Raw genomic sequence first — 55,741 nt, 5'->3', positions numbered from 1 at the left:
CCCATCGTGGCCACGGTCGGGATGTTCCTTACCCTCTACGGTGTGGCATCCGTGATGGTGAACGGGTCCCAGGGCGAATCTACCCACAGCGCCTGGTTCATTTTCATGATCGGCAGCGTGGTGATGGCCTACATGCTGTTCGGCTGGTTCGGGTCGGTGATCCGTGAAAGCCGGGCCGGCCTGTACAGCCCGCAGATGGACCGTTCCTTCCGTTGGGGCATGAGCTGGTTCATCTTTTCAGAGGTGATGTTCTTCGGGGCATTTTTCGGCGCCCTGTTCTATGCGCGTGTTTTCGTGGTGCCCTGGCTTGGCGGTGAGGGCGACAAGGGCGCCAGCGCGATGCTCTGGGAAGGTTTCCAGGCCACCTGGCCGCTGATCAACAACCCGGATCCGGAAGCCTATCCGGCGCCGGAAGGCATTATCGGCCCCTGGGGCCTGCCGCTGATCAACACCATCCTCCTGGTTACGTCGTCGTTTACCGTTACCGTGGCCCACCACGCACTGAAGGAAGACAACCGCAAGAAGGTGAAAATCTGGCTGGCGGCCACCATTGTGCTGGCCCTGGTGTTCCTGGGGCTGCAGGCGGAAGAGTATGTGCACGCTTACCAGGACCTGAACCTGACCCTGCAGTCAGGCATCTACGGCAGCACATTCTTCATGCTGACCGGCTTCCACGGTGCTCACGTCATCCTGGGGTCGTTGATTCTCATCGTGATGTTTATCCGCATCCAGAAAGGGCATTTCACCGGCGACAACCACTTCGGGTTTGAGGCTGCCAGCTGGTACTGGCACTTCGTGGACGTGGTCTGGCTGGGACTGTTCGTGTTCGTCTACGTGATCTGATTGCAGGGCAGGCCGACGTCGGGCGCTGATGCCCGGCGGCCTGGTCCATCTGATTCCTGACGGGGGTGCCGCCCGGGTCAAGGTCCATAGGCCAGCGAATGACCCGGACGGCATGCTAGCGATAGGGGGTCGGGTTCAGGTCCAGGCCCCCCTGCCAGAGCGCCAGCAGGATTACGACCAGCAGCAGGATGCTGAGCCCCACCCTGACGGCCAGCGAGTTAACCACCCGCCGTCGACCTCCATCGTCCTTGATAAGGAAGAACAGGCCACTGAACAGGCTGACGATAACGGCCAGCATCAGTACCACGATCAGGATCTTGAGAAGCATGGGTGTCGTCCCCGGATTGAATTCCCGTTATTGTTGTCTGTCTACGGACAATGAAAGTGGGACTATAGCAGAGCATGCCTGAACATGAATCCCGCACCCGGGTCTGGCGGCCTGACTGGCGGCTGGTGCTGCTGGCCCTGTCGTTGCTGCCGGTACTGCTGGGCCTGTCGATCTGGCAGCTTGATCGTGCCGCGGAAAAGGAGCAGCTCCTGGCCCAGTGGTCGGATCCCGCCCAGGCCCGTGAGTGGGGCCAGGTGAAGGTGGTCGATACCGTCGCCGGCCAACCGGTGATGCTGGAAGGACACTATGGTGCGCCGGTATGGTTGCTGGACAACCGGACCCGGGATGGTGCGCCGGGCTATGAGGTGCTGAGCCTGTTCCGCCCTGACCAGGGGCCACCGGTGGTGGTCAACCGGGGCTGGGTGCAGGCGGAAAGGCGCCGTGACCAGCTACCGGGAATTGAGACCCCTGGTGAACCGGTCCGCTTGCTGGCACGGGTGGCGGATTATCCGGTACCACCTGTGCTGGCCGGAGAGCCGGCGGCCGGCGACGGAACCTCAGTGTGGCCCAGGCGGGTTCAGGCGCTGCCCCGGGAGCTGGTGGCGATGGTTGAGCCGGGTGTGGCCGCGCGCATTGTGAAGCTGGATGACCAGAATCAACCAGGCGCCTTCCGGGCCGACTGGGAACCCGATATGATGGGTCCTCAGACTCACTATGGTTATGCCCTGCAGTGGTTTTCCCTGGCAGTGGCGCTCATCATACTGACAATAATAGCGAGCTATCGTAAGCAGGAGTCCTGAATGACCGACACGACTGTACAGCAGCAGGAAACGGAACCTTCCCCGGAACAGGTTCGTCGCGGTCGCCGTACCGCCTTGCTGCTGTTCGCCATTGGTTTTGGCCCGATGATCTTTGCGACCATCATGTACTATGGCGGTTGGCTGCATCCCGAATCACGCAGCAATCACGGTGAACTGATACAGCCGGCGATACCGGTGGCCGAGCTGAATCTTGTGGATGCCGATGATCAGCCTCTGCACACCCGCTTTGGCCCTGAGCTGCAGAATCCCAAATGGATGATGATCGTCACCGCACAAACCTGTGGTGAGGACTGCGAACAGCTGCTTTACCTGGCCCGTCAGGTGAATATCGCCCTGGGCAAGAATGCCAACCGGGTTGGCCGTGCCGCCTGGATTGATACTGTGCCGCCGGAGCTCCAGTCCCGCTGGCGCCAGGAGTACAGTTCCATGGAACGGCTGCGGCTGGCACCAGGCGCGGAACCTGCCTGGCCTGCTGCGGTGAATCCGGCAGAGAGCCCCAGAATCCTGGTGGTGGATCCCTTCGGGAATGTGATGATGCACTATGGCAACGAGCATACCGGCAAGGACATGCTCGAGGACCTCAAGCACCTCATGAAACTCTCGCAGATTGGCTAAGACCACGGCTCGGGCTCGTAAGGTAACGGATTGTGGAAAAACAACAAAGCACTGAAAATCAACAGCTTCATACCCGCCGTGTCATGGCTCGCTGGGCCCTGGCTGCCTCCATCTTCACGGTGGTCGTGGTCATGCTGGGGGCGTGGACACGTCTGGTTGACGCGGGCCTGGGCTGCCCTGACTGGCCGGGCTGTTATGGTTTCCTGACCGTACCCCAGAGTGAGTCCAGCATTGCGGTAGCCAACGCCCGCTTCCCCGAAACACCGGTAGACGTGGCCAAGGGCTGGCCTGAGATGATCCACCGCTATGCCGCCGGCACCCTGGGGCTGCTCGTATTCGGCCTGGCCGGCTATGCTGTCAGGCACCGCCGTGAAGGCGTACCGGTGAAGCTGCCTCTGTTTATCGCCGGATTTGTCGTACTGCAGGCGCTGTTCGGCATGTGGACCGTGACCCTCCAGCTCTGGCCCAAGGTGGTGGCTTTGCATCTGCTGGGCGGCTTCACCACTCTGAGCCTGCTGACATTGCTGACTCTTAGGCTCCGGGGCCGACATAAGCCCCTGCCTGTGGAGCGGGAAAACGCCCTGGGCCGTTTACGACCCTGGCTATACGGTGGTCTGGCCCTGGTCATCCTGCAGATTGCCCTGGGCGCCTGGACGGCCGCCAACTATGCGGCTGTGGCCTGCCCGGATCTGCCTACCTGTCAGGGCCAGTGGTGGCCGGAGGACATGGACTTCCAGCATGGCTTCGATCTCCTCCAGACCATAGGGCCCAACTATCTCGGTGGCCAGCTGACCGCCGACGGGCGGGTAGCCATCCATGTCACACACCGCGTGGGAGCCATGGTCGTGCTGGTCTATTGGGCGGCTTTACTGCTGGCGCTCTGGCGTCAGGTGCGGCAGACCCCGATACAATCCATGGTGCTCTTGACCGCAGCGGCCCTGGTCGTGCAGATTGGTCTCGGTTTAGCCAATGTCGCGTTCCATATTCCCCTGTCTGTCGCGGTCGCCCACAATGCCATGGGCGCCGGGTTGCTATTGACGGTCATTCACATGCTCTGGCGCGTACACGGCTATGCACGACAACCGGTCAAAGAACCGGGCAAGACAACAACAAATCATCACGAGGTAACCGCATGAGTGACCAGGCCAAGGCCATGACGTCCGAATCATCCGCCAGCCGGTCCGTTTCCTGGCGCGACTTTCTGGAGCTGACCAAGCCCAAGGTGGTGGCGCTGATGATCCTCACCGCGGTCATTGGTATGCTGCTGGCGGCGCCAGGGGTGCCGGGCTGGGACGTACTGGTATTCGGCAATCTGGGTATCGCCCTGCTGGCGGGCGCCGCCGCCGTGGTCAACCATGTGGTGGACCAGAAGATCGATACGGTCATGGCACGCACGCGCCGCCGTCCGGTGGCGACAGGGCGGGTGAGCCAGCTGGACGCGTTGCTGTTTGCCACGGTGCTGGCCCTGGCCGGCATGATGGTGCTGATGTGGCAGGTCAATGCCCTGACCGCCTGGCTCACGCTGGCGTCGCTGGTGGGCTATGCCGGTGTCTATACTCTGTTTCTCAAGCGGGCCACGCCCCAGAATATCGTGATTGGTGGCCTTGCCGGTGCCATGCCGCCACTGCTCGGGTGGACCGCTGTCACAGGCCAGGTGGAGGGCCACGCCCTGCTGCTGGTGCTGATTATCTTCGCCTGGACACCGCCACATTTCTGGGCCCTGGCCATCCACCGCAAGGAAGAGTATGCCAAGGCGGGGATTCCCATGCTGCCGGTCACCCACGGTAACCGCTATACCGAGCTGCATATCCTGCTGTACACCCTGATGCTGCTGGCGGTTACCCTGCTACCTTTTGCCACAGGCATGTCGGGCTGGATCTATCTGGCCGGCGCCACGGTTCTCGGGTTACGATTCCTGCAGTATTCGATCCGCCTGCTTCGGGGCGACGATCGCCGTGTGGCCCTGGCAACCTTCAAGTATTCCATTACCTACCTGATGGTCCTGTTCGTGGTGTTGCTGGTAGACCACTTCGTTTACTTCTGAACCGGTCATTAGACAGGAGAACTCATGGATCGCTCGGTCCGGCGTACGCTGGTGATATTGCTGTTGGTTGTGGCCCTGATTTTCGGCTTCGTGGTGGTCCAGCAGATGAAGCCACTGGAACAGGAACCGGAGCCGGCTCCGGATCTGAGCGCCATGAACACCTACGTCCATGATGAAGCCAGGCCACTGGCCGAGTTCACGCTGACGGGGGAGGATGGCGAAGAAGTCACCCGGCAGGACCTCCGGGGCCGCTGGACCTTCGTGTTCGTCGGTTATACCAACTGCCCTGATATTTGCCCCGCCACCATGGCCACCCTGCGCCAGACCGATGAGCGCCTGGATCCCGACTTACCTGAACCGAATTACCTGCTGGTCAGTGCCGACCCCGAACGGGACACCCCGGAACGGCTGAAGGAATACCTGAACTTCTTCGGCGAGGATTTCCATGGCGTAACCGGCGACATTGAGACATTGCGGAGCCTGGCCAAGAGCGTGGGTGCCGTTTTCGTCCATCGGGACGACGGTGATGGCAACACCCTGGTTGATCACAGCGGACACCTGGCACTGATCAACCCCCAGGGCAGGATGACCGCCGTTATCCAGCCGCCCCATGATCCGGACAAGCTGGCCAAGGCCTACCGGGAAATCTACGAGTGGACTCGTCGCAACCAGTTCGATGCTGGCTGACTGTTCCGACCAACCGGCACCCCCCGTGGATGCCCCCTGACCCAAGCCGAGGTAAACCATGCTATACGTACGCGCCATCCTGAACGTCAAACCCGACCAGCGTGAGACCCTGCTGGAAGCCGCCAAACCCTGCATCGAGGCGACCCTGCAAGAGCCTGGCTGCCTGGAGTATGAGCTGCACACCAGTCTGTCCGACCCCAATCGCCTGGTGTTCCTGGAAGTGTGGGAGTCTGCAGAGTACCTGGGACCCCACGGCAAGAGCGATCACATGAAGGCGTTCGGCAAAGTGGCCGCCGGCTGTCTGGCGGGGCCGCCCAGAATCGAGTACATTACGCCGGAAAAGGTTGATGTAAAGTAACCTGACCAAACCGGAATTGTCCCTGGAGTAACAATGACAGAGCACCCGTCCGCCTCTCACGCCAGGCAACTCATGTCGGTGGTGGTGGCCGGTGCCACTCTCCTGCTGGTGGTCCATGCCCTGGGCCGCTTCATCTACACGCCCCTGTTGCCCTATCTGGTGGGCGATGGCCAGCTTACGGCCAGTGAAGGGGCCTCCGTTGCCACCTGGAATTACCTCGGCTACCTGATCGGTGCGTTGCTGGCTGTGCGCTGGTATCGCCCGGACCAGATCCGCGTCACCCTGCCCGTTGCCATGTTGGTCCATGTGCTTACCACCCTGCTGCAAACGCAGGTGGAGCCGGTCTCCTGGCTCTCCGGCCTGCGGCTGATCAATGGCATTGCCAACGGGGTGGTCTTCGTCCAGGCACCGGCACTGATCCTGGAATGGCTGGTGCGCAGGAACCGGACGTCTGCCAGCGGTCTGGTCTATGTCGGGGTCGGTGTGGGGCTGCTGCTGTCCAGTTTCCTGGTGTCCGGCACCGCCGACCTTCTGTCCGGCCCGGCACGCTGGTGGCCGGCGGCATTGTTGTCCATCCCGCTGGCAGCCTGGGCCACCTGGCGCCTGGTGAATCTGGAGGTGCCCGCGCGAATCCAGCGTGACGACGGCTCTTTTGCTGACAAGGGCCCGTTACTGGACCGCGCCAGTATTCCCCTGTTCCTGTCCTATGCCGGCGCCGGGCTGGGTTATATCCTGCCCATGACCTTCCTGCCCCTGCTCACCAAGACCCAATTGCCGGCGGGGCATTGGCTGGTGGATGGCTCGTGGCTGCTGGTGGCCGTGGTCACCATTCCCGCACCGATCCTGTGGAGCTTTCTCGGTGCCCGCTTCGGTGATCTGGCGGCGTTGCGGGTCAACTACCTGATCCAGTTCCTGGGTGCCCTGGCGGTGGTGCTCTCACCGGGCCCCCTGGGGATTGTGCTGTGTGCCCTGCTGGTAGGCAGCACCTTCGTTGGTACGGTGCTCCTGACCCAGCGTATCGGTCGTGCCCTGCACCCACACCAGGGGCCAAGACTGTCGGCAGCCATGGTGGCCCTGTACAGCGTGACACAGATGGCCGGCCCCTGGCTGACACGGCAGTGGCTGGATGCCGGCGGTACGCTGGCGGGAGCCTTTACCCTCGGTGCTGTTGCGTTGGGGTGGGGCCTGCTGCTGGCCCTGTTTGTGCCCCGGGCCGAGGACTGGCACGCTCGCCAGTCATAAACCGACCCGGACCGGCTTGATCGTCATGCTGCCCATTGAACAGGTTCTCCCGGAACTTACCCAAACCCTGGAACAGCACACGACAGTACTGCTGCAGGCGCCCCCGGGTGCCGGCAAGACCACGCGGGTGCCACTCGCACTACGGTCAGCGCCCTGGCGCTCCGGCCGCAAGATCCTGATGCTGGAACCCAGGCGTCTGGCGGCCCGGTCCGCTGCACGCTACATGGCGCGCCAACTGGGAGAGAAACCGGGGCAGACCGTGGGCTACCGCACCCGCCTGGACACCCGGGTGTCCCCCGAAACCGTTATCGAAGTGGTGACCGAGGGCATCCTTACCCGATTGATCCAGAACGATCCGGTGCTGGAAGACTATGCTGCGGTCCTGTTTGATGAATTCCACGAACGCTCCCTGCAGGCTGACCTGGGCCTGGCCCTGGTGCGGGAGTCACAGCAGGTACTGCGGCCGGATCTGCGGGTTCTGGTAATGTCGGCCACCCTGGATACCGGCCCACTGGCGCAATTGCTGGGGCAGGCGCCGGTCATCTCAAGCGAGGGGCGGGCGTTTCCTGTCGAGGTGTTCTATCGCCCCGTGAAGACCTCCGCCGGTCGTCCACCGCGTCTGCCGGACCATGTCGTGAGCGTTGTCCGTGAAGCCCTTGAGGAGCAGCCGGGCTCCCTGCTTGTCTTCCTGCCCGGCGCGGGAGAGATCCGCCGGGTGGAGCAGCTGCTTCGCCCCCACCTGTCTTCCGACACCGAGCTTGCGCCCCTGTATGGCAACCTGAAAGGCGATGCTCAGGATAGGGCCATTGAGCCCGCGCCGGCGGGCCGACGCAAGGTGGTACTGGCCACCGCCATCGCGGAAACCAGCCTGACCATTGAAGGTGTACGGGTAGTGATCGATGCCGGCCAGGCCCGCCGTGCCGTGTTTGATGCCAACAGCGGTATGACCCGACTGATTACCGGTCGCGTATCCCGGGCCGCTGCCGAGCAGCGCAAGGGTCGTGCCGGAAGGGTGGAGCCAGGGGTGTGCTATCGCCTGTGGAGTGAGTCGGAACACCAGGGGCTGGCGGACTACACGCCACCGGAAATCCTGTCGGCCGACCTGGCGCCCCTGGCCCTGGACCTCGCCCAGTGGGGCGCCCGTGATCCTGCCGACCTTGAGTGGCTGGACCCGCCGCCCCAGGCCCACTGGGCCCAGGCGGTAGAACTGCTGCAATGGCTGGACCTGCTGGACGGGGAAGGCGCCATCACCGACCACGGTCGCCGTGCCCGGGTCCTGGGCATCCACCCGCGCCTGGCCCATATGGTGCTGAAGGGCCGTGAGCTGGGTTATCCGACAACCGCCGCCCGTCTCGCCGCCTTGCTTGGCGAGCGCGATCTGCTGGGCCGTAATGCCGGCGCCGATGTGGTTTACCGGCTTCAGCTGCTGGACGGCCAGTACCTTGCCCCCCATCTGGACCGCAGCCGTCTGGATGCGGTCCGTCGCTCGGCCGACCGTCTGTTGCCGGCCAGAACAGCGAGGGATCAGGACAACGCCATGCCCGCCGGGCGTTTGTTGGCACTCGCTTACCCGGACCGCATTGGCCGGCGTCGCCCCGGCGATTCCAACCGGTATCAGCTCAGTAATGGTCGCGGTGCGAGCCTGTTCGAGGACGATGCTCTCGGACAACAGCCCTGGATCGTGGCCGCCGATCTGGACGGACAGGCCCGGGAAGCGCAGATCTATCTCGCTGCGGCGACCGACCTGCCTTCACTGGAAGCCGATCTGGCTAACCATATTGAAACTACTGAAGAAGCCCGCTGGGACGATAAGCGGGGCTCCGTCATTGCCCGCCGGGTAACCCGCCTGGGGGCGCTGGTGCTGGCGGAGCACTTGCTACCGGACCCCGGGCCGGAACAGCTCCAGCTTGGCCTGCTTACCGCCGTCCGGGAAAAGGGCCTGGGCAGCCTGCCCTGGACCGAGGCGGCCCGCCAGTGGCAGGCAAGGGTGCAACAGATGCGGGCGCTGGAACCTGGCGCCTGGCCCGACGTATCGGATAAAGCACTGGCCGACACTCTGGAGCAATGGCTCGCCCCGTTCCTGGCCGGCATCCGCAACTGGAAAGACCTGCAGCAGATCCCGTTGCACGATGCCCTGCAAACCCTGCTGCCCTACGACCGGCAGCAACGCCTGAGCCGCGAGCTGCCCACCACACTGGAGATACCCACCGGCCAACGCCTGCGGCTGGACTACACCGCCGATAATGGTCCGGTGCTGGCTGCCAAACTCCAGGCACTCTTCGGCTGGACGGAAACGCCGAAACTGGCTGGCGGGCGCGTTCCAGTCGTGATCCACCTGCTATCACCCGCCCAGCGGCCACTGGCCGTTACCGCGGATCTGGCGAACTTCTGGAAGCAGGTCTACCCGGAAGTGCGCAAGGAAATGCGCGGTCGTTACCCCAAGCATCCCTGGCCGGAGGACCCGCTGACGGCCGAGGCCAAGGTGGGAACGATGAAGTCTGGCAAGTGAACGTGGTCTGGACGATGCCTACGAGCTTGAGCCGGATATCGGTGTTCACCATTACGAGGTCATCGCACACGAATTCCATCCGGCACTAATACCAGTCAGGCATCCGCCGAGCTAAAGCTTCAATCAGGGGTAACTCGAGGGCCGGATTATGTCAGGAGGGCCCGCTACTGGAAGAGGCTTAACCGGGAACCAACAGGCGGGTAAAATGTGATAGCTTTCTCGGAATGGCATGGGCTTTAGAGCTGAATTCTGCTCTGGGGTACGTTATTCTTCTGGCTCGGGTGTCAGGACGATGCTCTGCGTTCCGCAGCGAAACATGCTCTTTCCAAACTTACACGGATAGGTAAGAGTCTTCCCCTTGCCAATCTCGTCCTGAAACCGATCTTAATCAGTAAGTGTTAAATAAAGCTGCACAAATTGAAAGCGAGCCTAAGTCAATTAATCAATGGATGTGAACTTAATAGAAAGGGAATATTATGGATTTCGATACCACGGGATGGGAAATTGCAGGCGCTAGCGGGTTACAGGTAACGGTTGGCACCCCAATCGCCCGAATAGAAGTCGGTGGGGCGCACGTTGTCATGCCCATAAAACACCTTGCCGAGAACAGAGTCGTGAAGTTGGAAGGACCAGGGGCAGGCATCCTGGGGGGCTTTTCAGTGTCGGTGCCAGGGATCAACGCATCTTACAGCCACGAGGACTTTCCCACTGAAAAAATCGGAAGTATTTACGCTGGGCTATCCCGTCCAGACGGGGGCGCCTATACAGACTCCGATTTCGTTGGCGGGTTGATCGTTAAAACGTTGACCGTAGGGAAGCAAATCAGCGGAAATGTTTCCAGCGCCATGTGGTTCGATGCCCCGGTTGAGATCTGTATAGCCCGCAATAACTGCACTCGCGATGAGTTCTTCGAAATAATGAACAACGTTCTTGAGGCGTACGTTCGCGGGGGATTCAACACTGTGGGTATGAGCACTCATGTATTGCAAAGATTCGTTAAAAGCGTGAAGGCTGTAGGTTTCTTTGCCGGAATGAGCCTGGAAACGCAACTTATTGGCGCCAGCGTCGACGCATTCGCCTACAACGTTTCGGTCTCATGAGATTTTTGATTCTTCTCCTCATCACGGCTTTCGCTCTTCTTGGGTGCCAAACTCAAGGGGGGGAGCAAGTTCAACTCAGGTGGCAAGTTACTGAAGCTCCGGCGGTATATTCCGTCGTGAATCAGGAGATAGACGTGATCCCTGAGTTGCTTGTCAGTGGTTTCGACGTCCTTAATGAGCCAGACAAGCGCAAAAGGGTTGTCCAAGCCCTTCGGGACCTTAAGTTGCCTGTCGCAACCTATGAAGGCCGGGTTGAGCCTCACGAAGAAGGGGTTCGCGCAAGTCTTCTTGCCATCTCTCCAGAAAGTGATCGGGCTCCACAAAGTGAGAAAGAGGATCTGCATAGAAGAATGGCAGAGCAAAAGGCTGGCCTGACTGAATTGCTAGGAGATTTTTCAGCAGACGGGGAGCTGAAATCGTTTTTTCTTGGAAGGCGACATCAGGCCGCTTTGAACCTTCTGTTTTCCCTCCCTTCAACTCCTCTACAAAAAGGCGATAGCTGGACACCGAACGTGACCGGAATAGAGATAGGTCAGAGGTTTTTCCCCGAGGATTCACGTCGGGTTCAGAAGGCGACCCTCGAGTCGCTCGAAAGAGATGGCGATGGGCGGCTTATCGCAACAATGTTTTACGTCATCGCTGATGAGGTGACTGGCCATTTCGAATATAAGCAGGCTGGGGATATCCAGAAGTTGAAAATGGATGTTTCTAATACATACTTGGCTGTCGGTGATTTCTTGGTCGACGAAGGTCGCTGGAAGGCCTTTACCGCCGTCAATACAAATGTGGCGCGAGACGAATCAAGCAGTGAGAGGATGATTCTCTACGATATGCGACTTCAACAAGAAACAGCCGCGAAGTGAGGAATAATTCCAAGCCGTTATTCTGGCGAGATCCCCGCCTGCCCTACGTGGAGCTGCGCAAAGTGGAGGACGGCCGTCAGGTCTGCTATGCCCCCCATAGCCACACCCAGTGGTCCATGGGTGCCATCACAGATGGCATGAGCACGTTCTGCTATCGCGAAGATCGGTATCAGGTGATGAAAGGTGACCTGGTGTTGATGAACCCGGAATGGGTGCACAACTGCAACCCCATTGACGACCAGCCGTGGGCCTACCTGATGCTGTATGTGGATACCCAATGGCTGACCGAGCTTCGCTATGAGGCCGGCTTGTTGCCTGCCCCACGGTGGCAGGACATCGAGACACCGGTTATTTCCGAACGGCACTGGTATCAGCGTTACTGCGATCTTGCCGCTTGTCTTCTGGATGACCGCCGTGACCTGCTGGAAAAGCAAACCGAGGTTGTCGCCTTCCTGTCGGACCTCATGCAGGAGCTTTCCAGCCAGCCCGTGGTGCTCCGCCCGGAGGCGCCCGATACCCTGAAGGCGTTGGCGGCGCATCTGGATCAACACCTGGCAGAGGACATCTCACTGGAGTCGCTGTGCGACTATTCGGGCTACAGCGCCGGGCACTTGATCCGCGCTTTCAGGCAGCATTTCGGCCTGACGCCCCACGCCTATCTGATCAATCGGCGGGTTCAGTCTGGCAGGCGTGCACTACAAGATGGCGTTCCGATTGCGGAAGCGGCCCTGAATGCCGGCTTCGCCGACCAGCCCCACTTTCAGCGCACCTTCAAGCGCCTGATGGCGGCTACGCCTAAGCAGTATCGGGGGGTGTCACCCAAACAGCAGGTAAAGGCAACTGGCGGCCAGTAATACCGCCAGTACCCGGTTGATGGTTGCCAATACCACTGGCTGTTGGACATGGCGGCGCAGGAAGGCGCCGGCATAGACCCAGCTCGCCAGCGATAGCCAGCATATAGGCAGGTATAGCGACGCAAAGACCAGGATCTCCTGCAGGTCGTTGGCACTGGTGTAGGCGCCAATCCCCGATGCGGAGGCCAGCCAGGCCTTGGGATTGAGCCACTGCATCAGAGCCCCGGTCGCGAAGCCGGGTGCCGGACGGGCATCGTCTTCCGGCAAATGACCGCTGTCACGGGCCAGCCGGATGCTCAGGTAGAGCAGAAAGGCCACCCCCGCCCAGCGCAGTAATTTCTCCAGCCCTGGCACCAGGCCCAGTAACGAGTACAACCCCAGCCCGACGGCAATGAACAACGCAATAAAACCCAGGGTGGCGCCCGTCACAAAGACCAGTCCCCGGGGCACCGGATAGCGGGTACCACTGCTCAGGCACACCAGGTTAACCGGCCCCGGCGAGATGGAGGCCGCCAGGGCAAATGCCGACATGGGCAGAATCATGGAAAGGGTCATGGAAGTTCTCCGTTTCTGACACGGCACCATTCTGGCGGGCGGGGCGGCGTTGGTATTGAACAAAATTGATATTGGCAGGGGATGCCGTTGAAGCTGGAATCCGGTGTGGCTAGTGTAGCGTGGTGATGGGCTTTGTTATTGTTGTCTTGAAAGAGCAGAACGTGGTTCATGCATCCACTTGTTAAGGAGACATTCGTGATTGCCAGGGAATGGAAATGCCGGGTACCCGAGGCCCATGCCGAGGGCTTCACGGCTTATCTTTACGAAACCGGTGTCCGCGACTCAGCAGCAACGCCGGGCTTCCTGGGCGCCCAGATCCTTCGTCGGCCGCTGACCGGCAAGATTGAACTGACACTGGTCACTTACTGGGAAAACCTGGACTCGATCAAGGCATTCGCTGGCGAGGACATTTCCCGTGCGCGGCTTTATCCGGAAGACGACGCCTTCGAGCTAGAGCCGGATGTCGGTGTTCAGCACTATGAGGTCGTCGAACACGGATTTATCCCGGGGGTTGTGACAGAAAGGTCGGGTGTCTGAACCATGAAAAAGCCCGAACATCTTTACCATGGCTTCCGACAGCGTATGGATTTGCTCAAGCCATCGCAGGGGGTGGGCTACGGAAAGGCAGACGACCGATATGGTATCTACGCTGTGTCAGAACGGGCATTGGCCATTCCATTTGCTATCGCGTATTGGCCACTTGCGAAAAACGCCGCCTTTTCCGTTGATACTACGACCCTGCCACCGCACATTCTCCTGAAGCACACCGATGTTGAATGGGACGAAATGGGGTACCTTTATACGGTCAGCTCTGATTCGTTTGAACAGGTGGATACTGACCAGTGGGTTTCAAGAGATCCGGTGGTACCCGTCAGTGTGGAGGAAGTTCGGCCGGAGGATTACCGGAGTTGGATCGAATACACGGATGAAAACTGATGGCGGACTCTAGTCTGCCAAAAAAGCGCAGAAGTTGGTCCGACAACTTGATCAGGAGGAACCATGTCTACAAGGAAATCAGGAAGAATCTGGCGCCCAGCTCTGCTTTTGTTGACTCTGCCGCCCGGCTGGGCCCTGGGCGATCAATCGGTGGATGACAGCTTTTCGCTGGTGCTGGAAGTCCGGTATTGTGAGTGCGCTGTCATTAATCCCGATGGTCCTCAAGGTGCTTTGCCGAAGGGATTTCTTGAGGATTCGAACTTGCTGCGCGCGGATGTGGCCGATGACGGTAGTGGCAGCGTGTCTTCCGATGATGTCTCCTTGACCTTCAAAGTGCAGGATGTGGAAGACTCACCGGGCACTTATCGCTTCAACTATTCGGGTTCGTACACTTCCGGGACCGGTGATAGCTCGAGCCAGGCGGACCTGATATTAACTGAAGGCCAATGGGTCCCCCTGGCCCAGACCGGGCATGATGACGAAGCCTTGTTTGGTGTGGCTGCGCGTCTGGTGGACCCAGGCTGATCGGGAATCTTGACCACACACCTCAGTAGCCGGCGTCTGAAGGCTGGGAGGTCGGTGATTCAGCGAGGCTTTGCCACCTCCACCCGATCCCGGCCATTCTGCTTGCCCAGGTATAGTGCGTCGTCCGCTCGGCTGACGCAGACCTCAAACTCCTCATTGCCCCGCCATTCCGTTACGCCCAGGGTGGCGGTTATGGACAGGGATTCCCCCTCGTCGCTCCGGAAGGTCTGAGCCGCAATCGACTCCCGCACCCTTTCTGCCACACAAATGGCCCGGTCCAGATCGGCATCCGTGAGTAGTATCAGGAATTCCTCACCGCCCCAGCGGGCCAGGCTGTCTCCGGGGCGCATGGTACGGTTCATCAGGCGGGCCGTGTCCGCCAGTACCTGGTCTCCGAAGGCGTGCCCGTAGCGGTCGTTGAGTTGCTTGAAATGGTCCAGATCCACCAGTACCACAGCCAGGTGGTGGTTGACGGATCGCCGCTCGGCGACCAGCAGCAATGCCTCGTCAGTCAGGCTGCGCCGGTTACGCAGCCCTGTGAGCAGATCGGTGCTGGCCATGCTGCGAAGGTCCCGCTCCGATTGTCGGGAAGAGCGGGCATAGACGTTGATCACCGTGCCAAGGCCGATGAAACAGATAATGCCATTGCCCATGCGCAGCCATAAAAGCGTTTCCTCACGGAGCAGGAACCAGGGATCGTGCAGGGTGCTGATCAGGTCCAGCCCGACGAACAGGCCCGTGAGGATCAGCAAGCCGGTCAGCCGGGTCAGGACATCGCCGCGGGGGTCGATGTATACCAGCGGCACCAGCGCCAGGAGGAGGTAGTGGAAGCCGCTGGCAGCCCCCAGCGCCAGGGTGGATATGCCCGCATGGGCAATGATTTCCAGCCAGGCCAGCACCAGGGACATGGGGCGCAGGGCGGGGAAGCGCATGCCGATCAGGCAGAGACCATAGAGCAGCACGCTGAATATGTTGAACGCCATCAGCAGCCAGATATCCAGGAGCCAGAACAGCACCAGGAAGATCAGGTGGACCACCATGGCTGTGATCAGCCCGGTAGTGGCAAGGCGACGGAAACGAACCACCACACTGGTGAAGCGGGTGATGGGAAGACTGTCCGACGGTCTTTTTGTGGGAGTGGAGGCTGCCATGCTGTCAATCTGTTGTCTGTCGACGACGAAAGCTTAACAACGGCAGTTCGCAGCAGGTGCGTGCCTGTTCCGGTTCGGTGTTAAATGTCGTAAAAGGCTACAAAAGTGTCGACCAGTGTTCGCGGGGACTGTCGTCGTGTTCGCAGTCAGGTCTTCAGCTGCTCATCCGGTGTTTCAGGCCCGCAGGACCAGAAGCACGCCCGTGACCAGCAGCACGCCATACACCGCCTGCCGGAAACGATCCTCGTTGAGCCGGTGATGGAGGAATTCGCCCACCAGCACGCCTACCACCAGCAGGGGGAGGTACCACACCAGCCGGCCGGCGCTGGCAATCAGACTGCCATCGACCAGGTAGAAAGCGCTGAGGGTCAGGTTCAGGGTGAACCACACCGTAAGCAGGGTGGCCCGGGTGCGGCTCTTGTCCAGCTGGACGCCTGCCAGGGCGTAGACCAGCAGCGGCCCGCCGGAGGCAAACAGGCCGTGGGTAATGCCGGCGCCAAAGGTGATGATACGGCTGGTGCCCAGGCCGTGGGGTACCGCCACCCGGCCGCCATACAGTCGCCATAGCTCCTTGCCCGCAAACCACACCACCAGCAGGCCAAACAGCACCTTGAGAATGCTGGCGCCAAGCCATGGTGTCAGCAGATAACCGGTCACCGTGCCGGCCAGCATCAGCGGCAGGATCAGCGTGAGCAGCAGATGCCAGTCAATGTGCTGGCGGTGTTTCCAGGTCAGGTAACCACTCATGAACACGTTCAGTGGCACCAGCACCGGCAGCATCGCCGGAATCGGCAGCAGCATGGCACCCAGGGACAGGGCAATGACAATGGAGCCGAAGCCGGTGATGGCTTCTATGGTGTAGGCCAGAAGGATGGCCAGACCCAGCCACAGCCAGGGATCGATCATACTACGGGGCCTTTATGTCGGGGTTTGGCACTGGGCTGCCAGCGTCGAGATCGCTGGCGAATTTCCGGCGCACTGCCCGCAGGTAGAGCGCCGGGGCAATTCGCCATAGCAGACTGCCAATACGGGAGACCGGTTCGGGCAGCAGCCAGCGTTTACGACGACTGAGGGCCCGGTCGATCATCTCTGCCATGTCGTCGGCGCTGGACATGCCGCCAATTGTCGAGCGTTGGTGTTGAGCCGGAGTGCCATCCGCTCCCAGGGCGTTGTGCTCAATGGGCGTATCCAGGAAGCTGGGGTAGACCATCAGTACATGGATACCCCTGGGTTCCAGCTCCAGTCGCAATACTTCGAAAAACTGGGTCAGGGCCCCCTTGGCGGCGCAGTATCCGGCACGCCCCGGAACCGGCATCCAGCCGGCCATGGAGCCAATGCAGACAATACTCCCATTGCTGCGTTCCAGCAGCGGCAGGGCGAGCTGGGTCAGCTCGACGGGGCCCAGCCAGTCCACCGCCATCACCTTGCGGAACACCTGCGGGTCGGTGCTGGCGGCGGGCGAGCGGTGGGTAATGCCGGCATTATTCACCAGCCGGTCCAGGCGGCCGAAGGTGGCTTCGGTTTCCCGGATAAGGCGTTCCAGGTCGGCCCGATGGGTGACATCCACGGTGACAATATGCACCCGGGTATCGTCGCCCAGTTCCGCCCTGCGCCGGATCAGGGCCTCGGCGTTGATATCCGCCAGCACCAGGCAATGGCCTGCCCGGTACCAGTATTGCGCCATGGCCCAGCCCAGGCCGCTGGCTGCACCGGTGATGAGGGTGACGTTCACAGATCGCCCTTCCTTCTGGCATGTTCGATGAAATAGTCGAGGGCTTGTGCCGAGGTTTTCCGGGGCTGGTAACCGAATTCCTCCTTCAGCCGGCGGTTGCTGAGCACCGGACGGTAGCGGAGGAAGTTGATCTGCTCAGGTCCTACCGGTTTACCCAGCCATTTCGCCACCTGAAGGCCGGCTTTGACAACACTCGCGGGCAACGTCAGCAGTGGTTTATCCAGTTTGCGGGCGATCTCGCGGATGGTCAGGGCGCCGTCGCCGGCCATGTTATAGCGGCCGGTCCGGTCTTCCCGGATGCCCTGCTCCATGGCGTCCAGTACGTCCTGGTCCCAGATGAACACAAACGGCGAGTCGCTGCCACGAATGGCCAGCAGTCGTGGCGACAGGAACAGGGCGGTAATCTGGTTGCGGGTTTCCGCCCCCAGCACCGTGCCGGGCCGGAAAATGAGCTGCTTCAACTGCGGAGATTCAGTGCGGTATTGCTCCAGCAGCTCTTCCACCTGGCGTTTATGGTCCGAGTAGGCGAACTCCGGATTGCCCCTGAGCGGATCGTCTTCGTCAATCCAGGCAGGGTTATCCGGGTGATAGCCGTAGGCGGCGCCGGAGCTGGTCACGGTGATGTGCTGCACCTTGGCGGCGACACAGGCCTCCAGCACATTGCGGGTGCCGTTGACGTCAATGTCATAGTCACGCTGGCGGTCCGGGGAGGCCTGGAGGATCGACGCCAGATGGATCACATGGGTGATACGGTACTCCGCCAGGGTCAGCACCAGCTTTGAGTCCCGCACGTCCAGCACCTCTAGCGGGAAATCCAGGCCCTTGCGCCAGTGCAGATCGGTGCCCATGACGAAGTGGTCCTTTGCCAGCCGGTTGCCCAACTGGTGGCCGATGTAGCCGGCGGCGCCGGTGATCAGGATGCGTTTTTCGGTGGTCATAGGATCAGCTTTGTTGTTCAGTTTCGGGGATCGGTCGGCGGGCCCAGATCTGTGACAGGGTCAGACCGGACACCAGGTGCCAGACGCCCCAGAAGGCGGTGATCAGCATCATGCCCCCTGCCTCGGGGAAGAAGGTGAACAGGATCACCAGCCCCAGCCCGGAGTTCTGGATGCCGACTTCCATAGTGACGGCGCGCCCGTCGGGTACCGACAGCTTCATCAGCCGCGCCATGCCATAGCCCAGTGCCAGTGCCAGCAGGTTATGGCCCACCACCAGCCAGAAGAAGGTGTGGAATTTCGCCAGGAACAGGTCAACATTGTTCAGGAACGCGATGGCCACAAACGCCAGGAAGATCAGCAATGAAACAAAGCGAAGCGGCTTTTCACTGCGCACTGCCAGCTTCGGGAAGCGTCCGCCGGTAAGCATGCCCAGTATCAGCGGTATGGCCAGTACCAGCAGCACCAGCATGAGTATGTTCTCCGGCTGCAGGGAGATCTCCTGCAGGTAGCCCCGAGTATGCGGGTTCAGCCAGCCGTAGAGGGCAAAGTTCAGGGGCGTCAGCACCGTGGCGGCCAGACTGGAGACGGCGGTCATGCTCACCGATACCGCCACGCTGCCCTTGCCCAGCCAGGTCATGATGTTGGAAAAACTGCCGCCGGGACAGGAGGCCACCAGGATCATGCCGAGAGCCAGCTGCGGGTCAATCTCCAGGACCCAGGTGAACAGGCAGGTGGCAAGGGGCAGCAGCAGGAACTGGGCAAACAGCCCCGCAATGGGCGCACGGGGTATGGTGAGAACCCGCCGGAAATCGTCGGGTTTCAGGTTGAGGGACACGCCGAACATCATCAGGGCGAGGATGACATTCAGGGTGATCAGGCTGGCGGGGTCAAACTGCACCACGGCATTACCCCTTGTCGTCGGTTTGCAGTTCGGCGATATGGTCCGCCAGTGTGTCCAGGTAGGCGTCCTTGTTCACATAGTACGCCATGCGGGCCAGCTTGATGTAGTTGTAGCCGCCATCCAGACGTTCTCCGGCCTTCTCCTTTTTCAGCTGACGCAGGGCTTCAGCAGCGGCCGACCCCTTCTGCCGCTCGCGAATGTACAGCGCCGCGAGCCGCGCCTGCTGGTTGCGGCCTTCCCAGCCCAGGCCGGTGGCCTCCACCATGCCCATCAGGAACAGGTTGTCGTACCCCGGGTGCATCATGTTCAGGTACAGGCGCGGGGCGTCTTCCTGCTCCGGCCAGTTGAGGTGCGCCCGGTCGATGAAGGGGTAGTCCAGCAGGTAGCCGGTGGCCATCAGGATCAGGTCGTAGTCGGCGCTTTCGCCATCGCTGTAGTGGACGGTCTTGCCCGCCACCCGGTCGATGCTGCGACGGGGGCGGATATCGCCGTGGCCCAGGTGATGCAGGATCAGGGAGTTGATCACCGGGTGTGACTCGTACATGCGGTAGTCCGGGTCTGGCAGCCCGAAGTCCGACGGCTTGCCCATGACCAGACGGATCAGCGCGGCATCCAGCCGCTGTTTCAGGGGCCGGGGCAGTTTGAGCTTGCCGCCAATGGTATCGATGGGTTTGCCCTTGAGGAACTTGGGCAGGAAGTAGTAGCCCCGGCGCAGGCTCATATCCACCGAGCGGGCATGGTGGACCGCGTCCACGGCGATGTCGGCGCCGGAGTTGCCGCAACCGATGATCAGTACCCGTTTGTCCCGGAACACGTCCGGGCTGCGGTAGTCGGCGGAATGCATCAGCTCCCCGGTGAATTCTCCCGGCAGGTCCGGCTGGTTGGGGGTATGCAGGGTGCCATTGGCGATCATCACGCCGTCGAAGGTGCGGCTCTGTTGCTGGCCGTCATGCTCGGTGGTCACCTGCCACTGGTCGCCGTCCGGCTCGACGCGGACCACCCGGGTACTGAACTCGTAGTACTGCCGCAGGCCAAAATGGTCCACGAAGTCCCGGAAGTACGTTTTCAGCTCGTGATGGCTGGGGTACTGTGCCACCGAGTCCTTCATGGGAAACTCTTCGAACTCGGTCATCCGCTTGGACGAGATCAGGTGGGCGGTCTGGTACATGGTGCTGTGGGGATTGTCGATGTCCCACAGGCCGCCGACGTCGCTATGAAGCTCGAATCCGGTAAAGGGGATGCCCTGTTTCTGGAGGTTGCGGGCACAGGCCAGGCCCATGGGACCGGCGCCGATTACTGCGTACATGATGGTGTTCCTGCTTTTGTTGTTATGATCCCGTATCTTAGGATTTGCGGCGCCGGTTTTCCTGACCGGACGGGACACAAACCACGACAATTCGGGCCATGATCGGAAGCTCACCCAGTGTAACCCACCTCTACGCCCAGGCGATCCTGCAGGCGGCCCGGCGCCGCGGCATGGTGTTGCCTGAGTCTGTTACCTGTGAGGTGGTACCAGGTCAACGGGTGCCGCTGGCGGTGCAGGATCAGCTGTGGGACGAGTACTGCCGCGCTTCGGGGGAGCCATTGGCCGGGCTGGAAATTGGTCTGGCCCTGCAGATCGGCCATCTCGACAGCGCCGGCATGCTGCTGGTCAGCTGCGATACCCTGCGAGAGGGTCTGGAAGCGCTGGTGGAATATGCTCCGGTGGTGGGTGATGGCGGCGAGTTTTCTATCTCTGAGGACGCTGATCGCATCCGCCTCTGTTACCAACCGGGCTATCGGGTTCGTGTGGCCGAAAGGGTCGAGGCGGTGATGGCGTCGCTGGTGCGGCTGACGGGCTGGGCCACGGGTGACGCTTTCCGGCCGGAGGCACTGCTGCTGGCCCATGCGCCCCTGGCTGATGAAGCTGCCTATCGACAGTCCCTTGATATGCCGTTGGCGTTCAACGCTGGCCGAAACTGCCTGCAACTGCCGCGGGATCAGGGTGACCTGCCGTTGATCCAGGCCAATAGCGCCCTTCGGGATCATCTGCGGCAGCTGGCGGACCACACGCTTGAGTCTCTTGGTCACCAGAGTCTGAGTCGTCAGGTAAGCACTCTGGTGAGGGAGCATCCGGGGTGGGGCAAGGAGCGTGTGGCGTCCGAACTGGCGGTCAGCGGTCGTCATCTGAACCGGCTGCTGGCGGATGAGGGGCTGTCGTTCAAGGTGTTGCGGGAGCGGGAGTTGCACCGGCTGGCGGTGGATCTGTTGCGGTCCGGGCAGACGGTGGTCTCGGTCAGTGGGCGCCTCGGGTTTTCTGAAGAAGCCGCTTTTGCTCGGGCTTTCCGGCGATGGGAAGGAGTGAGTCCTTCTCGTTTTCGTTCAGGTGCTTCGGGTTAACATCGCTTTTTGATTGGGTTTGATTGCTGTGTTGGGTGCCTGCACGCAGGTGCTGGACGGTCTTTTTGCCGCCGCAATTCACGGCCCAGGGACGGGCCGTGAATTGCGGCGAAGAAAGCCCCCCTCACCCCGCCGCCAGACTCCACAACAATCAGGCTACGTAACCAGCTATCAGTTAGTCCACCAGCTGCCGGGACTTCTCAATATAAGCGGCACCGTGCTCAGCCACAGTCTCCCCATCAGCACTCTCGGAAGCCAGATGAACCTCCTCCAGAGTCTCGGCCAGGTTATCGAGCTCTTGGTTCATTTTTGCGATAGCGTCTTCCAGTGTGTACGTCAGCTGGTGAACCTCGTTCATGGCCTCCGGTGTCAGTTCACCTGCCAGGACGGCTTCAAGTTTGTGGTTGTATTCCGAAAAATTGGCCACGGCTTCAGAAAGCGTATCGGATGCCTTGCCTTCAAAGTGCTCAACGTCGGTGGCAAGCGCCAGGCCAGAGAATGCAAGGGTGGCGGTCAGGGCAGTGCATTGAAGTATTGATTTCATCAGTGTCTCCTCTTAATAAGTGATAATCATTATCACCTGTATTATTGTCGCATTAAATGATTTGAATCAAACTTCCGCACAATTCTCTTGCCAGCGACGCGGTTGTGCATAAAATGCTCACTTTCCTCTCTGAGTGCCCCTGACGCCCATGCACCTGGTCTCGTTCGATATCTTCCGTACCCTCGGTTTTCCCGACACCTCAGTTCTCAAGCCCGAGCAGATGCTGCAGCACAAACCGTTGCTACGAGAAGCCGACTGGGTGCTGTTCCCGGAATACTGGCAACTCAATACCCTGCTCTACGGCCTGAAGTGCCGGGTGTTTCCCAGTGAGGCCAGTTATCGGATCGGCCACGACAAGGTGGAGATGACCCGTGCCTTCCAGGCCGTGGCGCCGGAGCATACGCCGTGGACCCTGATCGAAGCGAACGGGCCGGAAGAGCGGGAGCGGCTATGGACCGCCATGCCCTCGCCTTTTGTGGCCAAGTTGCCCAAGGCATCTCAGGGGGAAGGCGTCTGGCTGATCGAAACCAGACAGGACTGGCTGCGGTATTGCGAGCGTACGCCGGTGCTTTACGTACAGGAATATCTGCCCATCGACCGGGATGTGCGTGTGGTGATTGTGGGCGACCGGGTGGTGACCGCTTACTGGCGGACGCAGGCGGAGCAGGGTTTCTATAACAATGTGGCCCGGGGCGGCAGGATCGATACCGGGCCGGTGCCCGCTGTGGTGATGGAGCTTGCACTCCGGCTGGCCCGTGAGCTTGGGGTGGATCATGCCGGGTTTGATATCGCGATGGTGGAAGGCTACCCCTACGTGCTGGAATTCAACCGGCTTTTCGGCAACCAGGGACTGGGCCAGGGCTCTGAGCTGAAGGATGCCATTCTTGGTTACCTGCAAAGCAGGACAGCGCCGAAGGATCCGGAGGGGCCTGCACCGTTGTGGCCGGTGGCCGTGTGACGGTCAGGCCTTCACGTCAATAGTGGTTCCCACCCGATCGGCGGGGTTGGCACTTGCCGTTGGCACCGCAGTATCAGTCACGCTCTCCAGCAACTGCATGGCGCCTTGCTGTTGCATGTCCATTGCCTGCTTCATCACCTGAATCTGCGCCTGTTCGCTGACCCGTTGCTGGCTCATCTGGGTACTCGCTGCAGCCATGGAGGCAACGTCGGACATAACAACTCCCATTGGTTGATTTCTGACCACTTTAGCAGTCAGGAATAATCGTGAAAAGACGGGGTGGCACCCCGGTTTCAAACCCTTACAAATATCTTCTTCACCGGGAGATTCCGAGGGCCTGGTGGCACCTTTGGTTATGGGTATTTCTGCTCATTTCCGGCTCTCGAGAAAAGCCCGATGATCGCGCCAATTCCGGGGGACAGCCACGTTGTCGCCTTTTTTATTGCCCGCATACCCTGTGGAGGGAAACACCACCCATGACCGAACTCGCCAACGCCAACATCGCCGATTACTACAGCGCCGACACCTTCAAGCGCATCAAGGAATTTTCCGACACCAGGGAAACGCCCTTCGTGGTGATCGATACTCAGACCATCGATCGTCAGTACGATGAGCTGGTGGAAGGTTTTCCCTATGCAAAGGTGTATTACGCGGTAAAGGCGAACCCGGCGGTGGAGGTGTTGACCATGCTGCGGGACAAGGGCGCCAACTTTGACATCGCCTCGGTGTACGAGCTTGAAAAGGTAATGGGCCTTGGTGTGTCAGCCGACCGGATCAGTTACGGCAATACCATCAAGAAGGCCAGGGATGTCCGTACTTTCTACGAGAAGGGCGTACGTCTGTTTGCCACTGATTCAGAGGCCGACCTGCGCAATATTGCCAAGGCGGCGCCGGGGTCGAAGGTATATGTACGCATTCTGACCGAAGGTACGCTGACGGCTGACTGGCCGCTGTCCCGCAAGTTTGGCTGTCAGACCGACATGGCCATGGATCTGCTGATCCTGGCCCGTGACCTGGGCCTGGTGCCCTATGGCGTATCGTTCCACGTGGGTTCCCAGCAGCGGGAAATCGGTGCCTGGGACGCGGCCCTTGGTAAGGTGAAGGTGATCTTCGAGCGCCTGAAGGAAGAAGACGGCATTGAGCTGAAGATGATTAACATGGGCGGCGGCTTCCCGGCCAACTATATTACCCGCACCAACGAGCTGGCGGTGTACGCGGAGGAAATTGCCCGCTTCCTGCAGGAGGATTTTGGCGATGACCTGCCCGAAATCATTATTGAGCCGGGTCGCTCGCTGATTTCCAACGCGGGTGTGCTGGTGAGCGAGGTGGTGCTGATTGCCCGCAAGTCGCGGACGGCCCTGCATCGCTGGGTGTTCACGGATGTGGGCAAGTTCGGTGGTCTGATCGAGACCCTGGACGAGTCCATCAAGTTTCCGATCTGGACCGAGAAGACCGGCGAAGGCGAGGACTGTGTGATCGCAGGTCCCACCTGTGATAGTGCCGACATCATGTACGAGCACCACAAGTACCCGCTGCCACTGAACCTGGCTATCGGGGACCGGATGTACTGGTTGTCCACCGGGGCCTATACTACGACCTACAGTGCGGTGGAATTCAACGGTTTTCCTCCGCTGAAAGACTATTACATCTGAGGCCAATGCGGGCCAACCCCCAGGCTCGGGAAGCCGTGGGATGGGGGTGGGTTTCTGTAGGGAACAATTGTCTGAGCGAAGCGAGTTTTTTGTTTCCGGAAGAAATCTGCCCCCATCCCGCGGCTTTTCACCCAAGGTAAGACAGCTCGTTAAGTCGTGCCTTGGTGTGTCGGACACGGAGTCCCATACTTGAGTTTTTCCATTCTGATTCAGGCCGCCGGCGGCCTGGCCCTGTTCCTGCTCGCCATGGGCATGATGACTGATGGCCTGAAAACGTTTGCCGGCGCGGGCCTCAAACGTCTGCTGGAACGCTGGACCGACCGGCCCCTGCGGGGCGTCGCTTCCGGTGCCCTGATCACCGGCGTAGTGCAGTCATCAAGCGCAGTGACGGTAGCCACCATTGGCTTCGTCAATGCCGGTATGCTGACACTGACGCAGGCTATCGCTGTGGTTTTCGGCGCCAATGTAGGCACCACGGTGACCAGCTGGCTGGTGGCTCTGGTGGGCAGTGGCTTCAAGATCAGTGCTATGGCGCTGCCCATTCTCACGGTTGGTGTGATCCTGCGTATTGCCGGTTCTGGCGGTCGCTGGGCCTCGCTGGGGGAAGCCCTGGCGGGGTTTGGCCTGTTCTTCCTCGGGCTGGATCTGCTCAAGGAGTCCCTGGGCGGCTTTGCCGGTGGCTTCAGTGCAAGTGTTGGGGAAGGCGGTGGCGACCACTGGGCCATGTATCTGGGTATCGGCTTTCTGATTACCCTGCTGACCCAGTCGTCATCCGCTACCCTGGCCATTGTTCTTACCGCCGCCGGTACCGGCGTGATTGGTATAGAGGCTGGAGCGGCGGGGGTTATTGGCGCCAGCCTGGGTACCACCTCGACGGCGGCGATAGCCGTGCTTAATGCCACTGCCAACGCCCGCCGGTTGGCGCTGGCCCATATCCTGTTCAACCTGGTGGCCGGAGCCGTTGCGCTGACATTGCTGCCCCTGGTTCTGTTTCTGGCGGGGGCACTGACCAGCTGGCTGAACCTGGAGGGCAGCCCGGCCATCCTGCTGGCCGCTTTCCACACCCTGTTCAAGCTGATCGGCATCGCCCTGCTGCTGCCGCTGATACCCTGGCTGGCCAGGCAGCTGGATCGTTTCTTTCGCAGTGCCGAGGAGGATCTGTCCCGGCCCCGTTATCTCGACAAGACGGTGGCGACCACACCGGAACTGGCTGTGGAGGCCCTGGCCCAGGAGCTGGAACGGATGCAGGAGCTAGTGACCGGTCTGGTACACGCGGCCCTGACGCGGGAGGGCATGACCGAAGCTGCCGGAGCCCGGCAGGTTGCAGCCGTTGAAGAGCTTTACCATGCCGTTACCCGCTTCGCTGCGACAACCCGATCCGGAAAGATGTCCCCGGAGATGGTGGATGAGCTTACGGTGGCCGTCCGATCTGCCCGTTATCTTGCGGAAGTGGCGGAGCAGGTGAGCAGCATTATTCGCCTGCGCCAGAGTCGGCGTACGCTGCCGGAGCAGACGGTGCGAACGCTGCTTGACCGCTATTTGGACTGGATTAATCAGCTACTCACGGCGGAAGAGTCGGGCGGTGATCTTGTGGACGAAACCGGAGCACTTTATCAAAAACTCAAGGCCGCCGTGCTGCATGCCATTGTGGACGGCGAGCTGGATGAAGACCGCGGGCAGGTCATTCTGGATGACCTAAGCGCCCTGAGGCGCATGCTGGACCAGGGCCTGAAAGCCAAAGCGGCGATTGGAAGGCCGGATGTGAAGCAGACAGTGCTGCCGGCGGAAGACTGAGTCACGTCTTGGCGTCTGCCCGGGCGGGTGCCAGGTCAAGGGTACGAATCAGCGGCAGCACCAGCAGGCTGTAGCCGATCATCACCATAATGCTGTGGCGAACATCACCGGTCACATCGGACACGGCGCCGCCGAGCATCGGTACGGTAAAAGCGACTGTGTACCCCACCAGAAAGGTGCCGGCAGAGAGTCGGCCGGCGCCCCCAGCTGCGGCCACGAGGGGCGGCAACGCCACCAGCAGGATCAGCAGAATGCCGGCCACAAAACTCATCAGGGTGGCACTGGCAATGGCCCACCAGCCTTCCAGCGCTATAGCGCCAATGGTACCCAGAACACTGATAACCGCCATAACGGCGATAAGATCCCGGCGACCCACCCACTGCCGGGCGGTTTTGAGCATCAGCAGCGAGGCAAAGACCTGGGCGATGTTGTAGCAGAACAGCGCCTGGGACAGCTTGTCGAAGTGACCGGTCTGGGCCAGCAGGTTGCCCATGTAGGCGTTGAGCCCGAAAAACATGGACGCCGACAGGCCCAGCAGCAGCCCCAGCTTAAGGGTCAGCGGATTTGACCAGTCCGGAAGCCAGGCAGCCCGTTTCGTGGGCCGCGCCAGATCCCGCTTTGGCAGGAACAGCGCCCCGGCTACGGCGAGGGCCGGCAACGACCAGGCCAGCAGGGTCAGGCGCCAGCTGCCATCCAGCAAGGGAACCAGCAGCGGCAGGGTGACCCCGGCCCCGATGAACTCCCCCATCAGCATGCCGTTCATGTAGACGGCTGTGCCCATTGCCACATGGTATGGTTGCAGCCATCGTGGCAGCAGCGCCGGCAATGCCGGCTGCATCATGGCGATGCCCAGCCCCATCACGGCGCTGGCGATGAGCAGGGTAATGATTTCCGGGGCCAGGCCACGGGCGGCAGAGCCCAGAGCCATGATTGCCATGGCAAGCACCAGCGTATTGCGGGGCCCCAGGCGGGAGATGGACAGGGAACCGGGCATGGCGCCGATGGCCAGCATCAGGATCGGCAGGGTAGTGAGGGCGCCGGTCAGGGTCTGGTTGAGCCCCAGGTCGGAACTGATGAATGGCGCCAGCGGTGGTGCCACCAGGATAGGTACCCGCAGGTAAAGCCCTGCCAGCCATAGCAAAACCGCCACCGGCAGCAGTGCGGCTGGCGGTGGCGGGGCGTTCGTGGTGGTATTCGTCACCAGTGAGACAGGTCCTCGTCCGGATCAGTCGTCGCTGGTATCGGCGATGTAGGCGCCGTCTTCGTCGTGGACTTCCTGACCGGTTACCGGCGGATTGAATGCGCAGATCAGGCGCATGTCCTCGGTGCCACCATACAGGGTGTGCTTGTCGTGATTATCGAGGGCGTAGAGGGTGCCGTCGGTAATCTCATGCACTTCTCCCGTGGCCAGATCCTTGATTCGACCATTGCCCGCGACACAGTACACCGCCTCCAGGTGGTTCTTGTACCAGAAGGTATGCTCTGAGCCAGCCTTGATAATGGTTTCATGGAAGGAAAACCCCATGCGGTCCTTTTTCAGTAGCAGCCGGCGACTGGTCCACTGCTTGTCGCTGACTTCACGCTCGGTACCAATGATGTCCTGTACTCGTACGATTTTCATGGGTGTACCTCATGTTGGTTGGCCAGAATCGGCTGAAACAGCCTTACAGTATAAACATTAGAGCTTCTGCGTGTTCAACCGTAACCGGCTTCTGTCACCCGCCAGTGGCGGTAATTGTCCATCGATGCATGGATGGCTGACTCCAGTGCCTGCTGGTCGTCGGGGCCCAGTTTACGGCCCTTGCGCAGCGTGCCCAGGGCCTGCTGGATAGCCTTTCTGCGGGGGCTGTCCAGCTGCTCAAGCCAGTGACTGTCGGAGGGTGGCAGCTCCAGCGGCTCGCGCCCGGCGTGGTTGCGTTCGCTGATATGCCACCAGTGATCCACAGCCCTTCCCAATACAATATAGCCGAATTGCAGGTCCTGCACCGGGCCGAAGGTGGCCGTCTGCAGTTCCCCGGTGTCCCTGAGCGGCCCCAGTCGCATTGCCTGCACTGCCAGCCGGCCACCGTAGAAGTAACTGCCGGCGGCACCGATGAGGCCACCAATCAGTGCCCCCGCACCCAGGGAGTGGCCCAGGGTCAGGGCGTCGATGCCAACGCCGCCAACCGCACCGGCGCCGAAGCCTGCGGTGGCCAGGTAGCGTCGGCTCACCGCCCAGGCCTGGCGGGTGCTTTCGCTGAACAGGTCATGGTCGTGATGCCAGCTCAGTTCCGCTTCCTGGCGGGCAATCCGGTGATGTTGATACAGGCTTTCGATATCCCGTCGCAGGCGTTGTTCCCGCTGGCGCTGGTGTTGATACCACTGCTCCCGCAAGCGTGCCTCCAGTGCTTCACGGCTATCGCTACCGGGGGTGGGCAGCGATTTGGGCAGGGTACGGCTTTCCTGGTGCCGCATCATGTCGGTCAGGGCCCCGGCAATCAGTCGGGCCGATTGCCACTGGCGGTCGTCCCGCTGCCGGTTCAGGTAATGGGTGGCGTCCTCCAGGGGGCGCTCCCAGTCCGGGCGAAGCTGGCCGAAGGCCTTGAGCAGGCTCAGATGTTGTTCGAACGGGGCATGAACGGCATCAAAACTGCGGACAACCTGAAAGAACTGGCCCAGGGCAGACTGCCAGTTGGTAGTGTGGTCGTCGGGGCCGATGCGGTTGATCAGCGCCAGGCTGGGCTGCCCCGACCAGCGCAGGATGGTCATTTCTGCTTCCTGCTCGGCGGTGTAGGGCACCGAACCATCCACCACGTAGATGATACCCGCGCCGTTGATGATCGGTGTCAGCAGTTCACATTCGTCCCGGAATTTCGGGTTGTCGCGGTGCTGATGGACGAACGCCGCCACCGTGTCCGGCCTGTCGGAAGCGGACAGGCTGTGGGCTTCCAGCCATTCCAGGACGCGGCGTGGGCGTTGGAAGCCCGGGGTGTCCACCAGGGTGTACAGGGTGCGGCCATCCACGGTCAGCGGATAGGTCTGGCTCTCACGGGTGGTACCCGGCTCCAGGGCAATGGCAATGCGATCATTCTGGGACAGCGTTGCCACCACGCTGGATTTGCCCCGGTTGGGGTGGCCCACCACCGCAAATACCGGCGCCTGCTCAGTGCCCGTCATGGTTATGCTCCCCGTGGTCTTTGGCGGCAATGCGTATGCCCTGGCCGGCCCTGTTGGCAAATCGAAGCCATTGCGCCAGCTGCAGGTAAGAAGGCCGTTGCGCCGGGGCCGTGGCCAGGGGCAGCAGGGTCAGGGTAATACCCGGAAGCTGTGTTGCCGCGTCCTCAAGGAAATCCTCCAGCTCGGCGGTGGGCGGCTCCCAGGCGCGGGTCAGTACCAGCAGCTCGCGGTCGCGCGGTTCCCGGCGCCCCGCCAGTGCTTCAAGGGCGTTGCGGTCTGCCTGCAGGCTCTGGCTGCCCCCGGCGTGAACCGGCACTGAGCCGGGGGTGGGCAGGGCACTCTCCGGCGATGCCCCGGCCCAGCAGACCACCAGGGGGGTATGGGGGACCGGCACCGTATCGGCGGCAGTATCCGCTGGCAACTGACCGCTGTCCGGGGTATCACTGCCGGTCTCCACGGCGGGGGTTTCCATGCGCCAGAGCAGTGCCGTGTACCCTGGATGGTGGTGCAGTGCCCGGCGGCTCTTGCGGCGAAGGTCCACCGTGGCCAGAATCAGTAACAGCAGCCTTGGAGCAACGGTCCAGGTGAGCCAGGCCATGGCGACGAAGGGCCACCAGGCGCCCCAGCGGGCGGAATCGGTGCCGGCGGAAGCGTTCTCCAGCCGGAAAAAACGCGTGTCCGCGACCAGCTCCAGGGAGGGCGTTGCCACCGGCAGCCAGGCTGACCAGGGGGCGGCCACCCAGGACACAATGCGATGCCAGCCCTCGGCCGAGGTCTCCAGGGTGGTGCTCCAGCCGAAGGCGAGGTCCTGCAGTACCACCGAGGTCAGTAGCGTCATCAGCCCGGCGACGCCAAAGGCAAGACCGGCTGCCTGGGCGGTGCGTGCCATCATCGGACTGAACAACGGCAACAGCGCTGAAGACGGTTGCCGTTTTTCCAGACGATGTTGCAGGCTGTGCATCAACGGTGCCCATGGTTGCCATCCGGCCAACCCCTGGATCGCGGTGAACAGGGCCAGTACCAGTTGCAGCAAAATAACCCCGAGGATGACGGTGATATTGATCTGCTGGCCGCCGTCATAGAACAGCAGCCCGGACATGGTGACGATGCCCAGCAGTGCGCCCAGGCTGATGAATGCGCCGGCAAAGCGTTGCCAGGAGCGTAGCTCCGGCGGATAGCTGGAAGCGGTGGTGTCGTTAAGTGCCTGCAGCTGGGTCAGCCAATGGTGGATATCCGGCGTGTGGCCTTCATCCCGGTCCAGGGCGTAACGGCGATCGCGGCGGTGCAGGAAGGCCGGCGACTGCTGCTGGTCGCGCTGGTATTGACGATCGAAGGCCAGCAGGGTCTCAAGGTGGCCGGGCATGCAGTATCCTTGTGTTGTAAATATCCGCCACGAGAGTGTAACCGATGCCCCACCACTTGATGAATCTGCGCCATGTACCGGACGACGAGGCGGACGAAATCCGCGCCCTGTTTGATGAGCACGAGGTGAGCTACTACGAGACGCCACCGTCCTTCTGGGGTATCAGCATGGGGGGCTTCTGGGTGCATGATGCGACCGAGGCGGAGCGGGCCAAGGCGCTTTTGCGGGAGTACCAGGCTGGGCGCCAGGCCAGTCAGCGCCAGGTCTGGGAGGAAGAGCTGCGAGCGGGTAAGGGGGTCAGTATCTGGCACCAGTTCCTGCGCAAGCCGGTCACCGTGGTGGCGGCGGTTCTGGCGTTGGTGTTTATACTCGGCGTTTCCCTGTACCCATTCCTGAAGCTGTGAGCGATAACGGATGAGGAACCCCATGCCACACTCCTATCGGCCCACCGGTATCCCGGGCCTGACCCGAGAGATGATTGACGCTTTGATGGCGATGTTCGAAAAAGCCAGTGCGGGCGCAATTGCCGTCGACCGAGAGTCGCGGATTACCTGGATCAACGACAGCTATTGCCGGTTGCTGGGGGTGCGTGAGGTCGATGTTATTGGCAGGCCTGTGCGACGGATCATTCCTCACACCCGCATGCCTGAGGTGGTGGCCAGCGGTGACCCGCTACTGCTGGATATCATGGAGCACGACGGTCAGCAGCTGGTGGTAACACGCTTGCCCTATTTCGATGAGGGCGGAGTGGTGACCGGCGCCATTGCCTGCATCCTGTACGATGATTTACAACCGCTCACTCCGCTGGTGGCCAGATACCGCCGCCTGCACCAGGACCTCCAGGCCGCCCGCAAGGCCCTGGCCAGGCACGCCCGGGGCACCCGCTACAGCCTGTCGGACTTTATCGGTGCCAGTCCCGCCGCCCTGGAAGTGAAACGCAAGGCCCGGCTGGCGGCAGGGCGGGAGATGCCGGTACTGCTCCAGGGTGAGACCGGCACTGGCAAGGAGGTGCTGGCCCAGGCTGTCCATGCCGCCTCTACCCGGGCGGAGCGCCCATTTGTGGCGGTGAATGTGGCGGCCATTCCGGAAAACCTGCTGGAGGCCGAGTTCTTCGGTGTGGCTGCGGGTGCCTATACCGGCGCTGGCAAAAACCGGGACGGTCGCTTTCAGCTGGCCCATGGCGGCACGTTATTCCTCGACGAAGTGGGCGACATGCCCCTTCCCCTGCAGGCCAAATTGCTGCGGGCGCTGCAGGAAGGGGAGGTGGAGTCGCTCGGGTCCAATCAGGTGCAGGCAGTGGACGTGCGGGTCATCGCAGCTACCAGCCGTGACCTTGGCCAGATGACCTCCGACGGAACCTTTCGCTCGGACCTTTACTATCGCCTGAACGTGATGGAAATTGCCGTGCCGCCCCTGAGGGACCGTCTGGCCGACCTGGGTATCCTGTGTGAAAGCCTGCTGGCTGATCTCTCCGACGGGCCTGGCCTGGGGGCGGAAATCACTGATGAGGCCCTGGCCCTGCTGGCCCGGCACCACTGGCCGGGTAATATCCGCGAGCTGCGTAATGTGCTGGAGCGGGCCCTGACACTGAATGAAAATGCCGAATCCCTGGACCACGAGGTACTGGCCCAGGTGCTGCCTGACCTCGAATTGCCGGCCGGCACCGCTCCCGGCGCTGCTGATGACCCTGAACCTGGCGTTCCCGGTCGTGGCCAGACCCTTGCCGCCGCCGTGGCCTCGGCGGAGCGGGCTGCCATCGAGTCGGCCCTGGCCGCCAGCCGCGGCAATCGCAGCCAGGCGGCCCGCCTGCTGGGCATTTCCCGCTCCGTGCTCTATCAGAAGCTTGACCGGTTGTCCTGATATCCGGACAGGTGTCCGGTTTTCGATACAGTTATTCTGCTTGTTGGGCGGAAACTGTCCTGATATCAGGACACTCTCATCCCCTGGCGGTTTTGGTCGCTATCCACTGCACTGATTACATTGGGAAAATCCTGCCCGGCACGGTTTCTGCTCATGACAGGCTGACTGCCAGCACAACCACCAACAACACTGGCGTTCCCCCATCCAACGGGATTACCCGTGTGTCCGGTTGTTCTGGCTGCATCAGACAGTCCTGTCGTGTGTACGACAAAAACAACAAGGAACCCGATATGTCTAACAAGACCTCCATGCCCCGCCTGGGGCTGGGCCTGGCTGCCGCCACAGCCCTCGCCCTGTCTGCCACGCCGGCGTCCGCGGAAAAGGTCCGTTGGCAGGTACCGCTGGCGTTTCCCTCTCATCTGGTGGGCCTGACCACGCCGGTCAAGCATCTGTCCGAGAACCTGAAGGCCATCTCGGGGGGCGATATCCAGTTCCGGTACTATGAGCCGGGCGAGCTGGTGCCGCCGTTCGAGATCATGGATGCGGTCAGCGAGGGCAAGTACCCCGCCGGCTACACCTGGGTCGGTTACGACCAGGGCACCATCCCCGCGCTGCCGCTGTACTCCGGTGCGCCGTTCAATATGGAGCCGCCGGCCTACCTGGCATGGTATTACGAGGGTGAAGGCCGAGAGCTGCTCGAGGAGATCTACGCCGAGCGCAACATTCACCCCATGCTGTGCAGCATCATCGGGCCGGAAGGCGCCGGCTGGTTCGCCGAATCCATCGATTCGCTCGAAGACTTCGATGGCCTGCGAATCCGCTTCGCGGGCATCGGTGGCAAGGTGCTTGAGGAGCTGGGCGCGTCGGTCACCATGATACCCGGCGGCGAGATCTACCAGGCCCTGGAGCGCCAGACTATCGATGCCACCGAGTTCTCCCAGCCGGCCATCGACAAGATGCTGGGGCTGGACCAGATCATCAAGAACTACATCATGCCGGGCTGGCACCAGACCCTCACCACGTCGCACCTGCTGGTGAACAAGGACGTGTGGGACGGACTTGAGCCCCAGACCCGCGCCCTGGTGGAGATGGGTTGCCAGGCCGCCACCCTCAAGGGCTTCGCCGAGAGCGAATACGCCCAGCCGACCGCACTTCGGGAGTACCAGGATGAGGGGGTAACCGCCCAGACCCTGCCGGAACCCGTCCTCAGGGAGCTGCAGAAAGTCACCAACAAGGTGCTGGATGACATCGCCGCCGAGGACGAAATGTTCAACCGGGTCCTCACCAGTCAGCGGGAATTCATGGAACACCACTCCATCTGGCACAGCAAGGGCTACCTGCCCCGGGATTTCTACCAGTACGACTGATCCCGCGCCACCGGCCGGACGGGCGCTCAACGCGCCCGTCCGCTTTTACCTGAACCTGTGAACTATCCGAGGTGGATGTGACGGACCCTGTAACTTTCAGCGCTCCGGCCAGCCCCGCTGCCCATCATAATGGCCTGCCCCATAACCGGTTTTCCCTGGCGCTCGATCGCATGATCCGTGCCATCGGCAGGGGGCTTTCGTGGTTGTGGCTGGCCATGCTGGTGGTGGTCCTGGTCAATGTATTCAGCCGTTTTGTGATGTCCCGGGGCTCCATTGCCCTTGAGGAGCTGTCCTGGCACCTCTTCGGTATCGCCATGATCATGACTCTGGCCTACGCCGTGGTGGAGGACGACCATGTGCGGGTGGACGTGCTGCGGGAAAAGTTTTCCCTGAAAGCCCGGGCGATTATCGAAGTTCTGGGCATCGCCCTGCTGGCCCTGCCGATTCTCGGTCTGATGATCGACGCCCTGGTGCCATACGCCTGGAAAGCCTTCGTACTGGATGAGCGCTCCCAGGCCCCCAGTGGCCTGCCATACCGGTTCATTTTCAAAAGCTTCCTGCCCCTGGGCCTCGCCCTGGTGTCGCTGGCGCTGTTCTCCCGGCTGACCCGGTGTACCAGCTTGCTGGCTGGCTTTCCCCGGGCGTTGCCTGCGGCCACGGAATCAGGGGAGGCACGGTGATGGGTCTGGAAGCCATCCTTGTTATCGCCATGTTCGCCTGCTTCATGATGCTGTTGCTGCTGGGTTTCCCGGTGGCCTGGTCACTGGCAGGTATTGGCCTGGTGTTCGCCGTGGTCGGCCACGTGCTGGTGGAATCCTTCAATGCGGACCTGTGGTTTACCTGGCCGGGCACCATTGGTGTGCTGGACGCCCGTATCTACGGCATTGTTGCCAATGAACTCATGGTGGCGCTGCCGCTGTTCATTTTCATGGGCATCATGCTGGACCGATCCGGCATCGCCGAAAAACTGATGCACAGCCTGGTGCGGGTGCTGGGTCCCCTGCGGGGAGGCTATGCCATTACCGTGGTCATCGTGGGCATCCTGCTGGCGGCGTCCACCGGTATAGTCGGTGCCTCGGTGGTATTGTTGGGCATGTTGTCCCTGGGGCCAATGATGCAGGCCAACTACAACAAGTCGCTGGCGGTGGGTACCGCCTGTTCGGTGGGTACCCTGGGTATCCTGGTGCCGCCAAGCATCATGCTGGTGCTGATGTCCGACCGCTTGGGCACATCGGACGCCTCCGTGGGCAAGCTGTTCATGGGGGCGCTGATTCCCGGTCTCATGCTGGGCCTGATGTATATCCTGTACATCGGCATTGCGGCCTGGCTCAGGCGAGACCTGGCCCCCGCGCCAAAGTACCACCAGAAGCTGGACCTGCGGGCGCTGCTGGATGTGTTCCTGTCGGTGGTTCCCCCCATGGCGCTGATTCTGGCGGTACTGGGCTCCATCTTCTTTGGTATCGCCACCACCACCGAAGCGTCCGCCGTGGGGGCTGCCGGTGCCATGCTGATGGCCCTGGTCAGCCGCCGGCTGGACATGACCGTGCTGAGGGAGGCCCTGTACCAGACCAGCCGCACCACCGCGTTCATCTTTGGTATCTTTATCGGTGCCACGGTGTTCGCAGCGGTGCTGCGGGGGCTCGGCGGCGACGACGTGATCCGGGATGCCATCACCGGCCTGCCCTTCGGCACCACCGGGGTCCTGCTCACGGTGCTGCTGATCACCTTCCTGCTGGGCTTCTTCCTGGACTGGGTGGAAATCACCCTGATCATCCTGCCACTGGTGGCGCCGGTGCTCTTTTCCCTGGGGGTGGAGCCGGTCTGGTTTGCGGTGCTGTTTGCCATCTGCCTGCAGACCTCTTTCCTGACGCCGCCGGTTGGCTTCTCCCTGTTCTATATCAAGGGGGTCTGCCCGCCCGAAATCACCACGAGGGACATCTACCTCGGGGTGCTGCCGTTTATCCTGCTGCAGTTGCTGGGCCTGGGACTGGTGTTCGCGTTTGAGCCCCTGGCCACGTGGCTGCCCAATGAGGTGTACGGTGGCAAGTAACCAATACGATCCGCACAGAAGAGGAGTTGCCGCAATGAGGCTGAAAGACCGAACCGCCCTGATCACCGGCGCCGGCCGGGGCATCGGCCGGGCGATTGCCGAACACTATGCCCGCGAGGGCGCCCGGGTGGCCGTTGCCGACCTGGATCCGGACACCGCCAATGACGTTGCCCGGGCCATACGTGAGGGTGGCGGTGAAGCCATGGCCCTGGCCATGGATGTTACCGACGAACAGGCTGTGGAGGATGGTTTCCAGGCGGTGGCGGACCAGTGGGGTGGTGTGGATATCGCGCTGGCCAACGCCGGCATCCAGCATATAGACCCCATCCACAAGCTGGCCTATGGTGACTGGCAGAAGGTGATCAATGTTCACCTCAATGGCGCCTTCCTGGTGACCCGGGCCGCCCTGGGGCAGATGTACGCCGGTGGTGGTGGCGCCATGCTGTATATGGGATCGGTGCACTCGGTGGAGGCATCGCCCCTCAAGTCCCCCTATGTAGCCGCAAAACACGGGCTGCTGGGGCTGTGCCGGACAGTCGCCAAGGAAGGGGCCGAGTACCGGGTGCGCAGTAATATCATCTGTCCGGGATTCGTACGCACACCGCTGGTTGAGAAACAGATCCCCGAACAGGCGAAGGAACTGGGCATTCCGGAGGAAGAGGTGATACGCAACGTGATGCTGAAGAACACCGTGGATGGACAGTTCACCACCGTCGAGGATGTCTCGGAGCTGGCTGTCCATCTCGCCGCCTTCCCGTCCGCCGCCCTCACGGGCCAGTCCATTGTCGTCAGCCATGGCTGGCACATGCAGTAATCAGGAGATACCGATGACTAACACAGAGCCGTCGCCGATTGTCTGGTCCCCTTCCCGGGAGACCCTGGAGGACTCCCGCATGGGCCGCTTCAGGGTCTGGCTGGAAGAGCAGGGTCTGGGGCCGTTCAAGGATTATCACGCCCTCCACCGCTGGTCGATCGACGACATGGAGGGCTTCTGGCAGGCAGTGTGGGATTATTGCGGCCTGGTCTGTGAGACGCCGGCGGAGCGGGTGCTGGGTAGCCGCGAAATGCCGGGGGCGCAATGGTTCCCCGGTATGCGGCTAAACTTCGCTGCCAACCTGTTAAGGCTCGCTGATGGCGATCATGCCAGCCGGGAAGCCGTTGTCGCCTGTTGCGAAACCCGGCCGGTGCTTCGTCGCACCTACGCTCAGCTGAAGGCGGATGCAGGCGCGCTGGAGGCCTTCCTGCGCAGCCAGGGGGTGCAACAGGGCGATCGGGTGGCCGGTATTGTCACTAACGGCTACGAGGCTGTCGTGGGTATGCTGGCGGCCACCAGCATGGGCGCCATCTGGAGCTCGGCTTCGCCGGATTTCGGTGTCGGCGCCATCAACGACCGCTTTGGCCAGATCGAGCCGGCAGCGGTGATTGCCGTCAACGGGTATGGCTACGGCGGCAAGGTGTTCCCGCGTCAGGAAGCGTTCCGGGAACTGATTGACCAGTTACCGTCGCTCAAGTGCGTGGTCAGCATTCCCCAGTTGCCGGAACAGGCTCCCATTCCCGGCGACAAGGTCACCACCTGGGATGACGCGATTGCGGCGGGAGCTGGCCAGCCGCCCTCCTTCACACCACTGCCGCCGGATCATCCGGTGTATATCCTGTATTCCTCCGGCACCACCGGTCAGCCCAAGTGTATTGTGCATGGCAGTGCCGGAATACTGGCCAAGCACGCCAGCGAGCTGATGCTCCACGGTGATGTGGGTCCGGATGACCGTTTCCTGTACTTCACCACCTGTGGCTGGATGATGTGGAACTGGCAGGTGTCCGCCCTGATGACCGGCGCTGCCGTGGTGACGGTGGACGGCTCCCCGGGGTATCCCGACCTGGACATGCTCTGGGAGACGGTGGCCCGGGAACGGGTCACCCACTTCGGTACCAGTGCCCGCTTCATCGCCGGTTGCCGCAAGGCGGAACTGAAACCGGCCCGGGACCTGGACCAGAGTCATCTGCGGGTGGTGTTCTCCACCGGCTCGCCGCTGCTGCCGGAAGACTACGACTGGGTCTATGGTGACGGCGCACCGCAGGTACTGTTGGGCTCCATTGCCGGCGGTACCGATATCTGTGGCAGCTTTGTCGGCGCCACGCCCCTGCTGCCAGTACGTCGGGGCGAAATCCAGTGCCGGCTGCTGGGAGTGGATGCGGTGGCTTACGGCGATGACGGCAAACCGGTGAGCGAGGGCCGTGGCGAACTGGTCTGCCGGCAGCCACTGCCGTCCATGCCGGTTGGCTTCTGGAACGATCCGGACGGTGAGCGGTACCGTAGTGCCTATTTCGAGACGTTTCCCGGGGTGTGGGCCCATGGCGATTTCATCGAGTTCACCGAGCATGGCGGCGCCATTATCTATGGCCGGTCCGACGCCACCCTGAACCCGGGCGGCGTGCGCATTGGTACGGCCGAGCTCTATCGTCAGGTGGAAACCGTTGCGGAAGTGGCCGACAGCCTGGTGGTGGGCCGACAGGTGGACGGCGACGTGGAAGTCGTGCTGCTGGTGGTGCCGGCGGCCGGCTGTGCACTGACCGACGCGCTGCAGCAACAGTTGCGCCAGCGGATTCGCGAGGGCGCCAGCCCGCGGCATGTGCCGAAGCACATTATCGCCGTGGCCGATATTCCCTACACCCGCAGTGGCAAGAAGGTGGAACTGGCAGTAGCGAGGCTGATCAATCGCTCCGCGAAGGCGGACAACCGGGATGCCCTGGCCAACCCCGAAGCGCTGGACACTATCCATGAGCGGCTGGTTCAGGAGGGCCTTATCTGACAATCGGGGCAGGGGTCTTATACTAAGATCGTAACCCAGAGATTAAAAAAAATGCTATCTTATGGCACTAATCCAAAGACCCTATTCAGTCATTGTTCCGTCAAGGGTTCACAAGACACTTGATGCCGATGGTGACCGTCCTGAATTCATCCATTATCCAGAGGACGAAGATGACAACTGAAAACCCCACGATTGTCTATACGCTGACCGACGAAGCACCTGCCCTGGCAACCCGCTCTCTGCTGCCGATCCTGCAGACCTTCACCACGCCGGCAGGCATTACCTTCGAAACCAGCGATATTTCCCTGGCTGCCCGCATCCTGGCCTCATTCCCCGACTACCTCGAAGAAGACCAGCGTGTTCCCGATGCTCTGGCGGAGCTGGGCGAATATACCAAGGACCCGGACGCCAATATCATCAAGCTGCCGAACATCAGCGCGTCCATCCCGCAGCTCCGGGCGGCCATCAAGGAGCTGAACGAGCAGGGCTACAAGGTTCCCGAGTACAAGGAACACCCCGAGACTGACGAGGAAAAGGAAGCCCAGCAACGTTATTCCAGGGTTCTCGGCAGTGCTGTGAACCCGGTACTGCGCGAAGGCAACTCCGACCGCCGTGCACCGTCGGCGGTCAAGGCGTTTGCCCGCAAGCACCCGCACACCATGGGTGAATGGAGCCCCGCCTCCCGCACCCACGTTGCCCACATGCGCGGCGGCGATTTCTACACCAGTGAGCAGTCCGTCACACTGGACAAGGCCACCACGGCCCGCATCGTATTCGAGAACACCAAAGGCAAACAGACCGTCTTCAAGTCCGAGTTGCCATTGCTGGAAGGCGAAGTGCTTGACGGCATGTACATGAGCAAGAAGGCCCTGGTGAAGTTCTTCGAGGACACCATCGAAGACTGCGAGAAGACCGGCGTGATGTTCTCGCTGCACGTGAAGGCCACCATGATGAAGATCTCCCACCCGATCGTGTTCGGGCACGCGGTGAAGGTCTTCTACAAGGAGCTGTTCGACAAGTACGGCGACCTGTTCAAGGAAATCGGCGTCAACCCGAACAACGGCCTGTCCTCGGTCATCGAGAAGATCAAGCAGTTGCCCGAGTCCAGGCAGGAAGAAATCCAGGAAGACTTGCACAAGACCTACGAGCACCGGCCGGAAATCGCCATGGTGGACTCGGTCAAGGGCATCACCAACCTGCACGTACCCAGTGACGTGATCGTGGATGCCTCCATGCCGGCGATGATCCGCAACTCCGGCAAGATGTGGGCACGGGACGGCAAGCTGAAGGACACCAAGGCGGTTATGCCGGAGTCCACCTACGCCACCATCTATCAGGAAGTGATCAACTTCTGTAAGACCCACGGTGCCTTCGATCCCACCACCATGGGCACGGTTCCCAACGTGGGTCTGATGGCCCAGAAGGCCGAGGAATACGGTTCCCACGACAAGACCTTCGAGATTCCTGAAGACGGTACTGTCCGCGTGATTGCCGAAGACGGCACCGTGCTCACCGAGCACAAGGTAGAGGAAGGCGACATATGGCGCGCCTGCCAGACCAAGGACCTGCCGATCCGCGACTGGGTCAAACTGGCGGTCAACCGTGCCCGGGCAACCGGTATGCCGGCGGTATTCTGGCTGGATGATGAGCGTCCCCACGATGCCCAGCTGATCGAGAAAGTGAACACCTACCTCAAGGACCACGATGTTGAGGGGCTGGACATCCGCATCATGTCCCCGGTGCGCGCCATCCGCTGGACCATGGAGCGCCTGATCCGCGGCCTGGACACCATCTCGGTCACCGGCAACGTACTGCGTGACTACCTGACTGATCTGTTCCCGATCCTGGAGCTGGGCACCAGCGCCAAGATGCTGTCCATCGTGCCGCTGCTCAATGGCGGTGGCCTGTACGAGACTGGCGCCGGCGGTTCTGCACCCAAGCACGTGCAGCAGTTGCTGGAAGAGAACCACCTGCGTTGGGATTCCCTGGGTGAGTTCCTGGCGATTGCGGTCTCCCTGGAAGAGCTTGGCGAGAAGCAGGATAACTTGCGCGCCCGCCTGATGGGCGAAGCCCTGGACAAGGCCACCGGCCGCCTGCTGGAAAACAACCAGTCCCCGTCCCGGGTTACCGGCGAGCTGGATAACCGCGGCAGCCACTTCCACCTTGCCCGTTACTGGGCCGAAGAACTGGCCAGTCAGGACGAAGACAAAGCCATGAAAGAGTTCTTCACCAAGCTGTCCAAACAGCTGGAAGAGAACAAGGACCAGATCCTGGAAGAGATGAGCGTGATACAGGGCAATCCTGCGGATATCGGTGGCTATTACCATCCGCCGGCGGACAAGGTCTGCAAGATCATGCAGCCCAGCGAGACCCTCAACCGCATCCTCGAGGAAGCTCGTCAGCAGGCCCCTGCCAAGTAAGGGGCAAGCCTGGCAGAGAAAAACCCGGTGGGCGGCGACGCTCTCCGGGTTTTTTATTGCCACGAAATCCACGAAACCCACGAAATGAAAAGACAGAACACTGATTTTTCAAAGTGCGATTTTTTGTGGATTTAGTGGATTTAGTGGATTTAGTGGCAAATCTTCTTTTTCTTTGTCTTTTTTCCGTGTTGTTCCGTGGATTCCGTGGCAAAAAAAATCAGTCATGCCCTGATCACGGCAAATGAGGCCCGGGTCAGGCTTGTCAGGTCGGCCGGCGCCAGCTCGATTTCCAGCCCCCGCCGGCCGGCGCTGACGTGGATGGTGTCGAAGGCCTGGGCTGATTCGTCAATAACCGTCTTCAGGGCCTTTTTCTGCCCCAGCGGGCTTACGCCACCCAGTACATAACCCGTGGTGCGCTGCACTTTCTGCTTGTCTGCCATAATCACCTTCTTGGCCCCGGCGGCCTTCGCTACCCGTTTCAGGTTGAGGCTGGTGGAAACCGGTACGATTGCCACCACCAGTTCCCCGGCGTCGGTCTCCACTACCAGGGTCTTGAATACCCGGTCCGGATCAAGCCCGAGCTTCTCCGCCGCTTCGGTGCCGTAGGATTCGCTCTTGGGGTCGTGGTCGTATTCGTGCAGTTGATGGGCGATGCCCGCCTTGCGAGCAAGATCGATGGCAGGGGTCATGAAGGCTCCTGAAAGCGGCTGAAAACCGGGAGCATAGCGTTAAAACGGCCGCAAGTCAGCGTTCGCTATGGGCTACCTCTTTCGCCGGCGGAATCGTCAGCATCAACACGAACCCGACCAGCAGGAAGGCAAGGATGGTACTCATGCCCCAGCGCTGGCTGCCGCTGACGGCGGTGACCCAGCCCACCAGCAACGGCCCCATAAACGCTGTAGCCTTGCCGGAGAAGGCGAACAGGCCGAACATCTGGGTCTGCAGGTGCGGTGGCGCTACCCGTGCCATGTAGGAACGGCTGGCGGACTGCAGCGGGCCCACGAAGATACCCAGGGTCATGCCGAACACCCAGAACCAGAGTGGGTCCGTTACTACCAGTATGGCCAGGGCGCTGCAGGTCAGCCCGACCAGGGAGAGCAGTACGGTATTGCGGCCACCGATAGCATCATCCACCCAGGAAAAGGCAAAGGCCCCAAGGCCGGAGGTAATGTTCAGCGCTATGGCAAACTGCAACACCTGAGTCTGGTTCATGCCGAAGGTGCCGGCGGCATACACACCACCAAAGGTGAAAATGGTGGCCAGCCCGTCTGTGTAGAGCATGCGGGCGATCAGGAAACGGACGATGATCCGGTACTTCCGCACCTGCCGGATGGAATCCGCGAGCTGGGCGAGCCCCGCCCGGACAGCCGGCACCAGCGGCAGGCCACTGGAATGCCGGTCGGGGATCAGGAAGAAGGCCGGCAGCGAGAACACCAGATACCAGATGGCCACCAGCACAAAGGTCGCCCGCACATGTTCCAGGTTGTCCCGGTCCAGTCCCAGCCAACTGGTATCACCTTCAATGAAACCGAACAGGGCCACCACAAGGCAGGTGACGCCGCCGACATAACCAAGTCCCCAGGACCAGCCGGACCAGCGCCCCACCCGTTCCGGTGACGCCAGGTCTGGTAGCATGGCATTGTAGAAAATGAAGGCGCATTCCGCGCCGAGAATCCCCAGGCTGACCCAGAAGGCGGCAAACCACAGATCGCCGCTGCCTGGTGCCACGAACCAGAGCATGGCGGTGGCAACCACACAGAGCAGGGTAAAGGCGATAAGCCAGGGTTTGCGGCGCCCGTTCTGGTCGGCGATAGCACCCAGTATCGGCGCCAGGATGGCCACCGCCAGCCCGGACAGACCGACGATATTGCCCCAGGCTTCGGTACCCGTGACCTTGTCCTGAATCACCGATTCGCTGAAATAGCGGGCAAAGATAAAGGTGAGAATGATGGTGAAAAAAGCGCTGTTGGCCCAGTCATAGAGTGCCCACGACCAGAGTGCCCGTCGATTTTCGTCGGTGGAGGTGTCGGGGTGACCCGAGGCCATGGAAAGTCTCCCTCTGATGGTACCGTCTCACGAGGCTGTTTATAGCGCACGCCCTGCGACAATCGTAATTAACAGTGTCAGTGGTCGACGTTACAGGCGTGACGCACTACTTTTGTCTATGGGCCCTTTGGCAAACCGCCCCTGGGCCTGGTCCGTATCTATTCTGCAATGCTGACCTGTGCCGTACGACAGCGATGTGAGCTGTCACCCATGTCTTCTGAAGAACCGCCAACTGATGAACCATACCAAAAGAAGCGGAACGCCGGTAAAACGATCACTCAAAGTTGCCCTTGTTTATCTCCTGGTCGGTGGTCTCTGGATACTCTTCTCCGATGCGGCGGTGGAGCGGGTGGTCAGTGATCCGGAGATGCTGACCCGGCTTCAGACCTGGAAAGGGTGGGCCTTTGTTGCCTTCACCGGCGGTGTTCTCTACCTCGTGATGTTGCGGCAATTCCAGAATGACCGGGTGATGCTGGACCGGCAGCTGGGCCAGCAGGAAGAGATCCGCCGTCTGAGCCAGTTCCAGCAAAGCGTAATCGACAACGCCAATATCTGGATCAACGTACTGGATCCGGACGGGCGGGTACTGATCTGGAACCGGGCGGCGGAGGAGATCAGTGGTTATTCAAGCGATGCGGTGACGGGCAGTGACACGGTGTGGGAAAAGCTCTACCCGGATCCGGACTACCGCGCCTGGGTACTGGAAAGGGTCAGTCGCATTATGGCGGGAGACGAGGAGGCCGAGGGTCTGGAAACAACCATTGCGACCGGCCACAACGGCAACCGGACCATTGCCTGGAACTCGCGCTCATTCCTCGATGCTGCCGGCAGGACGGCAGGATCCATTGCGATAGGCATGGATGTCACCGAACCCAGGGCGGCTGAGAGCACCCTCAAAGCCCGGGAGCGCCAGCTCAGAACCATCATGGATAATCTTCCCGGCATGGCCTATCGCTGCCTGTACGACGAATACTGGACCATGAAGTTCATTTCCAGTGGTTGCCGGGACCTGACCGGCTATGAGCCGGATGAGTTGATCGACAATCGCCACCTGCCCTGGGTGGACCTGATGTTTGCCGACGAGTCCGATGCGGTGAGTTCAGCGGTTGACGATGCCATCGCCGCCGCCGAACCGTTTTCCGTGGAATATCGTCTGCGCCGTGCGAACGGTGACATTATCTGGGTATGGGAACGGGGCCGCGCGGTGGAGGACGACGGTGGCATGGTACTGGAAGGTATCATTCTGGATGTCACCGAGCGCAAGCAGCTGGAGTCGCGCCTGTCGGAAATGGCCACTCTCGACCCCCTCACCGGTCAGTTCAACCGCCGGGAGACGGACCGAATCCTGCAGGAGGAAGTGACCAGGGCCGAGCGTTATGGTCGCAAGCTGGCGATACTCTGGGTAGACCTGGATCACTTCAAGGACGTCAATGACAGCCGCGGGCATGCGGTGGGGGATGAAGTGCTTCGGTCCATCAGCCTGCGCCTGGCGGACAGCATACGAACGGTAGACACCCTGGGGCGATTTGGCGGTGAGGAGTTTATCGTGGTGTTACCGGAAATGTCCGTGGACGAAGCCTGGGACGTCGCCGAGCGGCTGCGCGTGCGAGTTGCGGACGAGCCCATCCGCGTATCGGATGGAGATCCCCTGACCCTGACCATCAGTATTGGCGTGGCCGTCTATCCGGACCATGCCGAATCAGCGGAAGGCCTGTGCAATATGGCCGACAAGGCCATGTATCAGGCCAAGGACCAGGGCCGCAACCGGACGATGGTTTTCAGTCAGGTCGCCGGTACCATTGAGTCCGATAAGTCCGGCGAAGCGTGACTGGCGCCCCGTCAGATGGTACGCAACTGCTCCTCAAGAATGCCTTGCACCGATGACATGATATCGCGGAAGTCTGTCAGCGTCTGGGTGCGCTGGATAATTTCGTGGCGTTCTTCGTCCAGGCGCTCCAGCTGGGGAACCACCCGGCGGATGCCTTCGGTGATGACTTCGTAAGGGTAATGGTGGTCCTGTATGCTGAGCTTGTTCAGCTCCGCCACTTCCTGGTGAAAGATGCTGATGATGTCGTACAGCAGGTCCTTGTCCCGGATGGTGCCGGCTTCCCAATAGGCGTCGTCGAGGAGTTCAAGCAGGGAAAGGTATTCCCGGAGGGTGTCGGCAACGGATGTCTGGCTCATGACTATCTCCTTGAGGTCATGAGCCAGACTATAGCATTTCGCCGGTTATGCTACCTGCCGGGCAATCCAGGAATCGTAGCGGCTGGCCAGGGCCTTGACGTAACGGGCCTCGGCGCCGTCCAGGCTGGCCAGAACGCCGTTGAAGATCCAGCCGCGTTCATAAAGCCCCAGCACACTGCGTTCGTCCTCCAGATTGACCCGCTGGTTCAGTTTTCTGCAGATTGCATCCAGCAGCGGCAGTTTCTCCGGACGACGGATGGGGCCGGGCCTGCGGCTGGCCGGGCTATTGGTGGCACGTCTGATTGTTGGTCTGTTCATGGCACTCTCCTTACCGTTCTGCGACTGCAAAAACCAGAAAACCCGGCCTCACGGGACCGGGTTCTCATGCGGGAGACTGCATGCCCGGTCGCCTGAGCTTCCGGGCAGGGCCGAAAGCGTTACCTGATCATCACCACGCCACGGGCTGGCATCGGGGCCATACTCCGTGTATTCGCAAAAAACTGGTGGCTTTGTTTCTTCAAGCCCATCAGGGACTCTCCGTTGGAATCGATCATGCTGTTCGGTGTTGCCGGCCATCGGGCAGCCAGCTCGACACCAGTGTATCGCGGACATGATGGTTTGCAAATGGGGCGATAGGCCGGGGGTATACGCAGAAACCCTGGCTTCGGCAAACGCGTACAGACGGTCGGGGGCGCTGTGGGGATAATTTCCAGCGTCACGTGTTTTACGTTGTGCAATCCACAGTATTGTTGTCAGTTACTGTGTGATCTCTCCTTTAATTGTCTTGGCGCTGCGGGCTTCCCGTGGCGCCTTTTTTTTGTGGCGGAGCCAGGAGGTTAGGCGGTTGCTGTCCGCTTTTCACTGCCGCTTCTTTTCACTACAGGTTGCCCAGGGAGGGACGCTGGTCATCAGTGACTTCATTCACCACCTGACACCAGGTGGAATGGAGGATACGGGCGTCGTTGGCGGCCCGGTGAACCGGCAGGCCCAGCTCTTCGATAACCTTGTGGCGGGTGGCGGACCAGCGTTGAATCTGCGTTGGTGACAACAACAGGGAAACGGATTCCAGCTGGAACGATGGCCGCATGTCCGCGGCGCGGTACAGGCGGTGCAGCCAGAAGCTGTCGAAGGTCCAGGCATCGCAGAACACCTGACCATCAAGCAGTTCGTTCAGATGATGCGCCACCTGCCGGATGCTCAGCCCCTCTTCTTCGAGCGTGTCGCGCCTGATGCCGTGAATGGCCTCGGCGCTGTCCGACCAGTCGTGCCAGAGTACGTGGGGTTTGATCAGCCAACTGTGCAGCGAGCCATCCGGCAGGCAAAGACCAACCTCGATCGGGTAGCTGGCGATCAGGTCGAGGCTGGAGGCCTCAAAGTCAATAAAGGCCGGTGCGGCGAACTGTGTCATCGGCAATTCGGTCAGTTGCTGGGCTGTCTGCAAAGTGTAACCGTCCCTGTGGTTTGACGCGAACCCATAGTGTCGGGTGGCTGTTACAATAGAAAGTCTGTGATAGAAAAACCGGATGATACCCTCCCAAATCGTTTTTGGGAGTCAGGTACTTCCGAGGGGTGTGACGATCCTCGCTCAACCCTCAATTAACCACCAGTGTCCATTTGGCAAGCGGGAGGACAGGTGCCGAAAACCATTGTCGTGATTTATTCCGGGGGGATGGACTCATTCACCCTGCTCCACCGGGCCCTGGCGGAAGGGCATCGGGTGCACGCGTTATCCTTTGACTATGGCCAGCGTCACGTCCGTGAACTGGAGGCGGCCGCCAGTGTCTGCGGTGAGCTGGGTGTGCCCCACAAGGTACTGGATATCCGGTCATTGCAGGCCGTGATGGCGGGTTCCGCCCTGACTGGCGGCTCAGCTGTACCCGAGGGGCACTACGAGGAAGACAGCATGAAGTCTACGGTGGTGCCCAACCGCAACATGATCCTGCTGTCCCTGGCGACCGGCTACGCCGTGACCGTCGAGGCGGATGCCGTCTGGTTCGGTGCCCATGGCGGCGACCATGCCATCTACCCCGACTGCCGCCCGGAGTTTGTTGAAAAAATGGATGCCGTCTGCCGGGTGGCGAACTATGAGCCTGTTGCCATCGAGGCTCCCTACATCCATGCCAGCAAGACTGACATCCTCGCAGAGGGTGTCGCCATGGATCTGGACTACAGTCAGACCTGGACCTGTTACAACGGCCGCCAGAAGGCCTGTGGTGTTTGTGGTTCCTGTGTGGAGCGACTGGAAGCCTTTGCCGCTAACGGCCTGACCGACCCCATCCCTTACGAGGCTCGCAATTGATGTACCGGGTGAAGGAAGCTTTTTACACCCTGCAGGGAGAGGGTGCCCAGGCGGGTCGGGCTGCGGTGTTCTGCCGGTTCAGCAAGTGCAACCTGTGGAATGGCCGGGAGTCCGGTCGGGCCACGGCGGTATGCGATTTCTGCGATACGGATTTTGTCGGTACCGATGGCCAGAACGGTGGCCGCTTTGAGACGGCGACCGCCCTGGCGGCCCATATAGCAGCCCTGTGGCCGTCCGACACGGGCAACGGCGTTCGGCCCTACGTGGTCTGCACCGGCGGAGAACCCCTGTTGCAACTGGACGAGCCACTGATTGCCGCCTTTCACGAGCAGGGTTTTGAGGTGGGCGTGGAAACCAACGGCACCCTGCCGGCCCCGGCGGGAATCGACTGGCTCTGTGTCAGCCCGAAGGCCGATGCGACCGTCGTTATTGACCAATGTGATGAGTTGAAGGTGGTCTACCCGCAGCCCCTGGCCATGCCGGAACGCTTCCTGACGATCCGGGCCAGCCACTATTTCCTGTCTCCCATGGCGTCGCCGGCCATGCCCGAAACCGGTCACGACCCGGTCAAGGCCAGCAATACTCGCAAGGCGGTGGACTATTGCCTGCAGCACCCGCGGTGGCGGCTGACCATCCAGATGCACAAGATCGTCGGTATCGATTGAGCGAGGCCGGTCGGATACCTAATCGGCAGGCGCCTGGAGCCTGATATCGGTAATGACCGGATTGTGGTCGGAAGCGCGCCACACAAAGGTGTCTGATACCCTCGGTCCCCGGTCAGCGTCGTAGGCCCAGAAGCGGGGTTCCTCGGCGTTTGCCGACCAGATCTGGCTGACCACGACCCTGTCACGGAGTGCTTTGTTGGCAAAGTGGTAGTCCAGGGTTCCCTGGCGGCCATGGTAGCGAAAGGTCTGTTGTTCCAGGCCGTGAAAGTCGGCGATCAGGTCAGTATAGCCTGCGTCGGTTATTGCCTGGATGGATGTTTCCATGGCATAGGCGTTGAAGTCCCCGGCCAGCAGGACAAGGTTATCCTTACCGGTTTCGGGCGGTTGCCACTGCGCCAGTTGTCGGGATGCCGCCGTTCGGGCGGCGGCAAAGCAACCCTGGCCGTCGCCGGCATCCTGCTGGGCAGCGGGAGCGTTGCGGCAACTCTTGGACTTCAGGTGCACCGACATCACCGTCAGGGGCTCATTTCCGCCGATAGCCAGAAATCGTTGCGCCAGGGCGGGACGGTGCCATTGTTCAAAGGCGCCCCCGGTGATCAGCGTTGCCGGCCCCTGGGGCTGAACCCTGTCACCACGGTACAGCAGCCCGTTACGAATGGCATCGTCGTGGCGATGGGTGCCACTGTCCACAAAACGCCATCGCTCCCCGAGTGCTCCAGCCAGGTCTGCCAGTGAACTGGCCTCCCCGTAGCCGTCGTTTTCCAGCTCCGACACCGCCACGATGTCCGGGTCGGTGGCGATGATCTGATGGGCCAGCCGCGCCAGCTGTTGCTGGTAGGCCTGGTGGCTGTCAGCGCCGCGGTCTGTGGGAAAGCCGCCACCCTGACCGTCGCCATTGAACAGGTTGCCGAGGTTGAGGGAAACCACCCGCACGTTGGTCAGAGAATTCCGTGCCGGCGGCAGCTGGCGGGGGTTGGTATGGTGAATGTCGGGGCGCGACAGGGGCTGCAGACGCCAGTGCCCGAAGCGATAGTCCATCACACCTGCCAACGGGGCAACCCGGTCGCCGACGCGCAATGGGTTGCCGGGAGCGCCTTCGCCATTGGTCAGATAGGGCACCGGGCGGGGATGTTTGCGACGATGGCCATCGTCAAGAATCAGTCGCTGACGCTCCTGTTGTGCCTGGTGGCGCTGTGCATCCGGGCCCGGTGCCATGACCTGGGTCGGTACCCACTGCAGGGAGGGCGCAAGGACCAGCTCACCGTAGCGGGCCAGGTTCCAGGTGTCGGTTACTGTCAGTGGGTTCACCGTGTGCACCAGCATGCCCTCCAGGGATTCGCGGCTGTCCGGTGGCGTGGCGCCGGTCTTGAGGGGCAGGGGCGCCGGTAACCCGGGGCTGGCACAGATGCTGACCGCTGATACGCCGGTCAGCGAGGTCAGGCCATAGTGTTCCCGGACCTCGCCGCTGACATGGACCCGGTCTCCCGGTTCGCCGGCACGGGCGCGGGTATGGATAAACAGGCCTTCGGAGGTGGCATCGTCCTTATCCTGTTCCGCCAGTGCCTGCTGCAGGTAAAACCCCCGGAACCCGCCTTCATGGCGCAAATCCACGGTGATTATGCCCTGCACCCTGACCTGCTGGCCGGCCATGGGCGATGCATCGCCCCGCCCCTGGATCCGGGAGACCGGTACGTGTTCCTCATCGCAGTTTGCCGCCCACAGAGGTGTGGCGGCAATGGACAGGAGCAGGGCAACGATGATTCCAGGCATGTAACCTGCTCCCGGGGCCGGCAGCGGAGGAATGTCAGGTGCCGGTCAGACGGTGTCGGCCTGGGTTGCCTTGATGGTGGTCTGGCTATCGGATTTCAGCCAACCGGGCAGTGCATCGCCGTTGGTGAGCTCCAGGGGCGCGACGGTAATATCGTCTTCCCGGCCTCCGGACGACAGGCCCAGCATGGGCATCAGCCAGGGCGCCATGGCTTCGCGGCAGCGGACTTCCATGGGGCCATCCTCCAGGCCGTAATCGGCACAGACCAGACGGCGCTGGGCTGAATTCAGACCAGCGGCCGGCTGAACCTTCAGACTGATCATGCGGTTCCAGCGCTCGTCGTGCTCCTCACGGTGGCGGGACTTGTCCCGGGACACCTGTAGCTTGCCGGTCAGGCGGCTGAGGCGAAAATCGGCGAACCCTTCCCTGCGGTCGCTCCAGGCACGCACGTGCCAGCCCTGGCCAGTCATGACCAGCGTATGGGGCTCGAGGACCAGCGGTTCGCCGTCCGGGTGGTCGAGGGTGAGATAGCGTACTTCGAGTTTGCGCTTCTGACGACAGGCCGTAATAACGGCACGGGTAACCTCGGGGCTGGCCTGACGGCAGGGGGCCCGCACCACGCAGCTGTCCGGCAGTCCAATGTCGAGGTTCTCGAAGCAGTTGCTCAGGGACTGGTGTCGGCAGGCCAGCTCCAGATACTCTTCCGGCTGCCCCCGGGTGACCACGGGCTGGAAATCCGTGGCGGGGATGTAGCCTTTCAGGTGTCTGTCGTACACCAGGTTGCCGGGGGCCAGTTCCCGCAGATAGGTATTGATGTCCTTCGACGCCTGCTGACGGCCAATGCCGAAGCCGTGACAGATGTGATTGGTGGTAAGGCGACCTTCCCAGAGGGCAACAATTTCTATCAGTCGATAACGCAGCAGCAGATCCCAGCGAATGGGCCATTCCGTTTTTTTCATAGTGTCGGGCTCTTGGTGATGGCTAACAGAGGTCGGGTCGACAGCGACCGATCCATGATCACCCGAACGATGTTAGCAGCATTACGGTGCGTCGGTGTGTTACGGGCCCTTAATGTAAAATTTTGTAAAACGCAGGCGCGACGGGACTTCCAGAGGTTTTTTGAGACGTTTTTGGGTGGTCAGATCAGACATGTTTCGGCAACTGCTTAATAGCTGGAAACGTGGTTGGATGCTTAAATAGAGGTTGCTTTTCTTTCAGTGGCGGATTGCCCGTACGGCACGGGTCCTGCAGGAAATCCTGAGCTTTTCCGGAGAGTTACTGATGACCCGAATGGTGGCGTCGTTGTCGGCGCTGATTATGAGCATTCTGCTGCTGGTGAGTGGCAATGCCTTCCTTACCACATTGCTGGGCATACGTCTCAGCCTTGAGGCAGTGGAGCCTTCGGTGATCGGTTGGGTGCTGGTCTGTTACTCCGTCGGTTTTGTGCTGGGCACCCTTTATGTGCACAAGGTTATCGGCCGGGTTGGGCATATCCGCGCATTTGCCGTGTTTGCGGCCCTGGCTGCGGTGACAGCGCTGATCTACCCGCTGGCGGTCAATATGGTGCTGTGGGCGGCCCTGCGCATCATCTCCGGCTTCAGTGTCGCCGGTGTGCTGGTGGTTATCGAGAGCTGGTTCAGCAGTCGTGCCACCAACAGCAACCGTGGCGCTCTGTTCGCGGTCTACCAGATTGTTTTTTACCTTGCCGCTGCCGGCGGCCAGCTGGTGGTTAATCTGGGTGATCCCGCCCATTTCATGCCCTTTACCCTGGCCGCCATATTGCTGACCCTGGCGCTGATCCCCCTGGCACTCACACAGATGGAGGCACCCGCCATCGAGTCCACTGAGCGGTTGTCTTTCTTTACGCTGGCCAGGCAGTCGTTTACCGGTGCGGCGGGAGCCCTGGTATGTGGCGTGCTGATCGGGTCCTTTTATGCACTGGGGCCGGTATATGCCACCATGGCCGGTCTCGATGTACCCCGGACCTCGCTGTTCATGGCGTCGGCCATTGTGGCAGCGATGCTTCTTGCCTGGCCCCTGGGCCGGATCTGTGACAGCTTCGACCGGCGGCGGGTCATGTTCCTGGTTTCGGTGGTCGGCGCCACGACTGCGGTTGTGGTGGCCATGACCGGGAGTACGAACATTCCATTGCTGATGGTACTGGTTGGTCTGTTCACCGGATTTGCCGGAACGCTCTACCCGATTGCGGTGGCCATTACCAACGACCGCATGGAGACCCATCGCATTGTTGCGGCCAGTGCCACCCTGCTGCTCAGCTACGGTATCGGTAGTGTGATTGGCCCCATCGTGATGGCTGAACTGATGAGTATTCTGGGCCCCTCCGGCCTGTTCTGGGGCAATGCCGGATTCCTGGTGTTACTGGCCAGTGTGACCAGTTACCGCATCAGCCATACCGAGGACGTAGCGGTAGCCGATCAGGAGCACTTTGTGGCGGCGATGCCGGAAGCGTCCCCGGTGTTGGCGGAGATCGATCCCCGGAACGAGCAGTTCCAGTTGTCGCCTGAACAGGAGGAAGATCCCGCCCGACAGGCGGGCTGATTCCGGGTGGCGTCTTGATCTGTCGCCAATATGATCATTGTGTAACTTGTGTTCGTATCAATGATTAGCTTACTATTGCTGAATCTTTAGATACAGGATTGTGAGACATGGATCAGCAGACTCTTCGAGACCAGTTTCCGTTTGCCGTCGCCCGGGTGACCCGCCGCTGGCGCAAACTGTTGGATGAACGACTGAAGGATCTGGGCGTTACCCAGGCTCGCTGGTCCACCATGGTTTACCTCCAGCGTGGCGGCGAGGGTCTGACGCAGAGGGAACTGGCTCATCTCATGGCCATCGAGAACCCTACCCTTGTCCGGCTGCTCGACAGCCTGGAGGAACAGGGGCTGATAGAGCGCCGTCCCTGCAAGCGCGACCGTCGTGCCCGTCGCCTGTACCTCACCCCGGCCGGCGAGCGCTTCATGAATGACCTCAATGAGCGCGGCAACATATTGCGGGACGAGATGCTGACGGGCATCGAGGACAAGGACCTGGAAGTCGCCCTGGGCGTGTTCCAGCGGGTAATGGAAAATGCCGTTAACCTGAAAAAATAGTCAGCTGATTCGGGTTGAGTTTCATCAGCCGGCTGGTTATGATTTTGCCTCCTTCAGGGGAGTAGTCTCCGTAGCGACTGGTCGCTGCGGGTGGTGGTCAACATACTTGGGGCACAACCCCATGGCCATCACGTTCCCGGGTACTGTCACATGGCAGTGTTCGCGGAATTGGCAAGACCTGGGGAACGGTCACCTCCAACAGGCGGAAGGTGGCGGTTCCTCATGTCTGACATTCCGCCTGGGAAAAGAACACCCTATGGATGCCTTCCTCGCTTCTACCCTGTCTGTTGCCATTGCTGAAATCGGTGACAAAACCCAGCTACTGTCACTGTTTCTGATCAGCCGGTTCCACCGTCGTACCCCCATTGTCCTTGGAATCCTGATTGCCACACTGGCCAACCATGGGTTGTCGGCATTGCTGGGGGCATGGGTGGCGAGCTGGCTGCCGCAGGCGTGGGTGCCCTGGCTGGTGGCGTTCAGTTTTGTGGCCATCGCCCTGTGGCTGCTGTTTCCGGACAAGGATGACAGCGAGGATTCGAGGCTGCTGGGGCTGGGAGCATTTGTCGCGACCACGGTGATGTTCTTCCTGGCGGAAATAGGCGACAAGACCCAGATAGCGACAGTGGTACTGGCGGCCAGATACGACGCCACGTTCTGGGTGATTGTCGGTACCACGGTTGGTATGCTGTTGGCGAACATCCCGGTGATTGTGGCCGGAAAATGGCTGATGCAGCGGTTGCCTCTGGCGACGGCCCGGATTGGCGCCAGCGTGTTGTTTGTTTGTCTGGCGGTGATTACGGTAATCGCTGCCTACAATGGCACATGAAGTGCGCCAGCGGACCCATGCTCCGCAGGAACTTCGGCCTGACCGGAAGGTCAGACTGTATCTAGGATAAACATGCCCTTAATCCAGGGCTATCGGTAATGTCAGGAACTCCAGAATGGTAAGCACCAAGGGTATCGGATTGACGGTTTTCGGTTTGCTGATGTGGGTTTGTTCCGGCCTTGTCATGGCCGGGGACGCGGCTGCACCCCAGGCCGGCGAAGCGTCACCGGCGGAAGGCCAGGCAGACGCCGGGCAAACAAACGGTGAGAATAGCAGGCCGAACCGGACCGGCGCCCCGGTCTGGGTGCTGGAAGGCGATCTGGCGGGTAAGTTGCAGACCATGACCACCCGGCACGAAGATACCTTCGCCGAGATCGGCAACCAGCGCAGCCTCGGGTTCCTGGAGCTGGTCAAGGCCAACCCGGGGGTGGATCCCTGGCTTCCCGGTGACGGCACCCACATCACTCTCCCCCGCAAGTATGTGCTGCCGGATTCCCGTCGTGAGGGTATCGTGATCAACCTGGCGGAGTATCGGCTCTACTATTTCCATGATGGCGGTGTGCAGGTGTTTCCGGTCGGCGTGGGGACGGAAGACAACCCGTCACCCCTCACCGATGCCGAGGTGACCATGGGTGTTGCCTCCCCCGCCTGGTATCCCCCGGCCAGCATTCGTGCTGAATACGAGGCCGAAGGCGACTACCTGCCAAGAATGGTCCCACCGGGGCCGGACAACCCCCTTGGCCCCTATGCGCTTATCCTGAGCGAAGACGGCTACCTGATTCATGGCACCAACAAGGGCTTCGGGGTGGGCATGCAGGTCAGCCATGGCTGTTTCCGGATGTACAATGAGGACATCGTCGGTTTTGCCGAAAAGGTGGACAAGGGAACCCCGGTGCAGGTGGTTCACCAGCCAGTGAAAGTCGGCATGCAGAATGGCCAGCTCTGGCTTGAGGTGCATCGAGCCCACGAGGAATACTCGGAAGATGAGAAAGAGCGCCTGTGGCAGCAGGTCACCGAGAAACTTGCCAGCTTCACGGAAAAGGTGGAAGGACTGGAAGTGCAGAGACGGTCAGTAGAGCTGGCAGTTGATCAGGCTGACGGTATTCCCCGTATGATAGGAGAACAGGTGCGTCAGGTCGCGACCCGGGACGATAATGTCACCGACGCCGGAGGGCCATCGGAAAAGGCCGCCGCCGGTTCGGTCGAGAGCGGCCCGCCCTCGCCACAGCGCTGGTTCTGAACCGGGCCGAGCGCAGCGTGGCGTACCTGCTGGAAGATAACTCCATGCAAGGGAGCAGGAAATGGATAGATCGACCGTGTCGCGCTTTCGTCTGGGTTTCTGGATCGGCCTGATTCTGCTTGGCCTCGGTGTCGCTGTCGGCCAGTGGGCCGTGGCGCAATCCGATTCCGGCCGGTCGGCCTATGTTCTGACCATTGACGGGGCCATTGGTCCTGCCACCATGGATTATGTGGTGCGCGGTATTAAAC

Annotated in this window: 56 protein-coding genes (2 of these 56 running past the window's edge); 35 read left to right on the top strand and 21 right to left on the bottom strand. The window is 61.1% G+C overall.

Annotation, left to right across the window (positions count from 1 at the left end; all coding sequences use genetic code 11):
- A protein-coding gene (locus ACFOZ5_RS00795; RefSeq protein WP_379884791.1) for a cytochrome c oxidase subunit 3 crosses the window boundary here: on the top strand, positions 1-843 show its 3' portion. The gene continues 45 nt to the left of window position 1, outside the view; 843 of the gene's 888 nt are visible here — the last part of the coding sequence; its start codon lies beyond the left edge, outside the window; its stop codon occupies positions 841-843.
- A gap of 115 nt (positions 844-958) precedes the next feature.
- On the opposite strand, the gene ACFOZ5_RS00790 is transcribed toward ACFOZ5_RS00795, so the two are convergent.
- On the bottom strand, positions 959-1,171 hold the full coding sequence (locus ACFOZ5_RS00790; RefSeq protein ID WP_379884790.1) for a twin transmembrane helix small protein: 213 nt from the start codon (positions 1,169-1,171) through the stop codon (positions 959-961).
- 74 nt (positions 1,172-1,245) lie between these two features.
- On the opposite strand from ACFOZ5_RS00790, the gene ACFOZ5_RS00785 reads away from it, so the two are divergent.
- The 11 genes from ACFOZ5_RS00785 (at position 1,246) to ACFOZ5_RS00735 (ending at position 12,264) form a co-directional block, all read left to right on the top strand.
- Positions 1,246-1,971 (top strand): SURF1 family protein, encoded by a 726-nt coding sequence (locus ACFOZ5_RS00785; RefSeq protein WP_379884789.1) that lies wholly within the window; start codon positions 1,246-1,248, stop codon positions 1,969-1,971.
- On the top strand, positions 1,972-2,607 hold the full coding sequence (locus ACFOZ5_RS00780; RefSeq protein WP_379884786.1) for a hypothetical protein: 636 nt from the start codon (positions 1,972-1,974) through the stop codon (positions 2,605-2,607).
- 83 nt (positions 2,608-2,690) lie between these two features.
- On the top strand, positions 2,691-3,743 hold the full coding sequence (locus ACFOZ5_RS00775) for a COX15/CtaA family protein (protein WP_379885413.1): 1,053 nt from the start codon (positions 2,691-2,693) through the stop codon (positions 3,741-3,743).
- Positions 3,740-4,651, top strand: coding sequence for a heme o synthase (gene cyoE, locus ACFOZ5_RS00770; RefSeq protein ID WP_379884784.1), 912 nt, complete (start codon positions 3,740-3,742; stop codon positions 4,649-4,651). Before ACFOZ5_RS00775 ends, cyoE begins: the two co-directional genes overlap by 4 nt.
- Before the next feature lie 24 nt (positions 4,652-4,675).
- The gene (locus tag ACFOZ5_RS00765) at positions 4,676-5,338 is read left to right on the top strand and encodes an SCO family protein (RefSeq protein WP_379884782.1); all 663 of its coding nucleotides are present in this window, start codon (positions 4,676-4,678) and stop codon (positions 5,336-5,338) included.
- A 58-nt stretch (positions 5,339-5,396) separates the two neighbouring features.
- Positions 5,397-5,696: a putative quinol monooxygenase gene (locus ACFOZ5_RS00760; RefSeq protein WP_379884780.1), complete on the top strand. Its 300-nt coding sequence runs from the start codon at positions 5,397-5,399 to the stop codon at positions 5,694-5,696.
- A 33-nt stretch (positions 5,697-5,729) separates the two neighbouring features.
- Positions 5,730-6,938 carry a YbfB/YjiJ family MFS transporter gene (locus ACFOZ5_RS00755; RefSeq protein WP_379884778.1) on the top strand — a complete coding sequence of 403 codons (1,209 nt, stop codon included), beginning with the start codon at positions 5,730-5,732 and terminating at the stop codon, positions 6,936-6,938.
- A 25-nt stretch (positions 6,939-6,963) separates the two neighbouring features.
- The gene (gene hrpB, locus ACFOZ5_RS00750; protein WP_379884776.1) at positions 6,964-9,447 is read left to right on the top strand and encodes an ATP-dependent helicase HrpB; all 2,484 of its coding nucleotides are present in this window, start codon (positions 6,964-6,966) and stop codon (positions 9,445-9,447) included.
- Positions 9,448-9,923: 476 nt separating this feature from the next.
- Positions 9,924-10,547: a hypothetical protein gene (locus ACFOZ5_RS00745; RefSeq protein WP_379884774.1), complete on the top strand. Its 624-nt coding sequence runs from the start codon at positions 9,924-9,926 to the stop codon at positions 10,545-10,547.
- A gap of 134 nt (positions 10,548-10,681) precedes the next feature.
- Positions 10,682-11,410 (top strand): hypothetical protein, encoded by a 729-nt coding sequence (locus ACFOZ5_RS00740; RefSeq protein WP_379884772.1) that lies wholly within the window; start codon positions 10,682-10,684, stop codon positions 11,408-11,410.
- Entirely contained in the window at positions 11,407-12,264 is an 858-nt protein-coding gene (locus tag ACFOZ5_RS00735; RefSeq protein ID WP_379884770.1) for an AraC family transcriptional regulator, read from the top strand. The genes ACFOZ5_RS00740 and ACFOZ5_RS00735 overlap by 4 nt, the downstream gene beginning before the upstream one ends.
- On the opposite strand, the gene ACFOZ5_RS00730 is transcribed toward ACFOZ5_RS00735, so the two are convergent.
- Positions 12,226-12,819 carry a LysE family translocator gene (locus ACFOZ5_RS00730; RefSeq protein ID WP_379884768.1) on the bottom strand — a complete coding sequence of 198 codons (594 nt, stop codon included), beginning with the start codon at positions 12,817-12,819 and terminating at the stop codon, positions 12,226-12,228. The two genes, ACFOZ5_RS00735 and ACFOZ5_RS00730, sit on opposite strands and share 39 nt — an antisense overlap.
- Positions 12,820-13,014: 195 nt before the next feature.
- Between ACFOZ5_RS00730 and ACFOZ5_RS00725 the strand changes: the two genes are divergently transcribed.
- From ACFOZ5_RS00725 to ACFOZ5_RS00715, 3 genes are all read left to right on the top strand, one after another.
- On the top strand, positions 13,015-13,356 hold the full coding sequence (locus tag ACFOZ5_RS00725; protein ID WP_379884766.1) for an antibiotic biosynthesis monooxygenase family protein: 342 nt from the start codon (positions 13,015-13,017) through the stop codon (positions 13,354-13,356).
- A gap of 3 nt (positions 13,357-13,359) precedes the next feature.
- Positions 13,360-13,755, top strand: a complete 396-nt coding sequence (locus tag ACFOZ5_RS00720; RefSeq protein ID WP_379884763.1) for a hypothetical protein — start codon at positions 13,360-13,362, stop codon at positions 13,753-13,755.
- Positions 13,756-13,818: 63 nt separating this feature from the next.
- The gene (locus ACFOZ5_RS00715) at positions 13,819-14,280 is read left to right on the top strand and encodes a hypothetical protein (protein ID WP_379884761.1); all 462 of its coding nucleotides are present in this window, start codon (positions 13,819-13,821) and stop codon (positions 14,278-14,280) included.
- A 59-nt stretch (positions 14,281-14,339) separates the two neighbouring features.
- Here ACFOZ5_RS00715 and ACFOZ5_RS00710 read toward each other — a convergent pair whose 3' ends face one another.
- The 6 genes from ACFOZ5_RS00710 to ACFOZ5_RS00685 all read right to left on the bottom strand — a co-directional run bounded on the left by ACFOZ5_RS00710 (position 14,340) and on the right by ACFOZ5_RS00685 (position 20,308).
- Positions 14,340-15,431 (bottom strand): GGDEF domain-containing protein, encoded by a 1,092-nt coding sequence (locus ACFOZ5_RS00710; protein ID WP_379884759.1) that lies wholly within the window; start codon positions 15,429-15,431, stop codon positions 14,340-14,342.
- Between the two features lie 174 nt (positions 15,432-15,605).
- A complete protein-coding gene (locus tag ACFOZ5_RS00705; RefSeq protein ID WP_379884757.1) occupies positions 15,606-16,337 on the bottom strand; it encodes a TSUP family transporter in 732 nt (243 codons plus the stop codon).
- A 1-nt stretch (position 16,338) separates the two neighbouring features.
- Positions 16,339-17,163, bottom strand: coding sequence for an SDR family oxidoreductase (locus ACFOZ5_RS00700; RefSeq protein WP_379884755.1), 825 nt, complete (start codon positions 17,161-17,163; stop codon positions 16,339-16,341).
- Complete coding sequence (locus ACFOZ5_RS00695; RefSeq protein WP_379884753.1) at positions 17,160-18,101, bottom strand: SDR family oxidoreductase; 942 nt, start codon at positions 18,099-18,101, stop codon at positions 17,160-17,162. Before ACFOZ5_RS00695 ends, ACFOZ5_RS00700 begins: the two co-directional genes overlap by 4 nt.
- 4 nt (positions 18,102-18,105) lie before the next feature.
- Entirely contained in the window at positions 18,106-19,002 is an 897-nt protein-coding gene (locus ACFOZ5_RS00690) for a bile acid:sodium symporter family protein (protein WP_379884751.1), read from the bottom strand.
- A gap of 4 nt (positions 19,003-19,006) precedes the next feature.
- Positions 19,007-20,308: a flavin-containing monooxygenase gene (locus tag ACFOZ5_RS00685; protein ID WP_379884749.1), complete on the bottom strand. Its 1,302-nt coding sequence runs from the start codon at positions 20,306-20,308 to the stop codon at positions 19,007-19,009.
- Between the two features lie 98 nt (positions 20,309-20,406).
- Here ACFOZ5_RS00685 and ACFOZ5_RS00680 point away from each other — a divergent pair, with 98 nt between their 5' ends.
- Complete coding sequence (locus ACFOZ5_RS00680; RefSeq protein WP_379884747.1) at positions 20,407-21,381, top strand: AraC family transcriptional regulator; 975 nt, start codon at positions 20,407-20,409, stop codon at positions 21,379-21,381.
- A gap of 175 nt (positions 21,382-21,556) precedes the next feature.
- Here the strand turns inward: ACFOZ5_RS00680 and ACFOZ5_RS00675 are convergent, their stop codons facing one another.
- Positions 21,557-21,925: a DUF6746 family protein gene (locus tag ACFOZ5_RS00675; protein WP_379884745.1), complete on the bottom strand. Its 369-nt coding sequence runs from the start codon at positions 21,923-21,925 to the stop codon at positions 21,557-21,559.
- 148 nt (positions 21,926-22,073) lie between these two features.
- On the opposite strand from ACFOZ5_RS00675, the gene ACFOZ5_RS00670 reads away from it, so the two are divergent.
- Positions 22,074-22,883: an ATP-grasp domain-containing protein gene (locus ACFOZ5_RS00670; RefSeq protein WP_379884743.1), complete on the top strand. Its 810-nt coding sequence runs from the start codon at positions 22,074-22,076 to the stop codon at positions 22,881-22,883.
- Positions 22,884-22,886: 3 nt separating this feature from the next.
- On the opposite strand, the gene ACFOZ5_RS00665 is transcribed toward ACFOZ5_RS00670, so the two are convergent.
- Positions 22,887-23,099: a YjfB family protein gene (locus ACFOZ5_RS00665; RefSeq protein ID WP_379884741.1), complete on the bottom strand. Its 213-nt coding sequence runs from the start codon at positions 23,097-23,099 to the stop codon at positions 22,887-22,889.
- A 260-nt stretch (positions 23,100-23,359) separates the two neighbouring features.
- On the opposite strand from ACFOZ5_RS00665, the gene ACFOZ5_RS00660 reads away from it, so the two are divergent.
- Positions 23,360-24,535 (top strand): type III PLP-dependent enzyme, encoded by a 1,176-nt coding sequence (locus tag ACFOZ5_RS00660; RefSeq protein WP_379884740.1) that lies wholly within the window; start codon positions 23,360-23,362, stop codon positions 24,533-24,535.
- Between the two features lie 189 nt (positions 24,536-24,724).
- Positions 24,725-26,329, top strand: a complete 1,605-nt coding sequence (locus tag ACFOZ5_RS00655) for a Na/Pi cotransporter family protein (protein WP_379884738.1) — start codon at positions 24,725-24,727, stop codon at positions 26,327-26,329.
- 1 nt (position 26,330) lies between these two features.
- On the opposite strand, the gene ACFOZ5_RS00650 is transcribed toward ACFOZ5_RS00655, so the two are convergent.
- The 4 genes from ACFOZ5_RS00650 to ACFOZ5_RS00635 form a co-directional block, all read right to left on the bottom strand.
- A complete protein-coding gene (locus ACFOZ5_RS00650; protein WP_379884736.1) occupies positions 26,331-27,530 on the bottom strand; it encodes an MFS transporter in 1,200 nt (399 codons plus the stop codon).
- A gap of 24 nt (positions 27,531-27,554) precedes the next feature.
- Positions 27,555-27,950 (bottom strand): ectoine synthase, encoded by a 396-nt coding sequence (locus tag ACFOZ5_RS00645; RefSeq protein WP_379884734.1) that lies wholly within the window; start codon positions 27,948-27,950, stop codon positions 27,555-27,557.
- 74 nt (positions 27,951-28,024) lie between these two features.
- Positions 28,025-29,485, bottom strand: a complete 1,461-nt coding sequence (locus tag ACFOZ5_RS00640) for a GTPase/DUF3482 domain-containing protein (protein ID WP_379884732.1) — start codon at positions 29,483-29,485, stop codon at positions 28,025-28,027.
- Positions 29,472-30,848, bottom strand: a complete 1,377-nt coding sequence (locus ACFOZ5_RS00635; protein ID WP_379884730.1) for a DUF2868 domain-containing protein — start codon at positions 30,846-30,848, stop codon at positions 29,472-29,474. The genes ACFOZ5_RS00640 and ACFOZ5_RS00635 overlap by 14 nt, the downstream gene beginning before the upstream one ends.
- Before the next feature lie 44 nt (positions 30,849-30,892).
- On the opposite strand from ACFOZ5_RS00635, the gene ACFOZ5_RS00630 reads away from it, so the two are divergent.
- The 8 genes from ACFOZ5_RS00630 (at position 30,893) to ACFOZ5_RS00595 (ending at position 41,355) form a co-directional block, all read left to right on the top strand.
- On the top strand, positions 30,893-31,252 hold the full coding sequence (locus ACFOZ5_RS00630) for a DUF6164 family protein (RefSeq protein WP_379884728.1): 360 nt from the start codon (positions 30,893-30,895) through the stop codon (positions 31,250-31,252).
- Positions 31,253-31,274: 22 nt separating this feature from the next.
- Positions 31,275-32,708: a sigma-54 interaction domain-containing protein gene (locus ACFOZ5_RS00625; RefSeq protein ID WP_379884727.1), complete on the top strand. Its 1,434-nt coding sequence runs from the start codon at positions 31,275-31,277 to the stop codon at positions 32,706-32,708.
- Positions 32,709-32,998: 290 nt separating this feature from the next.
- Positions 32,999-34,075, top strand: a complete 1,077-nt coding sequence (locus tag ACFOZ5_RS00620; RefSeq protein ID WP_379884726.1) for a TRAP transporter substrate-binding protein — start codon at positions 32,999-33,001, stop codon at positions 34,073-34,075.
- Between the two features lie 77 nt (positions 34,076-34,152).
- Complete coding sequence (locus ACFOZ5_RS00615) at positions 34,153-34,755, top strand: TRAP transporter small permease subunit (protein ID WP_379884724.1); 603 nt, start codon at positions 34,153-34,155, stop codon at positions 34,753-34,755.
- Positions 34,755-36,125 (top strand): TRAP transporter large permease, encoded by a 1,371-nt coding sequence (locus tag ACFOZ5_RS00610; RefSeq protein ID WP_379884722.1) that lies wholly within the window; start codon positions 34,755-34,757, stop codon positions 36,123-36,125. The genes ACFOZ5_RS00615 and ACFOZ5_RS00610 overlap by 1 nt, the downstream gene beginning before the upstream one ends.
- 34 nt (positions 36,126-36,159) lie before the next feature.
- The gene (locus ACFOZ5_RS00605) at positions 36,160-36,939 is read left to right on the top strand and encodes a 3-hydroxybutyrate dehydrogenase (RefSeq protein ID WP_379884720.1); all 780 of its coding nucleotides are present in this window, start codon (positions 36,160-36,162) and stop codon (positions 36,937-36,939) included.
- A 13-nt stretch (positions 36,940-36,952) separates the two neighbouring features.
- A complete protein-coding gene (locus ACFOZ5_RS00600) occupies positions 36,953-38,935 on the top strand; it encodes an acetoacetate--CoA ligase (RefSeq protein WP_379884718.1) in 1,983 nt (660 codons plus the stop codon).
- 170 nt (positions 38,936-39,105) lie between these two features.
- On the top strand, positions 39,106-41,355 hold the full coding sequence (locus ACFOZ5_RS00595; protein WP_379884716.1) for an NADP-dependent isocitrate dehydrogenase: 2,250 nt from the start codon (positions 39,106-39,108) through the stop codon (positions 41,353-41,355).
- A 221-nt stretch (positions 41,356-41,576) separates the two neighbouring features.
- On the opposite strand, the gene ybaK is transcribed toward ACFOZ5_RS00595, so the two are convergent.
- A complete protein-coding gene (gene ybaK, locus ACFOZ5_RS00590; RefSeq protein ID WP_379884714.1) occupies positions 41,577-42,044 on the bottom strand; it encodes a Cys-tRNA(Pro) deacylase in 468 nt (155 codons plus the stop codon).
- Between the two features lie 55 nt (positions 42,045-42,099).
- Positions 42,100-43,401: an MFS transporter gene (locus tag ACFOZ5_RS00585; RefSeq protein WP_379884712.1), complete on the bottom strand. Its 1,302-nt coding sequence runs from the start codon at positions 43,399-43,401 to the stop codon at positions 42,100-42,102.
- Between the two features lie 235 nt (positions 43,402-43,636).
- On the opposite strand from ACFOZ5_RS00585, the gene ACFOZ5_RS00580 reads away from it, so the two are divergent.
- A complete protein-coding gene (locus ACFOZ5_RS00580; RefSeq protein ID WP_379884710.1) occupies positions 43,637-45,229 on the top strand; it encodes a sensor domain-containing diguanylate cyclase in 1,593 nt (530 codons plus the stop codon).
- Positions 45,230-45,240: 11 nt separating this feature from the next.
- On the opposite strand, the gene ACFOZ5_RS00575 is transcribed toward ACFOZ5_RS00580, so the two are convergent.
- The 3 genes from ACFOZ5_RS00575 to ACFOZ5_RS00565 all read right to left on the bottom strand — a co-directional run bounded on the left by ACFOZ5_RS00575 (position 45,241) and on the right by ACFOZ5_RS00565 (position 46,993).
- Entirely contained in the window at positions 45,241-45,585 is a 345-nt protein-coding gene (locus tag ACFOZ5_RS00575) for a hypothetical protein (protein ID WP_379884708.1), read from the bottom strand.
- A 45-nt stretch (positions 45,586-45,630) separates the two neighbouring features.
- A complete protein-coding gene (locus tag ACFOZ5_RS00570) occupies positions 45,631-45,903 on the bottom strand; it encodes a hypothetical protein (protein WP_379884706.1) in 273 nt (90 codons plus the stop codon).
- Between the two features lie 559 nt (positions 45,904-46,462).
- Positions 46,463-46,993 carry a 3'-5' exonuclease gene (locus tag ACFOZ5_RS00565; RefSeq protein ID WP_379884704.1) on the bottom strand — a complete coding sequence of 177 codons (531 nt, stop codon included), beginning with the start codon at positions 46,991-46,993 and terminating at the stop codon, positions 46,463-46,465.
- 225 nt (positions 46,994-47,218) lie between these two features.
- On the opposite strand from ACFOZ5_RS00565, the gene queC reads away from it, so the two are divergent.
- A complete protein-coding gene (gene queC / locus ACFOZ5_RS00560; protein ID WP_379884702.1) occupies positions 47,219-47,884 on the top strand; it encodes a 7-cyano-7-deazaguanine synthase QueC in 666 nt (221 codons plus the stop codon).
- A complete protein-coding gene (queE, locus tag ACFOZ5_RS00555) occupies positions 47,884-48,549 on the top strand; it encodes a 7-carboxy-7-deazaguanine synthase (protein ID WP_379884700.1) in 666 nt (221 codons plus the stop codon). The genes queC and queE overlap by 1 nt, the downstream gene beginning before the upstream one ends.
- Positions 48,550-48,567: 18 nt before the next feature.
- On the opposite strand, the gene ACFOZ5_RS00550 is transcribed toward queE, so the two are convergent.
- Together ACFOZ5_RS00550 and ACFOZ5_RS00545 are read right to left on the bottom strand one after the other, a co-directional pair.
- On the bottom strand, positions 48,568-50,319 hold the full coding sequence (locus ACFOZ5_RS00550) for an ExeM/NucH family extracellular endonuclease (protein ID WP_379884698.1): 1,752 nt from the start codon (positions 50,317-50,319) through the stop codon (positions 48,568-48,570).
- A 45-nt stretch (positions 50,320-50,364) separates the two neighbouring features.
- On the bottom strand, positions 50,365-51,276 hold the full coding sequence (locus ACFOZ5_RS00545) for a WYL domain-containing protein (RefSeq protein ID WP_379884696.1): 912 nt from the start codon (positions 51,274-51,276) through the stop codon (positions 50,365-50,367).
- 322 nt (positions 51,277-51,598) lie between these two features.
- On the opposite strand from ACFOZ5_RS00545, the gene ACFOZ5_RS00540 reads away from it, so the two are divergent.
- From ACFOZ5_RS00540 to ACFOZ5_RS00520, 5 genes are all read left to right on the top strand, one after another.
- Positions 51,599-52,876, top strand: a complete 1,278-nt coding sequence (locus tag ACFOZ5_RS00540; RefSeq protein WP_379884694.1) for an MFS transporter — start codon at positions 51,599-51,601, stop codon at positions 52,874-52,876.
- A 107-nt stretch (positions 52,877-52,983) separates the two neighbouring features.
- Positions 52,984-53,427, top strand: coding sequence for a MarR family transcriptional regulator (locus ACFOZ5_RS00535; protein WP_379884692.1), 444 nt, complete (start codon positions 52,984-52,986; stop codon positions 53,425-53,427).
- Positions 53,428-53,683: 256 nt separating this feature from the next.
- A complete protein-coding gene (locus ACFOZ5_RS00530; protein WP_379884690.1) occupies positions 53,684-54,253 on the top strand; it encodes a TMEM165/GDT1 family protein in 570 nt (189 codons plus the stop codon).
- Positions 54,254-54,368: 115 nt separating this feature from the next.
- Positions 54,369-55,493, top strand: coding sequence for a L,D-transpeptidase family protein (locus ACFOZ5_RS00525; protein WP_379884688.1), 1,125 nt, complete (start codon positions 54,369-54,371; stop codon positions 55,491-55,493).
- A gap of 61 nt (positions 55,494-55,554) precedes the next feature.
- A protein-coding gene (locus ACFOZ5_RS00520; RefSeq protein WP_379884686.1) for an NfeD family protein crosses the window boundary here: on the top strand, positions 55,555-55,741 show its 5' portion. It continues 1,256 nt past the right edge of the window; the window shows 187 of its 1,443 coding nt (coding positions 1-187); the start codon lies at positions 55,555-55,557; its stop codon lies beyond the right edge, outside the window.

This window comes from Marinobacter lacisalsi, from assembly GCF_042651045.1.
Taxonomy (GTDB): domain Bacteria; phylum Pseudomonadota; class Gammaproteobacteria; order Pseudomonadales; family Oleiphilaceae; genus Marinobacter; species Marinobacter lacisalsi.
Note: the sequence above shows the minus strand (reverse complement) of the source record. Positions and strands in the feature narration are given on the sequence as shown.

Excerpts from the sequence above, each read along its gene's own strand:
- ACFOZ5_RS00550 (WP_379884698.1), bottom strand. The coding sequence starts at position 50,319 with ATGCCTGGAATCATCGTTGCCCTGCTCCTGTCCATTGCCGCCACACCT.
- ACFOZ5_RS00715 (WP_379884761.1), top strand. The coding sequence starts at position 13,819 with ATGTCTACAAGGAAATCAGGAAGAATCTGGCGCCCAGCTCTGCTTTTG.
- ACFOZ5_RS00580 (WP_379884710.1), top strand. The coding sequence starts at position 43,637 with ATGAACCATACCAAAAGAAGCGGAACGCCGGTAAAACGATCACTCAAA.
- ACFOZ5_RS00630 (WP_379884728.1), top strand. The coding sequence starts at position 30,893 with ATGCCCCACCACTTGATGAATCTGCGCCATGTACCGGACGACGAGGCG.
- ACFOZ5_RS00670 (WP_379884743.1), top strand. The coding sequence starts at position 22,074 with ATGCACCTGGTCTCGTTCGATATCTTCCGTACCCTCGGTTTTCCCGAC.
- ACFOZ5_RS00675 (WP_379884745.1), bottom strand. The coding sequence starts at position 21,925 with ATGAAATCAATACTTCAATGCACTGCCCTGACCGCCACCCTTGCATTC.
- ACFOZ5_RS00780 (WP_379884786.1), top strand. The coding sequence starts at position 1,972 with ATGACCGACACGACTGTACAGCAGCAGGAAACGGAACCTTCCCCGGAA.
- ACFOZ5_RS00545 (WP_379884696.1), bottom strand. The coding sequence starts at position 51,276 with ATGAAAAAAACGGAATGGCCCATTCGCTGGGATCTGCTGCTGCGTTAT.
- ACFOZ5_RS00665 (WP_379884741.1), bottom strand. The coding sequence starts at position 23,099 with ATGTCCGACGTTGCCTCCATGGCTGCAGCGAGTACCCAGATGAGCCAG.
- ACFOZ5_RS00640 (WP_379884732.1), bottom strand. The coding sequence starts at position 29,485 with ATGACGGGCACTGAGCAGGCGCCGGTATTTGCGGTGGTGGGCCACCCC.
- ACFOZ5_RS00570 (WP_379884706.1), bottom strand. The coding sequence starts at position 45,903 with ATGAACAGACCAACAATCAGACGTGCCACCAATAGCCCGGCCAGCCGC.
- ACFOZ5_RS00755 (WP_379884778.1), top strand. The coding sequence starts at position 5,730 with ATGACAGAGCACCCGTCCGCCTCTCACGCCAGGCAACTCATGTCGGTG.
- ACFOZ5_RS00680 (WP_379884747.1), top strand. The coding sequence starts at position 20,407 with ATGATCGGAAGCTCACCCAGTGTAACCCACCTCTACGCCCAGGCGATC.
- ACFOZ5_RS00585 (WP_379884712.1), bottom strand. The coding sequence starts at position 43,401 with ATGGCCTCGGGTCACCCCGACACCTCCACCGACGAAAATCGACGGGCA.
- hrpB (WP_379884776.1), top strand. The coding sequence starts at position 6,964 with ATGCTGCCCATTGAACAGGTTCTCCCGGAACTTACCCAAACCCTGGAA.
- ACFOZ5_RS00660 (WP_379884740.1), top strand. The coding sequence starts at position 23,360 with ATGACCGAACTCGCCAACGCCAACATCGCCGATTACTACAGCGCCGAC.
- ACFOZ5_RS00775 (WP_379885413.1), top strand. The coding sequence starts at position 2,691 with ATGGCTCGCTGGGCCCTGGCTGCCTCCATCTTCACGGTGGTCGTGGTC.
- ACFOZ5_RS00765 (WP_379884782.1), top strand. The coding sequence starts at position 4,676 with ATGGATCGCTCGGTCCGGCGTACGCTGGTGATATTGCTGTTGGTTGTG.
- ACFOZ5_RS00600 (WP_379884718.1), top strand. The coding sequence starts at position 36,953 with ATGACTAACACAGAGCCGTCGCCGATTGTCTGGTCCCCTTCCCGGGAG.
- ACFOZ5_RS00720 (WP_379884763.1), top strand. The coding sequence starts at position 13,360 with ATGAAAAAGCCCGAACATCTTTACCATGGCTTCCGACAGCGTATGGAT.
- ybaK (WP_379884714.1), bottom strand. The coding sequence starts at position 42,044 with ATGACCCCTGCCATCGATCTTGCTCGCAAGGCGGGCATCGCCCATCAA.
- ACFOZ5_RS00685 (WP_379884749.1), bottom strand. The coding sequence starts at position 20,308 with ATGTACGCAGTAATCGGCGCCGGTCCCATGGGCCTGGCCTGTGCCCGC.
- ACFOZ5_RS00730 (WP_379884768.1), bottom strand. The coding sequence starts at position 12,819 with ATGACCCTTTCCATGATTCTGCCCATGTCGGCATTTGCCCTGGCGGCC.
- ACFOZ5_RS00610 (WP_379884722.1), top strand. The coding sequence starts at position 34,755 with ATGGGTCTGGAAGCCATCCTTGTTATCGCCATGTTCGCCTGCTTCATG.
- ACFOZ5_RS00525 (WP_379884688.1), top strand. The coding sequence starts at position 54,369 with ATGGTAAGCACCAAGGGTATCGGATTGACGGTTTTCGGTTTGCTGATG.
- ACFOZ5_RS00565 (WP_379884704.1), bottom strand. The coding sequence starts at position 46,993 with ATGACACAGTTCGCCGCACCGGCCTTTATTGACTTTGAGGCCTCCAGC.
- ACFOZ5_RS00745 (WP_379884774.1), top strand. The coding sequence starts at position 9,924 with ATGGATTTCGATACCACGGGATGGGAAATTGCAGGCGCTAGCGGGTTA.
- ACFOZ5_RS00695 (WP_379884753.1), bottom strand. The coding sequence starts at position 18,101 with ATGACCACCGAAAAACGCATCCTGATCACCGGCGCCGCCGGCTACATC.
- ACFOZ5_RS00540 (WP_379884694.1), top strand. The coding sequence starts at position 51,599 with ATGACCCGAATGGTGGCGTCGTTGTCGGCGCTGATTATGAGCATTCTG.
- ACFOZ5_RS00785 (WP_379884789.1), top strand. The coding sequence starts at position 1,246 with ATGCCTGAACATGAATCCCGCACCCGGGTCTGGCGGCCTGACTGGCGG.
- ACFOZ5_RS00790 (WP_379884790.1), bottom strand. The coding sequence starts at position 1,171 with ATGCTTCTCAAGATCCTGATCGTGGTACTGATGCTGGCCGTTATCGTC.
- ACFOZ5_RS00575 (WP_379884708.1), bottom strand. The coding sequence starts at position 45,585 with ATGAGCCAGACATCCGTTGCCGACACCCTCCGGGAATACCTTTCCCTG.
- ACFOZ5_RS00625 (WP_379884727.1), top strand. The coding sequence starts at position 31,275 with ATGCCACACTCCTATCGGCCCACCGGTATCCCGGGCCTGACCCGAGAG.
- queE (WP_379884700.1), top strand. The coding sequence starts at position 47,884 with ATGTACCGGGTGAAGGAAGCTTTTTACACCCTGCAGGGAGAGGGTGCC.
- ACFOZ5_RS00620 (WP_379884726.1), top strand. The coding sequence starts at position 32,999 with ATGTCTAACAAGACCTCCATGCCCCGCCTGGGGCTGGGCCTGGCTGCC.
- ACFOZ5_RS00635 (WP_379884730.1), bottom strand. The coding sequence starts at position 30,848 with ATGCCCGGCCACCTTGAGACCCTGCTGGCCTTCGATCGTCAATACCAG.
- cyoE (WP_379884784.1), top strand. The coding sequence starts at position 3,740 with ATGAGTGACCAGGCCAAGGCCATGACGTCCGAATCATCCGCCAGCCGG.
- ACFOZ5_RS00710 (WP_379884759.1), bottom strand. The coding sequence starts at position 15,431 with ATGGCAGCCTCCACTCCCACAAAAAGACCGTCGGACAGTCTTCCCATC.
- ACFOZ5_RS00760 (WP_379884780.1), top strand. The coding sequence starts at position 5,397 with ATGCTATACGTACGCGCCATCCTGAACGTCAAACCCGACCAGCGTGAG.
- ACFOZ5_RS00530 (WP_379884690.1), top strand. The coding sequence starts at position 53,684 with ATGGATGCCTTCCTCGCTTCTACCCTGTCTGTTGCCATTGCTGAAATC.
- ACFOZ5_RS00595 (WP_379884716.1), top strand. The coding sequence starts at position 39,106 with ATGACAACTGAAAACCCCACGATTGTCTATACGCTGACCGACGAAGCA.
- ACFOZ5_RS00605 (WP_379884720.1), top strand. The coding sequence starts at position 36,160 with ATGAGGCTGAAAGACCGAACCGCCCTGATCACCGGCGCCGGCCGGGGC.
- ACFOZ5_RS00535 (WP_379884692.1), top strand. The coding sequence starts at position 52,984 with ATGGATCAGCAGACTCTTCGAGACCAGTTTCCGTTTGCCGTCGCCCGG.
- ACFOZ5_RS00645 (WP_379884734.1), bottom strand. The coding sequence starts at position 27,950 with ATGAAAATCGTACGAGTACAGGACATCATTGGTACCGAGCGTGAAGTC.
- ACFOZ5_RS00705 (WP_379884757.1), bottom strand. The coding sequence starts at position 16,337 with ATGATCGATCCCTGGCTGTGGCTGGGTCTGGCCATCCTTCTGGCCTAC.